The organism is Halorussus litoreus (assembly GCF_003382685.1).
Taxonomy (GTDB): domain Archaea; phylum Halobacteriota; class Halobacteria; order Halobacteriales; family Haladaptataceae; genus Halorussus; species Halorussus litoreus.
This window is the reverse complement of sequence record NZ_QLVG01000002.1, coordinates 52708-110378: the sequence shown is the minus strand read 5'-3', so window position 1 is coordinate 110378 and position 57671 is coordinate 52708. Positions and strand designations below refer to the sequence as shown.

The following is a 57671-nucleotide window of genomic DNA, read 5'->3' as shown; positions in this document are numbered from 1 at the left end:
GCTGCCGCTCCATCAGGATGGTCGTAGCGGAGTCGACGCTGTTGCGGAAGATGCCCTGGAGGTCTACGAAGAGCTCGACTTTGAGACAGTAGAACTCGAGCCAGTCGACGAGCCAGGGCGGGCCTTCGGAACGATCACCGAGTCACTCTACCGCCCGGATCCGGATACTGTCCCTGCTCCAGACGCTCTGCGATGGCGTGAACTCCCGACGCCCGAGCGCGAGATTCGCTTCGTCGCTCGCGAGCTCCGAACCGAGTTGGCCGATGGCCGTGACCCCGACGACCTGGCCGTCGTCGTCCCGGGAACCGAGGCCTATTCGGGGTACGTCGAGGACACATTCGATACGTTCAACATCCCGCACGTCACGACCGCCGCCTCACAGCTGAACCGGACGTTCACCGGGAGCGTTGTCCACGACCTCCTGAACCTCGCCGAACTGGATCCGCGGGCGGAGGACCTCACATCCCTGTTAGCGAATCCACTGGTCGACGTCGTTGACACCGACCAAGACAACGCTGTCACGGCAGCTGCTCGCCGACGTGATACTGTTTCTGTATCACCTCTGCTCAATGACGTCGACGACGAAGCGGCGGCTCTGATCGAGGATCTGCTGGCCACCCTGGACTCGCTCAGAACAGAGGACATCGAGGGAGCAACCGAGACGCTCCGGCGACTGTTGAACGACCGGTTCGGCTTGGAGGCGGCAACGGAGGACTACGCTAGCGGCGCCGAGCAAGCCGTCGAACAGCGAGCTTACGACCTCGTGGACGAGGTCCTCTCCTCGTTCGAGTCGCTGGCGGCAGTCAATAGCGACCTCTCCCCGTTGGCACTCTTCACCCGGGCGTTCGATGGTGTGCCGATCCGGGTTCCACAGCGCGCTGCCGGCGGCCATGTCGAAGTGATGGGGCTACTCGACGCCCGGATGCGCTCGTTCGAGAAGGTGTTCCTCGTGGGACTGACGAGCGAGCACTTCCCGGTGACGCCGGAACGCCCGGCCTTCTTCGAGGAGATGACCGACGCCCATCCACGATTCGACACCGGAGACGAGCGCCTCCGAGGGCGTTATCTCTTCGCGACGCTCCTCGCGAACGTCGACGAACTCACGATCACTACACCAGAGACGGGCGACGACGAATCCGCCGTCGTCCGGTCGCCGGTCCTCGACGAACTCCAGCGCGTGACCGGCATCGAACCCGAAGGCGGCGTCGACGACCGCGTGGGATCCCGCGAAGACCTGCAGCGGCACGTCGCTGCAACGGACGACCGGCGTGCGGCAGTCAGCCGCGCCGGCGACCGAGGTGATCTCTCCCCCGAGCAGACGAAGCGCACGGATCGGGGACTCCACTGTGCGGCCAACAGGGGAACGGCTGGCCTCTCCGACCACGACGGCGTGTTGGATCCCGAGACAGTCGATGAGGTATACCCTCTGTCGGAGCGGGAACCCTACAGCGCGAGTCGCATCGAGCGATACGTCGAGTGTGGGTTCAAGTTCTACGCCGACGAAGTGCTCGGAATCGAGGATCCCGACGACGTCGAGGTCGTCCCTACGCCCCTCGAAACCGGATCGTACGTCCACGACGTCCTCGAACGGTTTTTCGCGGATCTGCAGTACGAGACGGAGGATGGTGTCGATCTCACAAACTTCGACCGGGACGACCTGGCGACGCACCTTCGCGAGATTGCCGTCGAAGAACTCCGGGATGCTGACTTCGAGTACGACGGCCTGTTCTACGAACGGTGGAAGGCGGAGCTGTTCGCGGGCCTGGGTGACGGCGAGAGTGCTCCGTACGAGGCCGGGAGCAAACCCCACGACGCACCGGAACAGGGGTTGTTCGCTACCTTCCTCGACAACGAACTCTCGCGGGACGGCACCGCCCGCCCACACCTGTTCGAAGCCCCGTTCGGCGAGGGACTTCCCGACTCGGATGCTGGGCCGTTCACAGTTGAGCGACCGGACGGCTCGACTGTCTCGATTCGGGGATACATCGACCGCGTTGACGTGAGCCCGGGTGGCGAACAACCGACACTCACGCTCTACGACTACAAAACTGGTCGAGTACCGTATATGACGAAGACGACCGGCGGCACGAAGTTCCAACTCCCCATCTATCTGCTCGCTGCCGCCGAGGTCGTCGACGGTGATCTCTTCGAACAGGGCTCGCTCTCGGCGACGTACTATCAGGTGCGACCGCCAAACGACCTCAAGGTTCCACGCGGCGTCGAATCGAAGTTCGATTCAGAGGTCGCACTCCGCCGGTTCCTGAACGATGTCGTTCCGGAGTGGTTGGGCCAGATCGACGAGGCGATCGGCAACGGACGGTTCCACACGACGCTTCTGTCCGCCCGCGGAGCGAACTGCCGATACTGTGACTACCGTCGGGCGTGCGATGTCCGCCATCACCGCAAGCGGGAGTTCGTCGACGAGGTTCACAAGGACGATGCAGCGTATGTTCCGCTCCGTGTTCGCGACGACGAGGACATCGAGGCGGTGATGAGCGATGACTGAGGACCCCGAGGAGATTCAGCTCACAGATGAACAGGAGGACGCGCTCGTCCAGGGCCGGAACGTCGCGATCACTGCCGGTGCTGGGACGGGGAAGACGACAACACTCACCGAGCGGTACGTGACGATCCTGGCCGAAAACCCGTCGCTCACGCCGGAGAACATCGTCACGATCACCTTCACGCGAAAGGCGGCTGCCGAACTGACCGAGCGCGTTCGGGAGGAGGTGTACGACCGGCTCAATGCTGTCGACTCACCAGAGGCCTACAACCACTGGCGAAACGTCCTTGACGACCTGGAGGACGGCTACGTCCACACCATTCACGCGTTCTGTACCCGGCTCTTGCGAGAACGAGCCGTTGAGGCTCCGGTTCCACTCGGCTTCGATGTTCTCGACGAAGACGGTGCAGCGACACTCCAGCGCGAAGTCGTGACGGAGTTCCTTGAACGCAATCAGGACGATGACGATGTTGCGCTCCTTGCCCAGCTCTGGGATCGCGACCAGTTGGTCGATGTACTCGCTGGATTACTCGACGAGCGCCCCCAGAGCGAGTCCGTCCTCAAGGCGTGGCGTGACGCCGATGTCGATGACTACGTCGATATCTGCTGGGAGGTCGTCTGCGATCTCGACGTTGCCGACGCTCGGCAGACGCTGTATGCGGACGGACTCCTCGAGCAGCTACACACCGTCGCGGGCCGCGTCGACCGCGAGAGCGCCATCGTCGACGAGGACGGTCTTCGGGCCTACCGGACCTTCACCGAGGTCTCGACGACACTCCCTGACGATCCCCAGGAAAGCGATCCCCGCGACTGTCAGCGGGCAATCCTCGAGCTATACGAGGCCTGTGAGAAGAAGAACGGTGGCCTGTACAGCAGTTCGGGGTACGTCGTTGGTGACCGGGACGATTGGGGTGAGTACGGTGACGTCTACGACGATCTAAAGGACGCCATCGACGTGGTCATCGCGGGCGTCGAACCGCACGCGGATGCAGTCGAGACGACGCCCGGTGAGCTCGAAGTAAACAGCGCCCATTACGCGCTGGCTCTGATACGGGTCTTCGATGACGTCCTCGCCGCCTACGCCGACGAGAAGGAGCGTCGCGATACGCTCGACTTCCCCGACGTGATCGAGACCACCCTTGAGTTCTTGCGAACGAACGATGCCGTCACGGAGCGGTTACGAGAGCAGTTTGCGGCCGTGATGGTCGACGAGTTCCAGGACACGGACCCGCGACAGTGGGAGTTAGTCAATCTCCTCACGGGCGTCGACGAGCAGACGGCGTCGAACGTCTTCCTGGTCGGCGACGAGAAACAGAGTATCTACGGATTCCGTGGGGCCGACGTTACGACGTTCGGGGCGGCAAGAGCGGAACTCCAGGCCGTTAATGAAGCCCGTGGGGTCGACGATGTCCCCGACAGCGAGGCCGAGAGTCCGACGGCACTCGAACTGTCCGGGAACTTCCGGACGCTGGATGAGCCGCTGTCGTTCCTGAACGAGCTCTTCGAGTACCTGTTCCAGCCGGAGGGTGACAGCCACGAACCCCACGAAGCGCCACCGCAGGAGTTGACCACACAACGCGACCGTATCGAGGACATCGAGGGACTGACCGGGAGTGTCGAGTATCTCGCTGTCCCCGACGACGCTGACACGGCGGCAGAGCTCTTCGGCGACGACCATCCGGTCGCCGAAGGTGCGCTGGACCACACCATCGAGGCCGAGGCGCAAGCGCTCGCTGCTCGACTGACCCACCTGTTCGACGATCCGCCGCAAGTCCAAGACCCTGACACGGGTGCTCATCGCGACGCTACGCCGGACGACACGGCAATCCTCCTCCGCCGGCGAACCCATTTGGATCGGTATCAGCGCGCCCTCGAGGAGTACGACATCCCCTACACTGTCGTCGGTGGCGTCGGGTTCTACGATACGCCTGAGGTCCAGGCGCTTACGAACCTGCTTCGAGTACTCGGTGATCCACAGGACGACGTCTCCCTCTACGGGGTGCTTCGGTCGCCGCTGTTCGGATTCGCGGATGATCGCCTCGCACCGGCGGTCGCAGAGGCTGATTCAGTGTGGGACGCGCTCGCCGAGACGGACGATCCACAGCTCGCGGACGCGTTCGACCTCCTCACCACGTGGCGGACTCTCAGCGGCTGTGCGACGCCGTCCGAAGATGGCGTCCTCCCGTGGAACCGCCTGCTGTCCCGGGTGATCGACGACACCGGGTATCTGGCAAGTGTGAGTGCAGATGAACGCGGTCGACAGGCCGTCGCGAACGTCGAGAAGTTCCGCGACCAGGTCCGTACTTGGAGCGAGAATGGTGTTCACACAGCTGCCGGGTTGCTCCACCGGATCGACCGCCAAGCCGAGATCGACCCTCGTGAGGGGGAGGCAGATATTCCGGGTGACGCTGAGGGCGTCCGGATTATGACGATCCATTCCGCGAAGGGACTCGAGTTCCCGATCGTCACGGTACCCGATCTCGGGAGTGATCTCAACTTCGGTCGGTCCGTCGACGACCATGGCTATGTTCGACTCGTGGACGGAACTGATGACGCGCCGCCGGTCCCGGCGGTCGGCGGGCCGAATCCGGGCGATGCGTTCTCCATCGAGAAGACGGCCGTCCACGAGTACGCCGACCGACGGTCGCGTCCACAGGAGCGGGCGGAGTCGAAACGCCTCCTCTACGTAGCGTGTACACGAATGCGGGATCACCTCCTTCTCTGCGGCACGCACGACATCGATGTCGACGAGTCTGGTACAATCGAACTCGGCGAGCCTGCAGCCTTCGACGACGCAGACCGGTGGCGCGACTGGTTACAGCCACCCCTCCTCGACGGAGCACTCGTCGCCGAGGCGGTTCGTGACGGACAAGCCCGTGGTGAGATAGATGGAGCCAGCTATACTGTTCGCAGGCCGCCGCGCCCAGTAGACTGGTACACCGACGACGACGCTGTTGATTCAGCGCCGGAGATCTCGATTCCTTCACCGCCGTCGTTATCGCCGGCGAAACGGATCGCGGCTACGACCCTCGTGAATGCGGTGGCGGATGCGTCTCCAGACGGTCACAGTTACTCTCAGCGTGAGGAGTCGGCCGGCCTGAGTCCAACGACGTTTGGGACGGTCGTCCACCGGATCAACGAACTTCGTCCACCGAGAGACGAGTGGACCACCCTGATCCGTCGTTTGAGTCGGATGGCTGGTGAGGAGCCGTCAGAATCGGACCTCCGTGATGCTGTCAACCACGCTGCTGATGCAGTCGAATTTGTTGATCGCATCGAGTCTGATACCGAGCTTCAGGGGGTTTACGACGAGTACTCTGTTGTCGCTCGAATCGATGAGTCGCGGATTGTCGGTGACATTGACCGGCTGCTCGTCACGCCGGACGCATTCCACATTATCGACTACAAGACCAACGACCTCTCAGCTACGACATCGGATGGGCTCGCGGAACACTATCGACCTCAGTTGCTCGCGTACGCTCTTGCCCTCATCCAACATGATCGGAATCGTGACGTACGAGCGTCACTCCGGTTTACTGACGAGGGGATAGAGGAGCGGTTCCATTGGGTGTCGGATCAGATGACGGAGATGGAATCTGAACTACGGTCAATGGTGGATTTGGTGGATTAAGCCTCTGTTTTTGCCAATTCACCCACCTTGCGATAGGTCAGGACAAGCTCTTGGTGGCACCCTTCGAGAAACGAATAGAACGAACGAAACGAACGCAACGAGAGTATTTCGAGTAATGAATGAATTTACTGGAACGAGCCGAACCGACGCTGGAACATAGTGTTCGGTGAACGAAACGAGCAAAACGAGAGAAACGAACAATATGATGAAAATGAACGAAACCCCTTCAACGAGTGGAACGAACAGTTGGTTTTAACATCGTAGTAATACTCTCACCGAGTGAAACACCCTCACCGAACGCACCGAACTCAACGACCAAAACGAACGAAACGAACATAACGAGAGTAACGAAAATAATGACCGACACCAATACCGCACGAATCACGGTGGCGAATCAGAAGGGAGGCGCGGGGAAAACAACGGACGTCATTCATACTGGCGGCGCACTTTCCGCCCGAGGCCACGACGTCCTCCTGGTCGATATCGATTATCACGGCGGGCTTACCTGCTCGCTCGGCTACAACGATCTGTACTACGATACCGACCGTACGACGCTGTTCGACGTCCTCGACTTCGACCAGATGGAGTCGGTGAACGACATCATCGTCGAGCACGAGGAATTCGACATCCTTCCCGCCAGCGAGAAGCTCGCGAACAACAAGAACATCCAGACGCTGCTTGAGGCGCCGAAGAGTCGCGAGCGGCTGGAGATGACACTCGACGAGCTCGACAAGGACTACGACTACATCATCGTCGACACGCCGCCATCCCTGAACGTCCTCACCGACAACGCGCTCGTCGCGACTGGCAACGTCGTCATCCCCGTCATTCCCGAGAAGCTCAACGCCAACAGCCTCCAGATTTTCGCTAAGCAGCTGAGCTCCCTCGAACAGGCGTACGGAGACATCAATCGGCTCGCAATCGTCTGTAACCGCGTCGAGCAGAACGCCGAACACCGCGACACCATCGAGGAGATCAAGTCGGCGTACTCTCTCCCGGTGTTCGAGATCCCGAAGCGGACCGACCTCTCTCAGTCGATTGGCGAAGGGGTGTCCGTCTTCGGCTTCGGCAAGGAGAACCAGCGCGTCGAGGATGCACGCGACCTGTTCAACGAGATCGCCGACCTGTTCGACGAGACGTTTGACAAGACCGTACCTGAGGAGGTGGAAGCATGACCGACGGCTGGGGCGATGCTTCCGGCATCGAGGGCAACTACGAAGAGGAGGACGACGAGGCTGATTCCAGCGAAACGAGCGAGGTGAGTGAAACGGTGGAAACCAGTTCATCGACCGAAACGACCGACTCGACTTCAACGAGTGAAACGAACGAAACGAGCAAAACGAAAACGAACATCAAGGACGAGTGGAACGGGCGGACGATCTACATTCCCGACGATGTCCTCGACGAGATGGAGGACACTTACCTCGAGTCCCAGCTGAAGCTCCGCAAGGCGGGCCAGGACGAGTTCAAGAAGAACCGCCACTTCTACCCACTACTCGTTCAGTTCGGTGTTGAGGCGCTCTCTGAGGCGGATGCCGAGGAAATCCAGGCTCGGCTCTCGGAACTCGGCGACGAATGACCTCGCGCAGAACGAGGACCGAGATTTTGTATAGCGGTATACGATATACATCTTCCTGTAGTGCGGAATTCCGGCGCTAAGAGACTTCAGTTCCTCGAATTCCCCCGATGGGCCGAATACAGAATGTGGTCGTGATTATGCTCGTAATCACGACCACTTTGAAGTACCCCGCCGCCGTCGGTGAAGCACGAATGCTGCAACCGCCTCACGACGGCGCTTCCCCTGGGGTAGAGGCACCGAGACCGGGCCCGCAGGACGGTGGAGGGCCGGTGAATGCCTGACCGGGCGCTTTCGACGCCGCTCGACGATAGCTTCGAGCGCTACCTCCAAGACAAGGGGAAAGGCCGCGGCGGCGACGGTGGGAACTATCGACGCAATGCGGCCCGCGAACTCGAGCGGTTCGCGGAGTGGGCCGCCGGCGACCGCGGCGACGACGACTGGACCGGGATCGTCCCCGACGACGTCGACCGCGAGCCGACCTTCGACGATCTTGACGAACGCGTGTTCCGGGAGTACGCCCGGCATCTTGGTGGCGACCGAGGACTCAAACAGAATACGGTACAAACCTATTACCGCTATATCTCTGCGTGGTGCGGGTGGTGTGTCAACGAGGGCTACCTCGAGGCCCACTACGCGCAGCGGGCGAGTGCGATGGCGCCGTTACCGGAGGACGACGGACGCAAGCCCGGCGACCAGCAGGCCTGGACGTCCGAACAGCGCCACGCCCTCACCCGCCACGTCGACGAGCGAGCCCGCCACGCCATCGAGACGTACACGACACTCCCGGAGGATACTGACCCACTCGACAAACAGCGAGCGCGCTACGTAGCGCTGAAGGCGGCTCGTGACCGATCCCTGGTGTTTGTTCTCGCGTATACAGCTGTCCGCGTTGGGGAACTGCTCCGGGATCCGAACGACCCGCGCCGGCGTGGCGTCCGCTGGGAGGACCTCTCCCTCGATGACGGGAGTATAGACGTCTACCGGAAGAAACAGCAGTGGGACGCCGCCAGTCTCCCCGACCCGGTGATCTCACCGCTGCGGAGCTACCGCCAGCTGATGGACCCACCGACGGAGCGCTGGCCGGTGTTTCCCACGTTCGACCAACGGACGCTCGCAGGGCTCGTTCAGGATGAGTTCGCCGACCGAGGGGAACGCCCAGAGGCAATTGCTGAGCGGCGTGAGGAGTACGTTCGCGACCTACTGCTGGCGCTCGATGGGGATATCCGGCCGCCGTCAATCACGACGGACGGCGCACGGTCGATTCTCCAACGGCTCTCGGAGGCCGCAGAAATCGACATCGCCCATCCGAAACACGATTATCTTGCCCCGCACGGTGGTCGACGCGGGATGGGTGAGGTCCTCGTCCGCGCGTTCGGGTACACGGTCGCAGCCCGGTATCTCGATAACTCGGAGGAGATGGTCCGGGAGCGATATTCGCACATCGAGGCCGGAGAACTCGGTGACGTTGCAACAGAGGCGCTCTCAGAGATTGATGGGTAATATAATATCGAGTGAACGACAGAGATTAACCGGCGATCTGTGCGATCGCGATGGCTTCCCGATAGCACGCGACTGCCAGCAACAGATATCCACCGACCAGAAGCGTCCACTCCCGACGCGTCAGCGCCCAGTCGCTGGGTGAACGAACGCGTTCGAACTCTTCCCGCCACCGGGGCCCGGACTCCTGATGCCAGAGCATTACACCTCGTGTCGCGACCACGATCGCAACGAACGCCGTAATCTCCATCGGGCCGCTGCGTTCGATGAGCACGGCCAGCGACGGCGCAATGCGGTCGCCCGTCCCAATGGCGAGTGACCCGGTACCCCAGATCGCTCCGTACCGAGGTGCCTGTACGACCTGGATAACGTACCCGAGCGGAGTATTCACAGACCTGAAGGTGTTCGCTATGACGGCGATCAACGAGACAGCTACATTCCATCCAAACAGCGTCAAGAACTCCCGCGAAACACTTCCTGCGTAGTCCGCGGTCGCGGCGGGGTCTCCACCGCGCAGGAGCCCCTGTGGGAGATGATAATAGCTGAGGATCCATGCCGCCGTGAACACGCTCGCGACGACAAGCCACAGGGAAACGAATCGGACGAGGACATCATCGTGGTTGACGTACCGCCCAATTCGCTCCGAGATTCGACCGACCGGCCCGATCGCTTTCGACGTTACCATACGAACAGACAGTTGTGGATATCCGACAAATACATTATCGAGCTTTATTGCCGCTGGCTAACCGACGTATCGGAGTAGTCACGTGGCGGGCTTCGAGTCTGTTTCTGATGGAAGGCCAGCGTCTTGGGGAGTTGGTGGGTCGCGATTCGCGAGGCGTTCCCCATCGTAGAGGATCACCAAGAGAACGGCAATCAATACGAGTGGAAGGGCCCCTGTAACTTCGGCGAGCAGGTTCAGCCACGGGTCAGGGACACCATTCGGGATGAGCGCTTCCGGGTCAGCGGGATGGAAGATTCCCATCGCATTGACGCCAGCATGGAACACCGCGAGGGCGAGCACGCTGCCGCCGGTGCTGTTGTACATCCACGTCCAGAGGATGGAACCAGCAAGGATGGAGACTATCCAGAGGAGTTGCTGGGAGAGCGGCCAGCCGCCGTGGGTGGTCGTCGCGTTCAGGAACAACGGGAGATGCCAAGCAGCCCACGTGACGCCCACGATGACACTTGAGGTCAGCGCGCTGTAGGAGTCCTGCAGGATAGGCAGCATGAAGCCACGCCAGCCGAGATCCTCCTGACCGCCACCCCACACGGTTCCCCACACCATCGCGAACAGGTAGATGAATGGCGATTCGAATTCGGTGAGGTCGATTGGGCCGCCAGCTAAAACGAACAGCAGGACACCCAATGAGAGAATAATCAACGGGAGCCCGAACGCGAGCGCCCACCATTTCGCACCGATTCGCCATTTGAACATCTGGCCGATCCACCTGCGGAGGCTTCCACCGGAGGCCCAGATGACGACTGCGGCACCAATTGGCGGACCGAACCCGCCGAAGCCGATCAGGATTGAGTGCGTCCAGGAGGCTTCCATACCCGAATACGCGAGCGCACCTTGGATCGTCCAGGTGAACGCATACGCGATTGCGACGAAGCTTACGAGACGATGCTGATCGATCCACATGCGGACATTAGACATACCAACGAGTGGGACCACATCGCAGTTAATGGTACGCCAGGTGCCGAGTTTTCGGCACTACACTCTTCTGAACACGTCTCGAATCCACTCGTATGTCCGACGACGTTCTCGTCGCTTTCGACGGTTCTCCGCTTTCCGAGCGTGCGCTCACCTACGCTCTCGAAAACTTCCCCGACGCCACCATCACCACACTGTACGTTATCAATCCGATTGACTCAGTAATCGACGTGGAGGCTGGTGGCTTGCCAGTCGCGGAGGATTGGTACGACAACGCCCAGGAACGCGCCACCCACATCCACACGACGGCGACAGATATCGCGGCGGAACACGATATTGCTCTCGACACCGTCACTGAAGTCGGAAAACCGGCGCGTGAGATTCTCGACTACGCTGTCGGCAACGGCATCGACCAGATCGTTATGGGTAGCCACGGTCGGTCCGGCCTAGACCGGACGTTCCTCGGAAGTGTCGCCGAGACAGTCACTCGCCGAGCACGGATTCCGGTAACGATCATTGGATGAAATCCTCGACTCGTGTACCGAGATTAGGATTGGATGAATGCTCGTGGGCCCACCTCAAACGTGAAATCAAACCAAATCATAGGTACCGAGAACGTGGCTGTTACTGAATCACCACCTCTCTCAACGTGTACGATCCACATTGAACGACGAGGTGGTCGTGGCGACGCGGGAGCACGGGCGCTCGAACGACATCTTAGGCGTCTCTCCGGCGTTCACGATGTCGACGTCTCGTTTCGAACAGGGGACGCCCAGATCACCTACGACGGGAGCATCACCTCAGAAGAAACGATTCGAGACGCTGTCCGCGACCGCCACGTGTCGATTCAGGACGAATCTGAGACAGCAACGGATGACGTAAGTACCCGCTCGGAACTCAGGCGGGAGGCCGTGTTCGTCGGTCTGACGCTCCTCGGGATGGCAGTCGGCCTTGTGATGGGGTGGCTCGAAGGACCACCGCCCCTCATGTGGGCCGGGTACGGCGTCGCATACGTCTTCGGCGGGTGGTACGGGCTCAAAGGCGCGATCGAGACGCTCCGCCACTATGCGGTCGATATCGACCTCTTGATGATCGTTGCCGCACTCGGCGCCCTCTCGATTGGCGCACCATTCGAGGGCGCGATGCTGCTGTTCCTGTTCTCACTATCGAACACTCTCCAGCACTACGCGATTGGCCGCTCGCGACGGGCGATCAAGTCACTCGTCGAGATGCGGCCGGACGAGGCACAGGTCCTCCGCGACGGTGAAGAGGTCACTGTGCCCATCGACGAGGTCGCCGTGGGTGACGTGTTCGTCGTCCGTCCCGGCGACAGGATTCCGCTCGACGGCGTCGTCGCATCTGGCGAGGGAACGGTCGATCAGGCGTCGCTCACTGGCGAATCAGTGCCCGTGCCGAAAGAGCCCGGAGATGAGGTGTTCGGCGGGACGATCAATGAGAGCGGCAGCTTGGAGATTGAGGTCACGCGGCAAGCCCACGAGTCGGCGATCAGCCGTCTCATCCACATGGTCGAGCGCGCCCAGAGCGAGAAGGCGCCGACACAGCGGCTCATCGACCGCCTCGAACAGCCGTACGTCCTCGGCGTGTTCGGGCTCACAATCGCAGCGATCGCCATCCCGCTCGCGCTCGGAAGCGAATTTACCAGTACGTTCTACCGCGCGATGACCCTGATGGTCGCTGCCTCGCCGTGTGCGGTCATCATCTCCACGCCGGCGGCGGTGCTGTCGGCGATCGCCTCCGGCGGCAGGCAGGGCGTCCTGTTCAAAGGCGGCGAACACGTCGAGACGGCCGCGAACATCGACGCGGTCGCGTTCGACAAGACGGGCACACTCACGCGGGGCGAGACGCAGCTGACGGACGTATTCGTCCGGGACGGTCTTGGGGACGAGTCACCGACTGCTGACGAACTGCTCTCGCTCGTGGCCGCCGTGCAGGCCCGCTCGGAGCATCACTTGGCTCGTGCGACCGTCTCGGAGGCCGAAGACCGCGCGCTCGACGTTCCCGACGCGCGACGGTTTCAGTCGGAGGCCGGGAAAGGCGTCCGCGCCGATGTCGACAACAGAACCATCCATATCGGGAATCGAAGTTACGTCGAGACGGTTCTCGAAGACGCCGTGATTGAGGGCCTTGAACCTAGTCTTGCTCGGCTCCAGACCCTGGAGGCCGAGGGGAAGACGAGCGTCCTCGTCGCCCGCGAGAACGGCGACGATGTCACAGTACTGGGATGGTTGGCGTTCACCGACACGGTTCGCCCTGGGGCTGCAGAGATGATCGAGGACCTTCGATCGCTCGGCGTGGAGCACATCGTCATGTTGACCGGCGACAACGAACGCGTCGCCCAGCAGATCGCCGACGAAGTCGGTATCGACGAGGTGCAGGCGGAACTGCTGCCGGAAGAGAAGGTAGCGACCATCGAAGAGCTAGTCGAGCGATACGAGAACGTGGCGATGGTGGGTGACGGAGTGAACGACGCACCGGCATTGGCGACGGCGACTCTCGGGATCGCCATGGGTGGCGCCGGGACTGACGTTGCTCTCGAAACGGCTGACGTCGTCCTGATGGGCGACGACATCGGGAAGATTCCCTACGTGCTCGGACTCGGTCGCAGGACGCGCCGGACGCTGACAGTCAACCTCGCAATCGCATTTGGTGCGATTGCGCTGATGGTTGGCACGATTCTATTACGTGGTATCCCCTTACCGCTGGCCGTGGTCGGCCACGAGGGATCGACGGTCCTCGTGTCCCTGAACGGGCTTCGATTACTCGGTTTCCGCAAATAATCGGTCGCTGAAGGCGACGAATGGACCGATAGCGCCGATCAGCAACAACTAGTGCCGTCGGGAGTCCACTTGCACGCATTCCTGGTAGTGAGGTCGTTCTCGTCGATATATGCGGACAGACAGGCATAGTTACAGAAATACGTGGGTGAGCCACACTCGTCATCGCAATCGCGGACGCAGATTGGATCGTGGTCGAAGATCCTGGATTCACAGTACGCACATGTCTCGTCTGTTTCGGGTGTTGAGACAGTCGTCGACATACTCGTGTTGAGGAGCTGCCCACAGAAAACGTTTCTTCGGGCTGTGATCAGTGAAGAAGTCTCGGTCACCCTCTCCTCCTCGAATTAGCAGTCTTCCTACCACTTTTTCGAACAGAGTTGAAAGCAGTCACCTGTTACAAATCCTCAGGTCTCGGTTTGAGTCGTCCGTCGGTATCCTTCGTACAGGGCGGGTAACCCAAGAGGGAGTGCGAGGAATCCAACCCCGAGAAGGACATATCGGTCTCTATCCTGGTGTCGCATGACGAGGATGGTTGTGACGATGCCGAACAGTGCAATGACGTATGCGGTGTTGCTCCAGAGCACGTCGTAGGTCGAACAGTACAGCCAGCAAACGAACGTGTAGGCCGGGCGTTCCAGGTCGGTGGATGGAGTTTCGGCCAGAAGAACCGGCAGTAGGAGGTCCAGCCCAGCATCGCCACGGTCGGCAACCCAATGAGCCACACCGCTGCCCCACGATTCCCGTCGCCGTATCGCCGGTATCCAGCGAGGAAGAGTGCAGGAAAGCAGAAGACCCACAGCCAGATGCCGATAGTGTAGGTCACCGGCCAGTGTTCGATTCGGGGCTGTACAATCGGTAATCGTAGAGACTCGGGCATCGTCGCCCACGGGAACGAGGGGTCGGGAACGGGATTCGTGAGGTACGCGACCAGACAGAGTCCCGTCCCGACGAGGAGTCCGTATACTCCCAGCGTCGTGTATCGGTCGAGCCACGCTGGAAGTTGCGGACGCGTCGACTGTTGACGGTGGTCGGGGAAGCCGGTCATCGTTCAAGTTTGCCGGACGGGAATCAGGTATCTCGTTCGAGTGCTTCGCGTCGCTGTTCGTATTCCTCGTCGGTCAGCTCACCACGGGCGTAGGCGAGCCGGAGTTCCTCGAGGGCTTGGTCTGAAGTTCCTTGCGAGTGAGATCGAGCCGCTGGAGCAACAGCTCGACGCTGCGTACGAGACCTTCCAGCAGGAGCACGAACACGAACAGGAGCTCGCCGAAGCAGTCGATGAAGCGACCGCACCCGAGGCCCTCCCACCGATTTACTACAAGGTCGCGATCGCTGTACTGCTGATGCTGTTGTTGATCATAACCGGACTTTAGCTGGGAAATATCTCTTTCAGCGTTGCGTTCGGAGTACGTCGCTCGCGTATCAGTGGTTCTTGATGGAATCGAATCTTGAGGACGATGGCTTTGACGTTCGGCTCGGCTATTCTCCGAAGTTTGTGGGGTTATAATTTCCGTCTCAGCTATCTTTTTGCGAAAAGTACTAGGTATGTTTTCCAGTACTAGTTTATTGTTGGGTATAATTGACCAGAATTTCTGTCGTTGTCGACGTATCATCTATTGTCGGAGGCGTTTCCCTACAGCATTATCTACGCCAATTCTAGAAATATACTGACTATTTTTGGCCGAACAGAAAGTATATGCAACCGTGGCCAGCACCACGAGTTACCGCCGAACCGCGGTCGCAAAATCGCGGACCAAGACGATAGACCGCTGATCCAGGAGTACCAACTACACCGACCTCGGTATTGGTCTGCAGTTGACCGACACGACCGCGTTCAGGTGACAGACCAACTCTATGAACGACCACACGACAGACCCTCCAAACGAGGAATCGACCACATGCTCCAGTGACGATTTACACACTGTGGCCCTACTTAGACGCCGTTACCAGACAACCATCACTCAGGCTGCTCCGCGAGCTACTACCCTAGCATTAGGGCTTGCATTCTTCGTCGCCGCTGTCGGCCCTGCCGCTGCGCAAAACCAAGTCGGTGACGTGTACTGCAATACTGGCGTTGCGACCGGGATCAATCTCGTGTTCAGCGCGGTCGCCGGACTCGGACTTCCTGCAACTGGCTACTACACCGGCAAGGCTGGGCTCTCGTACATGCGTGCGGGCGGCAATCCAGAGAAAAAGAACGAGGCCAAGGAGAAACTCGTCATGTCCGGCATCGGGTTCGGCATCGTCGTGCTTGCGCTCGTCTCGCCCGAACTCATCGACAAGGTCGGCAGTCAGATGGGCTTTGGCTTCTCGGACTGCGTGAAGCCCTTCTAAACCAACTTCGGATTGTCAACGAACTGTCCCCGCGCCCCTCCCACGGAATAGATGTCCGCCCTCCGTCCCATGGCCGCCGTGCTTGCCCTCCTCCTCGTGAGTAGCACCGCTGGGATTGTCGTCGCAGGAGGGATGGATGCCATCACATCCCCGGACTCGGGTGATGCTGTTCCTAACGACGGCCCAGCCTACGGTGTCAACAATAGCACCTTCCAGCGGCTCTGGTCGGAAGATGTCGACAACGGCACCCTCTCGGCTGACGATTTCGATAACGGAACTGCGTCATCGCGCGCAGAATTCGCGCACCGACTTGCCCGCTCAACGGACATTCCGTTCGCTCGTCCACCGCAGGCTCCCGACGACTGGAACACTGGTGATTTCGGCGATTACAATCCCGGTGGCCGCCACTCGTCGGTTCATCCTAGCGGAGCCTCCCTCGAAGATGGCGCGTACATCAAGGATGCGTATGTCAGCATCTTCGCCACTCAGCCGTCGACAATTCTCCACCAGACGAACGGGACGACACAGTATGTTGCTCCAGATGGCCAGGTCCGCGCGCTTAGTGACTACCGTATTGCCGTTCCCGAGGACGATCAAAATGGGTCGCACCGTGAACGCTGGTCAATCGACCGAACGAGGGTCGAGTCCGTAACACTCTCCGCTGATAGGCAATCCATCGACTCGGGAAGCGGTCATCAAGCCACGCTCCAGTTTACCAACCTTTCTGGATCGACGCAACTGACTGTCGAAGCCACTATCACGGTGACACTCCGGCACGTCACGCTGAATTGCTCGGACTGGAATACCTCGGTATCCAGTTGTGGCGGCGACTGGAATCGGGAGGTCGAAACTCGTGAAGCATCGAAAACGGTGTCGACGTCACAGACCGTCGTTGTCAACCGACTCTCGGATATCGCTGGGAACCGAGTTCAGTTCGAGGCAAACGAGGACCGAGTCGGCGCAGTCATCCATCCAAATACTGAGTGGTCGACAATCACGGTTGAGGACGACATTCAGGCCCGGAGCAACTGGTGGTTCTACACGGCAGGGAAATCCGGCTGGCAGACGGTGGTCACGAGTACTGCGACTAATACATCTCGTGCAATCTCGTTGGTGCGTCCTGTCCAGATTCATGCGTTTCCGAGTCAGCAAGCACCGTACGTACCGACTGACCTGACTGACCATGGTGAGCGCCCGCTTGCTATCGAGGAAACATGGGGAACCGAGCAGGCAGGGCCATCGCTACCGCCGAACATCGACCTTGAGTCTGCTGATTCGTACGTGAACGCAGATTCGATTGCGGTGAGTTCCACAACTCTCGACAAGACCGATCTCCAGGAGGTTACGGTACACGGTATCGTTCGTGGGCAATCGCGAACAGTCTCGCTCTCCGAACAGCAGACCGTCCGTGAGACGAATCTGTCCCTAACCGTCACCGACGCTAACGCGACCCACGCAGTTGTCCGTGCAACGGTGACGGAGACCGCGACCGGCGACGCTGTCACGACTGGCCGCGTGATAATTGAGAACCAGACCGCAGTCCTCAACAATAGCGGGATGGCGGTCATCACCATCTCAAACCCGGCAATTATCGTTCGAGGCCAGTACGCCTCAGCCCCATGGTGGCGGACTGACCAACCCTATGCAACGTCGGAAGATGTGGCAAAGACGCCTGCAGACTTCCCTGACCTTCAGTCGCTCATCCAACTCGCTGTCGTGACGATGCTCTGGTTCATTCCGCTCGCAGCCTTGGTCTTCGGCTTCAACTACATGTCCGACGGTGCGTTGCTCGGACTCTCAAACCAATCATGAACGACAACACAAACTCCCCCAATCATAGCAGGAGTATCGTCCGTCGAACAGTCTTCAGTGGACTCAGCGGAACGCTCGTTGTACTCGCTGGCTGTAAAGATAACTCTGAGACTGATAATGATTCCTCCATCAATAGTACTGAGACGACAACTGAACCGTCTGGGTCACAGTCTGACGTATTCATCGATGTTCGAGTTGACGGCAACCAGCTAATCGTGGCACTCGCTCCTGATACGTCCGCTGATTGGGTACATCGTTTGGGGCCAGACGGGAATCTCATGGAGAAGACGAAGGTTGCACCGGACAGCCAGGAAGCGGAGTTTGATCTTGTCGGACAGAGCGTCGACGGGTATACACCGGGAGAGCATCAGCTCGTCGCCGTCAAGAACGACGAGTCAATCGATGAGATGACGGTCGATCTCGAACCAGAAGTGACACTCACCAGTTTCCGATGGGCGAAAAACAACCCGGATGTGGAGTGGGACAAGTCAGCGAACAACTGGGTAACACACGCTGCATTTCGCGTGCAAAACACGGTGAGCGGCCCCGCAATACGTACTCGTACTCGCTGGCGGCACGCGCCGTTTGTCCTTCGAACTGACGAAGAGGGACAGACGTTTGACCATACGAAGACGCTCCCACCAGATCAAACAACGACTATCTATGCGATACCGCCAGTTTACGAGACCAGCGGTGGCCTCGTCGGTGCATCTTCTGTCGAATGCGAGAATATCGATACGAAAACGATGCGCCTGACCGCGATTGTCAACCCTGGTTCTGACTTGACGTACTCACAGACGGTTGAATACAGTGGCGAGGAAGGCGCGTGCGAACTCACCATTGTCGATAGCAAGACTGCGAACTCTCCACAAATATCGGGTAACGGGAGTGAAACCTGAACATGGGATGGCTGGAAAAGCAGGTAGAGAACGCCATCAACGATGTTCTTACGCGGATAAAGGACGGACTGCTTGGGTTAGCGGAAGACCTCTTCCAAGCACTTTTGGAACCGATTGTCGGTGTTCCGGCCCCAGAATCCAATGCCCGATACATCGTTGTTGGAACGCCATCAAACGACCCATGGCAGTCCATCTACGAAGACTTCTATCTCCCGTATATCCTGCCACTGACGATCATGCTGTTAATCGTCGCGCTTGCGTTTATCGGGCTTCGTGCAGGGTCGATTAGCAAGTATCGACGGAAGCGCCTCCTCCGACGTATTGGTATCGTGTTCATGGGGTCGTTCGTCTGGTTTCCGCTCATCTCGATACCGCTCCAGTTCGTGAACGCGATTGGAATGACGCTCGCCCCCGTCGAAGAGATGTCCGCAGGGTTTGGCGGGTTAGCAAAAGCTGGACTCGGCGGTCTAATTACGACGCTAGTGATGGTGTTCGTAGAGAACGTCCTTCTGCTTGTGGCCGCCTTCGTCTATGGTCTTCGATGGCTGGGAGTGATCGTACTGACGCCGTTGATGCCGCTACTCGGCGTTTTATGGGCCGTTGAGGTCTGGCCGCTAAATTCCGTGTCGAACATTGCTCGGCGCGGAGCGAGTATCTACCCAGGACTCATCATTGCTGGGCTTCCGGCGGCAGTACTGTTCCGACTAGGCTGGCAGACTGACCCAGCTAGCGGACTGAGCGCGTTGTTTGCGCTGATACTCGGTCTATCGCTCATTCCGGCAGCCTGCATTGCGAGTATTCTAACCGTCTACTGGAGTGCGCCGACACTCCAACGGATTGCCCACTCCGGTGCGGGAACAACCACGAAAGGAGCCCCGAAAGCAAAGAACGCCGCGAAGAAAGGGGCTAGGAAATCGGTTCGCGGTGCCCGAAACGTGCATCGAGGATACGCCCAGAATAGTCACGGACCAGTAACGCAGAGTGGCCAGACCCAACTCGGGAGCGGTAACTCGAAGGCCTACAAACTAGGGTCGTCCGCTCAGTCCGCAAAAACACACGCAGGCCGCTATAACGATCTCCGGAAGTCGGATTCGGGCCGGATGCGTGACCAAGCGGAAGCAGACGTAACGCATGCAACACAGGCCGCGAAGGCGCGGTCGAAACAGGCATTCAGAAATACGAAGGAGAAGGTTTCACGGTGGTAATTCCTTATGAGTACCAACACTGACGATCGCGAGTATAGTGCCCGGCGAATCCATCAGTCGCTCGGTGGAACAACTGCATTCTTCCGCGGATACACTCTCGGCGAACTCATGCTGTTCGTCGGCGTGGCGTTCGTCACGCTCATCGGCGTGGCACTTGTTCCAGCTACCTTCACGATACCACTCCTCGGGTTTGGTATCATGCTCAGTCTGCTCCTCGGGTTGCTCCACAAAGTGAAGCCCTCCTACCTCTGGCTGACCGAATGGCTGGCCGCGCGCCTCGGTTGGGCAGTCAAGAACAAGGGGTACACCCACGGCGAAGATAACAGCGAAGTCCGTTACCTTACCCGTGTCGGGCAAATCTTCCCGCACGCCATCGAACGGTCGGACGGTGCACTCGTCGGTGCCATGAAAGTCGAACCGGCGAATATGGCACTCGAAGACGATGAGGCGTGGGCGAAGGCCGTTGAGTCGCTGTCTGAGTTCGTCAATTCGACCGTTGACTTCCCCGCCAAGTTCTACATCACGAGTCGAGAGCTTGACCAAGACGATGCCGTCCGTGAACACCAGCAGCGTCTCGGTGACGCCGACGTTCGCTCTCGGCCGGTCCTCAAACGACTACTCGAAGAGTACATCACCACTAACACCAACCAGAATGGTGATATCGACTCGGAGAGCACCACTATCCGCGAATACTACGTCATCACGGCCGTCCGTGACGCCGATATCGAACAACTCGATGAAACTGGGGATAGTGTCCTCGCCTATCTCGGTACTGTCCCTATCTTCGGGCGTGTGGTTGGCCGGTTCCAGTCAGACAGTCTCTCCGAGGCCGAACGCGACCGCTTGAAAGAGGACAAGTTGGAGTCGCGTCTCGGCCAGATTCGTCGAGGTGGGTCGTCGCTCTACCGCTGTTCGGTGAGTCCAGTCGATGCCTACGACCTCGCTCGCGTGACGAAAGAATACTGGACAGGTCGCACTGAGGAGTACGACAATCTCACGAATGCAATCGGGACGTTCCCAGTTGTTGCACACGGTCTCAGCGACGGCGTACCGTCGACTCCCGACCCAGACACCGTCATCGATGCAATGAACGACGCCGAGGACAGCAACGTCGTCGAATCGGATACGGAGACGAACGTTGCCTCCGAAGACCGCCTTGATGACGCCTCCACGATGCACCAGTCGGTCATCGCGCCGTCGACGGTTGACTGGGAGACAACCTACGCGGTCCTCAACGACGAGACGTACGTCCGAACGTTCTGGATCGAGCAGTTCCCCGAGGAACCTGCGAACGGGATGTTCGAGCGATTGCTCCTAGAGACGGATCTCCAGACAAACGTCAGCATCTACCTCGATCCGTTCGATACGCAATCGGCCGAAGACATGATGGCTGACTGGATTTCGGATTTGAAGGTCAACCAGCACGACGCAAACAGTCTCAAAGCCGAAGACCTCCAGGAAGACATTGATCGTGGGAAGTTCATGCGGTCGCTGGTCCGCGCGAACCAGGCGTCGTTCTACCGTGGCGGTGTCTTCATCCGCTTGTCTGCCAAGAGCAAGCAGGAGCTCGATAACCAGACGACGCGTCTCCGCTCGATCATCAAGGATGCGCCCGCAAACTGCACGCTCAAGGTAGCGAACCGCTGGCAGGAGAAGGGGTTGGCGACGGTGTCACCGCTCGGCGCAAACGAACTCGGACAGGACCGAATGTCCACGATGACCAATCAGGCGGTCGGCGCGATGTTCCCGTTCTCATCGAATTACATGATGATGGACGATGGCGTCGAATACGGCTATCACGGCCACAACGGTTCCCCCGTCCAAATCAACCCGTGGAACCTTGAAACGGGCCATAGCGAACTCGTCGTTGGGATGCCTGGTGCTGGGAAGACGTTCGGCGATATCATGCGGCATCTGCGGATGATGAAACGCCAGCAGGACACGATGCTCGTCATGATCGACCCGGTCGGCGGGTTCAAAGGGATCGCCGATGCACTCGATGCAAAGACGATCACAGTAGGTGGCGACACCCAGCTGAACCCACTAGAAATCCGCGAGACACCGCAGGAGGTCCTCGATGCCGAGGATGGAATTTCGCCGCTGTCCGCGAAGAAAGACGAGGTGTATGCCGTTCTTGAGAACTTCCTGACCGCCCGCGACATCGACCTCGGGACCGAAACGGGCGTCCTCTCGTACGTCATCGACGAGGCGTACCGGCAAGCCGGTGTCGTAGAAGGTGACGTTTCGACGCACACGCCCGAGAATTCGCCGACGATGACGGACGTGCATCGGATTCTCGCCGACATCGCTGAAAACCCAGACGAACACAATATCGCCACATCCGAATCTGCTCGGGAGCGCGCCGCAGAGTACGCGGACGAATTGGCGATCGCGTTCCAACCGTTCCGTGAAGGTGGGTCATACGACAACCTCGCAGCACGCTCGGAGATCAACATCCTCGAGGGCGACAACAAGGTCGTCTACATCGACCTCGGCCAAATCGAAGGGAGTGCATCAGGTATCGACCGCCAGACGTTCCTGATGCAATTACTCCTCTCGACAGTCTACCAGCAAGCGAAGAAAACCGACCGGAACGTCGAACTCGCCATCGACGAGGCTCACTACCTCTTCGAAGATCAGGCCAACCTCGATTTCCTCGAAACAGCATTCCGCCATCAGCGCCACGCTGGCCTTCGAATGGTGTTGCTCTCGCAGACCGCTCAGGAGTTCTACGAGACCGACCAAGCCGAGAAAATCCTCGGGATGTGTCCAATCAAGGTCTTCCATAAACTGCCGGACTTGGACGACGAGACGGCGGACAAGATTGGGCTGACTCGTGAGCAACGGAAGTACGTCCGTGGGGCCGACGCAGGTAAGGAAGACCTCGGCTACAGTCAGGCGCTTGTCCGCGTCGAAGAACACGGGACGTACCCGTTGCATGTCGTTGCCGACGAGTTCGAGAAGCGCGTCATCGACTACGAACCCGACGACCGCGAGTTCATCCAGCAGGCGATTAACGCCGAACCGGAAGAGCTCGTCACCTTCGAGGAGTTCGTCGAGAACGAAGCCCGCCATAACGCACTCACGAACCGATTCGACCTCACGGACGAGGAAGCGACACACCTGCTCAATGACGGACTCTCACAGCAAGAGATCGTGAATGCAGTCGTCGCACAGACATTTGGAAGCGGGACCAAACCTGCGCGGGCAGACGGCGGACAGTCACCGGCAGAGAACGATATCTCTGCGACACCGAGCGAGGAGGACGACCGTGTCTAAACTCAGTCAGCTCGTCTTTGGTTCACCCCAATACGATGCGACACAGCTCCAGATTGACGACCCGTTCGTCCAGCACCCCGAGAGTATTCCGGGTGTCCTGCTTCGAATTCGCCCCTTCAAAGAAAACCAAGGGGTCATCGACGGTGCTGGCCTCCTGCAATCAGTCCATGACGTGACGACCAACTTCCGGGGAAAGAATACGAGCGACCCCCACTCCTTCGAGGTCTGGTTCGACGAGGGAAAAATCAAGTTCTACATGCACGCTGCGTCCGAGGCGGCCGCCGACAAGTTCCGCCGCCGTGTCGGAACCAACTACGCCAACAGCGAGGTATTCCCCGTCGAAGGCGGCCATGCGTTCCCTGTAATCGAGCCTGACGAGTACGTCGCTGGTGCGTGGTTGGAAATGGAGAAGATTCCCTACTATCCGATTCGCCATTATAACAGCCAGGAATTCGAGGCCGACCCGTACGGCGAAATCACCAGCGAGATGCTCTCGCTCGACGACAGCAAGGTCATCACGCAGGTCGTCTTCCGACCAGCGAAACAGTCGTGGACCAGTGGTGACCGATTCAAGCACAACAGCGTCGATGATCTCGCCCACGCGCTCCGGCAGGGAACATCGGTCGGATGGCTGAATCCCCGGACACGACCGGCAAGCGAGAAGGACAAGCAGGCCGCGAAAACCATCGAGCAACAGCGCGGCCAGCAGGCCTTCCACGTCAACATCCGTATTCTAGCCGTCTCGGCGGACAAGAACGAAGCCGAGGCCCGCGCTCGCGGTGTTGCCGGGATGTTCCGGAACTACTACAACGGCATCACTGAACAGGGCCTCGATGATACGCCGGTCTGGCACCGAACCGAGGACAAACGAGCGCGGAAACTCCACGACCACGTTCGGCGAATGGCCGACCGTGACTGGACCGACCGGCGGATGATTATGACTGTCGATGAACTCGCTGGCGTCGCGCATATTCCGAACGACGACATCGAGACGCCGAACATCGACTGGCGACACACCCAGCGCGGCGACCGCATTCCTGCCGACGCAGGCCAATACGACAGTCCCACCGACGACGATTCGTCTACCGATTCCAACGCCGAGAACAGAGGAAACAATGGTGTTTGACCGATTCTTCGATAGAAACGACGCTACAGATTCACCGCAGTCATCCCAGGAACAGACGACAACTGACCAGCCACCGACTGAGTCCCCGACTTCTGACAACGATAGTCCAGCGGTAGACTCCTCAGAAGCCGCCCAGTCGCGCCTTGGCAAGACGTACGATATCACCGAGCGGGATACGACGTACGTCGGTGGAAAGCCAGCGATTACCGACACAGCTGACGAAGGCATCGTCGCAGGCCCGTACATCCGCGAAATGTTCGAGTCAGGAGCGCGGACGTCGTCCACCCCACTCTGGATTGGCTACAACGAGGATGCTCAACGTGGCTTCCGAGAAGCCCCGCTCCAGTTCGAGTCGCTCTTCCGCCACATCTGGATTACAGGCACGACAGGCTACGGGAAAACCACCGAGATGGAGAATATGATGGTCCAATGGGCGAACACTGGCTACGGTTTCGTCTACTTCGACCCGAAGGGCCGCGACTCCCGTGACCTCCTCCGGAAACTCCCTGCAGACCGCCTTGACGACGTAGTCTGGATTGAACCCGGTTCCTCTGAGTTCGACAAGACAGTCGGACTCAACTTCCTCGAAGTACCGGACTGTGACACCGAGGAGGAGCGTGAAAACGAGATCGAGAATCGCATCGAGAATCTGAAGGCGATTTTCGATACTGACGAGTACTGGGGGATCAACATGGAGTCGATCACCGAGTCGATGGGTCGGGCGATGATGCAGTCCGAGAAACCGTTCTCGGTGATCGATATGTACTTCACGCTGTTGAACGCTGAGCGCCGTGAAGAGTTCGCGGCTAACGTCGAGGATCCCTACGTCCGCGAGTTCTGTATCCAAATCGCCCAGATGGACGACGAAACGGTGCGACCGATACTGAAACGCATTAAGTCGTGGGTGGAGAATTCGGTTATCCGTCGGATTATCTCCCACCGCGAGAGTACCATCGACTTCCGGGATATTATCGACAATGACCGCATCGTCATCGTTCGCACACCTGTCGAGAACACGGACATCAAGAAGATGATTACGCTCGGCGTGATGCGGAGTCTCTGGAGCGCGATTCAACAGCGGTCGTACGAACACGATAGTGACCCCGATCCGTATTTTGTCCTCTGCGACGAGTTTGACGATATTGCGAGCGATAACCTCGACATCGAATCGATGCTCGCTCGCGCTCGCTCAATGCGATTATCGGTCACGCTCGCTTCGCAGTATCCGTCGCAGTTCGACGAGGAGACACTCAAGGCGATGCAGAACAACTGCGACAACCTCATCGCGTTCTCGGTGAACGATGTGGACGATGCCCGACTCTTGATGAAGCGGTTCCGTGACTACACGGCTGAGGACCTCATCTCGACCGATCAGTACAAAGCGTGGACGAAACTCCCGCTTGACGGCGGTCGCTACTCCGAGCCAGTTCTGCTCAATTCGTTTCCACCGTATCCACCGCTTCGGTCAACAGAGGCGGTTGATGGCATCATCGAGCAGAGTTTAGAGCAGTATGGGACGGAGCCGCTGACTGACGAGGAGATCATGCAAAATCTCATCTACAGCGACGCAAACGAAGCAGCGAGTCCGACACAGATACTGGACAAGACGATGGCGGAAGCAGTTCGTGCAGTCCAGATTCGAGCAGGTGTCCGTGCAGAAAACGGCTGGGTGGACGTCACCCCCGTGGACGACGAACTTGCAGTCCGCCTTGAAAACCAGGACGCCGATATCGAGTACGCACCTGAAGACTTGCCCGACGTCCGTGATGCCTCTGGACTAATGGAAGTCGAGTTGAAGGACGACGATATCGTGGCCCGTCTCACCGACGACGGAGAAACGATGGTCGAACCGGAGACGGGGTCCGTTCGATCCGCAGGTGGTGAAACCCATGATGCAGTCCTCGTTGAGACCGAGGCAGCACTGACTGAACGTGGGTTTAGCGTCGAAATCGTTGAACAGGACGGAAGTGAACAGCCTGACGCCGTCGCAACCCATCCGGACCATGACGTCGTATTCAACATCGAAGCAGAGACCACGACACCGGACCGCCCGGTGAAGGTTTTGCAGAATCTCAAGCGTGCCCACGAAGCAGACCGAATTCCAATCTTCGTCGTTCGGCCGGGTGACTCGGAGACGAAGTGGGCGTCACGGGTTGAGAATATCCTCTCACCGCCCCTTCGTGAGCGCGCAGACGGGACGGAGCAGTTCTACAACTGTGATGAGGTCGTGACATTCGGCGGTGGTGCGACAGCCCACGGTGGTGTAACTGCAGTCCGGCCACGCACCTCCGACACGAATCGGACCGTTTGGACCCGCAATAGAGATGAGCATGTCCTCTCCGACGGTGAGACAGAATTCACCCGTGTGCCAGATGAAGGGACACTCTCGAAAGACGCGGTTCCAGCCTACTACAGTCACGACCGAGAAACCGGCCAGTACACCGTCCACAAACCCGGCGAGACGCAGACATATGACTCAAAAGGCGAGTTTGAGGCGGAGTGGACGCCAATCAAGCGACCGTTCATCCCGAATGAGGAACTGCCGGAATCAGAGGCACCCCGAGACAGCTACGTCGTCCTGATTCTGCCAGCAGACGACAGTCCGACGGTCTTCCATCAGGGCGAAACCTATGCGCTCCCAGCGAATCCGAGTGCCGAGGAGTTGTGGCCGGACACGCCAACTGAAGAATCGAATCAGGCTACCACTTCTACACAGCGTGAGAAGACCTCCTCATCCCCAAAGGAGGTTGACACTCAGATTTCAGCTGAGCCGGTGGACGTTGATCCGAGTGGTGACGGTGTTGAAGCGTTCACAGCGATGTATGTCCAGCAGGTGGACGAGGCCAGAGTTCCACAGGACGAGCTGTTTCAAGCGTATTCCGAGTGGACTGATCAGCATGATATCGACGGGACGAACAAGGGGTGGTTTACTCGGAAGTTGCAGAACGTCATTGAATTCGATACTGATCGGTCGAGAGTAGACGGTGACCGTGTCCAGTTCTATGTTGGGGTCACTCTGACACAAGAGGGCCAGACACTACTCGAACAATGAAATCAAACAGAGATGTGATACAACCAGAGGGTGGCTTAGACAGCCCCCTCATTCGACAGAATTTAACCGACAAATTACCGCAGTACAAGGCACAAGACAAGCAGAACCCGGCTTCTACTCCGCCCGTCCACGCAGATTGGACGGCCAAGGACGTTGCATGGACGCGACTGTCCACGCAAAATCGCATGACGGGAGCGCTGTCCATGCAGCCCGCCATCCAGATACCAACTACTATAGAACGGGGTGCACCCGTTGGGTGGAAGAGCGGACAGTCCACGAGTCAGGAGCCGTTTTATCACTATCGTGAGAGAGAGTGTGTGATGTTCCAAAAAATATCTACAAGGAGAAAGGAAGATGGGCTCTGAGTTACCAGTTGCGGTATCGGGACTACCAGATGAATTGACCGAGCGCGAGCAGTGGGTGTGCTGGCGGGAGGAGCAACGGGACGGGAAAGCGACGAAGATCCCAGTAACACCCGGGTTGGGCGAGTTTGCATCCTCAACGGATTCGGAGACGTGGACGGACTTCGAGACCGCGCTCAACTACGTCGACACGGGGAGCGCTGATGGTATCGGGTTCGTCTTTACGGACGATGATCCGATTGTGGGGGTGGACCTCGACGACTGCCGGGACCCTGAAACAGGAGATGCCGACGATGCGACACAGGATATTATCGAGCGGCTTGACTCGTATACGGAGGTCTCACCATCCGGCACCGGATATCACGTGCTCATTAAGGGCGACCTGCCGGATGGTCGGAATCGACGTGGCAGTTTCGAGTTCTATGAGACGGCGCGGTTCTTTACCGTCACCGGCGACCGTATCGAGGAGACACCGACACGGGTTGCCCGGCGGCAGGACGCGCTTGCGGCTATTCATCTTGAGTACATCCAAGACAGTAACGATAACTCGGAGTCCGACTCCGACCGCGGTGAGAGAGTTAGCGAGGTGTCCGAAGCGGATGGACCGAGTGAGGTTGACGTTGACCTCGAGGACGAGAAGTTACTCGAGAAGGCGATGAACGCGTCGAATGGTGCGAAGTTCGAGCAACTCTGGAAGGGGGATACGGGTGGATATGAGAGCCAGTCGGAGGCTGATATGGCGCTCTGTAATCTGCTGGCGTTCTGGACTGGTGGCGACCACACGCGGATGGACGAGTTGTTCCGCCAATCGGGATTGCTTCGTGAGAAGTGGGACGAGGTCCACTATGCAGACGGCTCTACGTACGGGGAGAAGACGATCGAGCGAGCCGTGGCGAATACCTCCGAGTTCTACGACCCAGAACCAAGAGAGGAATCGTCTCAAGACTCTGCCTCGACAGCGAACTCATCCGTTGATACAGACCAGAACGAATCAGCCCGTAGTCAGGCGTACCTCGCCGAGAAGAATCGGCTGTTAGCTGAGCGTGTTGAAGAACTCGAGACGCGCCTTGAGTGGAAGAACGAGCGTATAAAGGAACTGGAAGCAGAAGTGGAGCAGCTCACAGCCGAGCTCACAGAGCGTGACCAAGCGACCGATCGGACCGGCGAGGAGCATGCTGTTGCTGAGAGTCCGGATGATGAGGAATCCGAGTCGGGGTCTGTCTGGGGGAGGACGAAGCGGTTGTTCGGGAAGAACTCCGAATAGTGTTCTGTGCGCTGGACGGATTTCCCAATCTCCATCACTCGTAGCACATCCGTACATTGATTACGCCGGCACGCTAAGTACAGTGTATGCCTGTTCGTATTGAGGAGTTCGAGGCCGGGGAGCTCCCAAGTGGGCCGAGCGTGCCAGAACAGATACTCACGTATCTGTACGCGAACTGGGAGAAGGCGTTTACCCGCTCGGAAATCGCTACTGGCATCGATGAGGACCCGAATACAGTCGGGACAGCCCTCTCACGGCTGAAACAGCGCAATCTCGTCCGGCACAAGGGAGAGTACTGGGCGATAACGAACGATCTCGACCGGGTAGCGGACGCGTATGCTCTCCATTCGATTACTGAACGACTTGATGAGGATGATGGAGGTATCGAACCCGACGAGTGGGACGCAGCCGCTCCGGACGAACCGCATCCGAGTGAACAAGACGAATAAATGCAACCGGAACGAGGGGATGTCGTCCGAAGTTCGGACCCGTTCAAGCTGGGCGAGGACAGCCAACGACCGTGGTTAATAATCAACAACGAGTCGCATCCGTTCGGTGATGAGCAGTACATAGCTATCGCTATCTCGACAAAGGAGTATTCCGATTCGATTCCATTACAGTCCGATGTTTGGGTGACTGGTGGTGTCCCCCAGGAGTCGTTTGTCTCCCCGTGGGCTATCCATTCACCTCGGGGCGAAGACCTGATCACGTGGCAAGGCCGAGTCACGGAGGAATTCGTCGATACCGTCGTCAAGACGTTAGAGACGTACCTTCGGTGACGATAGAATGCACGTCCGGAATAGACACCTTGCGCGGTAATGGTTTCGACAGCGGCTAGCAGGTGACAGGCTTTCGTTAGCTGTGTTTTCTAATCGGTGTCTGAATCAATTGCGTCAATCGCTACATCAAGCGCGTCCGTGATCGCTTGCGGATCGGAGTTTCTACTCATCAAGAGCACCGTGGAACACCATCTTCCGGACTGTCTCGAATTTCTCCGTATCGTGAACGACGAGTCCAAAGAAGGTGGTCTGAGTGGCGCAATCCAGCCAGTTGTGCCCTTCGACAAAATCGAGCTACACAGCAACTATCTGCTCCTTGAGGACGAGGACATAGAAAGTACACCCGCAAGTGCAGGCTAAGAAAGATGTTGCCAGATGTTCGTCGGCTCTGTCTCGTTTAGTTCGGCATTTGTCTGCATTTTCTGGAGTTCCGTGATACAGCGTTTTGCAACGAGCGGATACACATCGGCAGGCGTGAACGACATGTCGAGGCCCATCAATTCCGGCCAGTTTTCAGCCCAGATATCTTCGACGACTCGCGGGTAGAGGTCCTCGTTCAACCCGAGGCCGAACTCCCGGTTTTCCTCGACGACCATCGTTCGAACCTGTTTCCGAATTCGCGCTGGCGTACAGTACGTGGCAACGACGTACTCTGCACCTGACTCCGCCTCTGTCTGGGATTGTCCGAATTGTTCGCGGTTCAGCTCCTTGAACTGGTCACGAACCAACTTCGCCCGGCGGTTGTGTTCGTCACTCCGCACAACAACACCTTCGACTTGCACGTCCGGCGCGAGTGCCGACGACGAGAATGTGTAGGATTCAGGATCGAAGCTACTGTTAGTGCGCTCGATAATCGACGCTGGAATGAACGACGCCGCAGGTGGTGCATCCTCGCGTTGAAGTCGGTCGAATATCTCCCAAGCAGTGTCAGTATCGAGGAATCCCTCGAACGTCTCCTCGTAGGGGTTCCCCGGCGGTGTCATCGTCTCGACTGCGCTGTACGGGAGCACGTCGAACCCGACGAGTGCAGGTAGCTCGCGGTCAGTATAGCCGTAGTCGAGCGTCGAGTACACGAGGTTCTCCGCGTAGATGATGAGTGGCGTGTCAAACTCCTCGTGGAGTGCTCGGAGCGCAGTGGTGTCGATCCCATGGCGGAGACACCGAACGGCGCGATGGAGTGCCCCGTCGATATCCTTGAAGGAGTCACGGTGCGAGCCACGGACCGCTTTTCGCGTTCCGAAAACGAGACTGCCATCACCATCAGCAGCGGTCGTGACCTGCTCGGGGTAGGCTTCTCTATATCGTTCGTCGTACAGCGTGAACCGGAACGCACTCCCGTCGAACTTCTCAACCAACGTCAGGTCGTCCCTCTCGAAGAGTTCCGCTGGCACGACGGGATGGTCATAGCGTGGAATTTTCGGATACACTTTCATCTGTTTGGTGAGTGTAGTTCGGTCGAATCGATCAACAGTAGCTTCCGTACGTATTCTCCCTATGAATGATTGATATAAGTGATTTCGGAGAGCATGGCAGTGACGTCCACTTATAGAACCCATGTATTTACAATCCGCGAACGGTCTGGGCGATTCCGGCAGTTTCCAATCCCATCCAGAGTAGAAACGCGGCGTACAACGCGAGGAAGACGTACGCCTCGGAGTTCGAAATTTCGAGACCTGTTCTTGCGAAGATCATGAACACCAGCGTTGCGATTCCGAGAAACGCCATCAGGGGGACCGCGACAAGGAAGTTGACGGTCGTCGCGCCAGCGATAAGCACACCGACCGGAATTGCAACGAGAAGGTTGAACGTGTTGCTCCCAAGAACGTTCGTGAGACTGGTGACGCTCGAATCTCGTCTGGCCGCCCGGACGCTGACGAACGTATCGGGGAGGCTCGTCGCAATAGCGATGACTGTGAGCCCCCAGAAGAACGTCGGCGTATCGAAGATGGCGCCAAAGTCGAGCGCCCCACGCACAATCCCCTCAACGCCGACTGCGATGAGCGCGAGGGACACCCCGAGTCGCCCCCACTCGCGTCCGGGCTCGATGGCGATGTCACCCGTCCGGTCGTGCTCTTGCACGTCTTGGTAATGCAAGAAAACGTAGACACCGTACGTGAGCAAGGGGAACACGGCGAGCGCCGGCGTCAGAACCGCTTCCTGGTTCGTCCCGGCCGGAACGTAGGTCGCGCCGAACGCGAAAGTGATGAACAGGACGAGTACGCTGATAATGTAGAACTGCGCGTCCTTGTGAACGAGGTCGCGTGTCGATTCGAGACCGTCGCTGAAAAGGGTCGAAAGCGCCGGAATAACGAGGAGATTGAACACGGCACTCCCAACGATGGCGCCGACGCCGAGGGAGAACTCCCCGTGGAGCAGTGTACTAACCACGACCGAACTGAGTTCTGGGAAACTCGACCCGACGGCGACGACGACCGCCCCGTGGACAGCGACCGGAAGCCCGTAGTGCTTACTGAGGCGTTCGGCAGAGGTTTCCAATACCTCGCTCCCCTTCCAAATAACGCCCGCCGAGACAACGACTAACACGGTCGCGACGAGAAGCGGATTCACGCCACCACCCTGGGGAGCGTATGTTCTGCATATCTGAGTGACAGCCAGCCGATCATCGTTCTACTCCCCAGTTTCACAAGGAAACGTATAAACCGCGCAATGTCTGCGAGACGGCTGTATGCGGGAGATAACGGCGCTCTCCCAATGATATCTCCAAAATCGAGTTCATGAGTGAATTCTGGTGCAAGCAGTCCTCTACCGATTGTCATCCACCTTCTTGGGTGTTAGCGAGCCTCAATGAAGTTAGGACTCGTCCCGAACCTCAGCATTCGGAACCGCCCGCTTGACGCTTGCAATACCGCGTTTAGCCCCCTGTTTCGACACGTACCCTTCGCCCCTAGTCGCGATTATCTCCTCATTCGTCGCGACAAGTCTCCACCGATACTCACCTGCGCCGTCAATATAGAGTTCAAAACGGGGGTTGCTCGGCATACCCCGGCTATACTCGGAGATACCATACGGATTTTGGTTGCCTTCGCTCATGCCCGTCGGTGGAAGTGCAATTCCGTTATTTAGTTTGTAGGCTGTAACTGGTTCGGCGGTGTGACTCACTACGTAGGGCGGACTATCGGAGTAGGCTCAGGCGTGGGATACCCATAGTGGGGGATTTGGGGAGGAAGAGGGTATCCCACGCCCCGATTGGTTCTGGCCGCACGATATAAACGTGCGGTATTGGAACTGCAATGCTCCCCGGAGTTACGTCTCTCAACAGCAGACGGTTCCAGCAAGCCCAAATCATTAACCAACAGACGGTACTACTCGGGAGCGCCTGTTGGTTAAGACCGAGGCTTCTCAAAACAGCAGCAACTGCATCTTTGAACGGCCCTAGGTGCTCGTGGCCCCGTTTATTCTAACTCCGGCATTAATTCTCACCTGCGATCGACCACTATAGAACAGGAACAAGCGCACTAGGGGACTTGAAGCAAAGCGAAGTGACTCACAGCCGAACTCACAGAGCGTGACCAACCGATGAACCAGACCCACGACGAGCAAGGTGTTGATACAAGTCCGGACAAGGAGGAGTCGCAGTCGGAGTTTGTCTGGGGGTGGATGAAGTGATCGTTCGGAAGCGACTCCGAGTAATGGTTTTTGTGCGCCTGAAGGATGAGGCGCACTCTGTACGAAATTCTGCGGGGTGCTGAAAGTGACCTATCGTAGAGTGCTAAATAGTCCGTACTAGTGCGAAACTATTAGTGAAACCATGACGAAGACACAACGTATGAGCAAGAAAGAACCACGCTGGCCCGATAACGCGGATGCAGCAGAGCGTGTCCGCCATGTCGCGCTAACGCGGACAGAACCACGGAATGCAGGCTGGATCGCTGAGGAGGCAGACGTCTCACGCGATACGGCGGTGAAGTATCTTGAACGGATGGTTGAACAGGGCGATCTGGAAGTCGTCGAGACAAACGAGGGCACGAGCTACCAGCCGGATAACGTCACGCAGTTGCTCCGTGAGGTCCGTGAACTTGCAGAAGCACACACACTCGACGAACTCACGCACGAACTCAATGCAATCGGTGAGGAGCTCGATACGTGGAAAGACACCTACGGGGTCGAGTCACTCGCGGAACTGCGCCAGAGCATCGGCCGTGATGACTTGGCTGGCGACGAGCGCCGTGAACGCCTCGAAACCATCGAAGAGTGGGAATACAATATCGAGATGCGTGAATCGATTCAGCTTGCAATCAGCCTCAAGAGTTCGCTCACGACATTAGGTGCGGAGTCGCTTGGTGATGAGTCGTCTACGAAGCTTCCGCAGGAAGGATAACGAGATAGATGGTGCTATTGCTTGCTGGTGGTCGGGGATTCACCCGACGAGAAGGCCTTCGTCGTATCAAAGAACGAATGGAGAACGTCCCTGGGTTCCACGATGTGCGATATGACCCCTCGCGGATTCGGCCCCGAACCATCGTTGCAGACGTCGATGTAGAACTGTTCCTTGGCGAGTCATTCCCCCGGATGGATGCTAAAGTGGAGGTCCTCTGGCGGCCACGTGAAGGAACTGATGTGCAGCGTGTTCATTGGGCGGACGATGTCGTGAATCTTGGCTGGCACAAAGACGACGATCATCCAGAACTCGGGACAACGCATTTCCAGTTCGAAACTGATGACAAATCAGTCCATGAACCGGGAGCGATTGAAGTCGAAGCCCCGCTCAGCTTCCTCGAAACCTGTCTCGATCAACTTCCGGACAAACTTCGGCAAACAAGTGACTACGGGCCTCATTAGAGGTCAGAGAGTATTCAGTCTATGCGTTTGATTCTAAGAGTACCTTCGGAAGGGCATTCCGAGCAGGAGGAGTAAGTCGGTACTGCCATTTAGCAGGTTGGCTGCTTCGACTCCCTGCACTCCTGCGTCGAGGATCGTAATCAAGAACGAGAACGCCGTTTTGGATGAGTTGGTCACGAGCCGTTTTGAACTCTTCTACCGTGAGCGAGATATCTTGCTCATTGATTGCATTCTGGATGTATTCCTCCTCACTATGAGCACGATGAGAAGCAAACGTACCGCCAGTCCACTCTATTACTTCTCGGCAGGCATCATCGGCGTATAATTCCCGAAGTGTGGACTTACCTGGGTACGTTCCGGGGAAGGAAATCGACGGAGTACGGTCGATACAGGCGTTGAGGATACTGAGGCTGTACTCTGGAATGAGATGGTTCCAATGTTTGTAGGCATTTGCATCATGGTATTTCTTGTAAGCGAATCCTCTTGCAATCAGGTCTTCAAATTCTACGTCAGTATCATCTGCGTACGTCTGCCATGTTCGTTCAACGCCTTTTGGGTGTATTGTTGCACCGTCTCCATCAAGCCGGTTCCAAAGGAACAACGAAAGAACGAATACTCCTTTTCGAATCTTAAGTGGTGCATCTTGGATCTGGGTTTTCGTGTATGACTTAAGATCGGCCAGTCCGTTACAGGCGATTGCACCACGAATCAGGTCTCCGACTCGATATCCATCAGCGGTTCGACTGTACATACCATCGATGTCATGGTTAGCTAACTCTGTCTCAACTGCGTCAACAATATCACTCTGGTCCGACCCAAAAATGAGCTCCATCGTCTCACAGACATGCTGTGTGGAAATACTATGGGAGAGCATATGAAGTGCCCAGAGTCGATTGATATCATCTCGATAATCAGCGACGAGCTTCTGTATGGGAGAGGATCCAGGATTTCCAAGTCGTCGACGAACAGATCGACAAATCGTTTCTGACCAATCGATCTCATCTGCATCAGCCATTTGATCCGCAAGTTCATCGGGAATACGCGTGGTTCGCCGAGGCATTGGACTATCTTACTTGTAATGTATATTCTAACAACTAAGTTCTTGAGTGTTTATAAGTCACTATCCCAAAAACGCGGTAAGGAGTACGGATTCAGGCAGGACAACTCGACTACCAAAGCAGATAGCGATGCGGACCGTCCACTAGCAGGCTATGCCGACGATGGATTACGAAGCAAGTGTCACTCGTACGCTCAACGCTATCACAAACTCCTCGTCAATCCATCCGACGAACAAGCGTCTCATCCAAGACTTCCACCGGGAACTCCTACTGGATGGAATCAGCGCAGCACGCCGCCAGAAAGTCACTGCACATCTCAAAGTCGTTGCGGAACACGTCGGGCAAAACCAGTTCGATCAATTAGACCGAGCCGACATTACGAGTCTTCTCGAATGGATTCATACTCGAGAGACTGCAGCATCAACGGTTGCTGACTACAAGCAGATTCTCAAGCAGTTCTACAAGTGGTTGAATGGCGGTGAGGAGCCAGATCAAACGGCGTGGATTCGTCGAGGATCAGTCTCCTACCGTCGAATCTTGCCCCGGCAACTACTCACTCCACAGGACGTCACACGACTTATCGACGCGTGTGTCAACGACCGCGATCGGGCATTCATTGCAATTCTCTGGGAGACCGGAGCTCGCATTGGCGAACTCATCGACTTACAGTACGGTGATATCGAAACGGATACTCGTGGAACGTACGTCATTGTCACGGGGAAAACAGGGGCTCGACGACTCCCGCTTATCGAATCGAGACCATATGTAGAGCAGTGGCTGATGGCCCACCCCGCACCACGACCAAACCTTCCACTCTGGTGTAAAATCGAGCAAGGGACTCCGAACGAACCGATTGGCTACAACTACATCCGACTACGACTCCTCAAACGAGCCCAAGAACGTGCTGGCATTGAGAAACCGGTAAATCCACATCACTTTAGGCACAGTCGTGCTACTCACCTCGCAAACTGGCTTACGGAAGCCCAGCTCTGTGAGTGGTTTGGCTGGGTACAAGGCTCAAGAGTTCCTGCAAGGTATGTCCATCTCTCTGGTCGGGACATCGATAACGCGTATCAGTCATTGTTTAGTAAGCCAGCATACGAACACTTACCGTTATCCCTGAGAGAGCAGATATGATCTTGCTCAAGGAGGATAGTAGGTGGTGATAGGTGCTCTACTGTTGCTTTGCAAACTATGGCTTTGAATAGTAACACAAGGTATCGGAGTTCTCACGAAGACGAGTCCCATCGCTTTTAGCGTCCTTCTGTGAGGGAGTAGGTAAGATGGTCGTCGTCGAAAACGTTACCCGGTTGAGTGACCGACGCACGCAAACATCATCAGAGGCGTTCCCAGATGATACGCTGGAGCTGATACAGTCGGCCGTCGAAGCCGTTCCGACGAGTGTCTTTGAGGATACGACGAAGCACAAAGAAATCGGCGCGTTCGATGCCGCGATCGCCGAGGGGCTACCCCAGTACGAATACGAAGGTGCTGCCACCGGCGGCTTCAATCCGAACTGTAAGCTCTGGTCGCATCAGGGATTTAACTACAGTGTCGATCTCTACGACGCCGACGCCCGCATCGCCATCGAGGTCGAGAAGAGCGAACGGAAGAACGTCAGCGACGACCTCCTCAAGTTCCAGAAGGGGTACCGCACCTAGAAGGACGGCCGGCCAAAGATCGAGTTCGGCTGTCTGGTGGTGCCGGTGAACTATCTCGGCCAGCATAACCTCTACCAGCACAGCCTGACCAAGCTCGACTTCATGAAGGGCGTCTTGTTCATCGACGATGTCGCCGTCATCGGCTATCGCGATCCGCGACCTGACTGACGCTATCACTCCTGACTGTTTGTCGGCGTCCCCAGAACGCAGAGCGTTCTGGTGTGCGCACGAGAACGCTGTTTCTCGTGCACTCCGGGAGGCGTGCAGCGCGCGACAGCGTGCGCTGCGTGACTCACCATGCCTAGTCCCGATCCTCACGACGACACGAGTAGCGACTACGAACAGTTCGAGAAAGCGCAGCTTGCCCAGGACCGCGACGCCGCCGGCGTCGACACGGCGGACATCAACGACTCGACGGCCCAACGCTTGGTCAGCGACCTCGTCGACGCGGACGTCGTCACTCCGGTTCCTGAAGACCAAGTTCTGGTTCACGAGCCGAGCAGCACCACGTTCGACTCGACGACACAGCTGGCCGTCTTCCACCGTGGCTGGATGGCCGGCCGCGACGCCGACGCGGAGGGCGAGTGATGCAGCAGACCCTCGTCGGCTGTGCATTCTACGACGCGCCGCCCGGCACTGAGATTGGCGAGGCCCACACCTGGGGCCGGGACGAGCAGGTCACCCACCCGATCTGCGTCGACTGTGCGATTCAGATGGAGCCGAATCCCGACGAGCGCGATCACGTCGCCTGTGACGGTTGTGGACTGGTCGTCGACACGCTCGCGGCGCTCACCCGGTTCCGGGTCGAACTGGGGCATCTGGAAGGCCCGTTGCAGCTGTGCGCCCGCTGTAGCCCCAGTGGTCTAACCACGTACTGAACGCACATCTTCGAAAGGTACCTTGTTGGCACCGCAAGTCATGACTGAGACCTCGCAGTCGAGGGCAACCGTACAAGGGGGCGAAAGCTTTCTGTCTGCGTCGAAACAACAGTTACGTGATGTCCGAAACGTACGATGCCGTCGTCGTCGGGGCAGGACACAACGGTCTCACGGCGGCACTATACCTCGCCGACGAAGGATGGAATGTCTGCGTCCTTGAACGGAACGACAAGCCAGGTGGCTCTATTCGCAGCGACGAACTCACTCGAGAGGGCTATATCCATGATACCCACTCAACGAACCAGAACCTCTTCCTCGGTTCGCAAGTCTTCGAGGAGTTCGGTGACGAGCTCCAAGAGGCGGGACTCTCGTTCTCACAGTCCGGAAAACCGTTCGCGAACGTCTACCCGGACGGCGATGCGCTCCGCGTCTATCAAGACGTCGACCAGACTCGCAAGGAGTTCGAAGCGCACTCTCCTGCCGACGCCGAGGGCTGGGAGACACTTCACGAAGAGTTCGGCCGCTTCGCCGAGACCCTCGCACCGCTGATGGGTCAGCCACTCCCGTCTGTTGCCGCCGGCCGGACACTCCTCGCCGCCGCGCGGACTGAAGGACCCAGTGGGTTGGTCGACCTCGCACAAATCCCGCTGAGTTCGACGCGGGAGCTCGGCGACGCCTACTTCGAGACGCCGGAGGCGAAGGCACTGATGGCCTGCTGGGGGCTCCACATCGACTTCGGGCCGGACGTCTCCGGCGGCGCGATGTTCCCCTTCCTCGAATCGTTCACCGCGCTCTCGGAGGGGATCTCCATCGCCACCGGCGGCGCGTCGGCGATCCCAGAGGCGTTGACGACACTCATCGAAGCACGCGGCGGCGAGGTCCGCACGAACGCCGAGGTCACCGCCGTCGACATCACGGATGGGCGAGCGACCGGCGTCACGCTCGCCGACGGCACAGCGGTCCGCGCCCGCGAGGCGGTCATCGCGAACCTGACGCCAACGGTGCTGTACGACCGGCTCGTCGACGACGCCGCGCTCCCCGAGTCGTTCCGCGACCGGGTGGACCGCTACGAGTACGGCCCAGGGACGATGATGATCCACCTCGCGCTCGAGGAGCTCCCGGACTGGGCCGCCGGTGAGGAGCTCTCGGAGTTCGCGTACGTCCACATCGCGCCGGGCGTCGACGACTTGGCATCGACGTACACCGCCGCCCAGAACGGGCACCTCCCTGAATCGCCGATGCTCATCGTCGGGCAGACGACCGCCGTCGACGAGTCCCGAACGCCCGACGACGGGCACGTCCTCTGGATCCAGGTGCGGGCGCTCCCCTCGGAGATCGAGGACGACGCCGCCGGCGAAATCGAGGCGACCGACTGGGCGGCGGCGGCCGAACCGATGGCCGACCGCGTCCTCGACAAACTCGAGACGTACGCCCCAGGAATCCAGGACGCGATCCGGGATCGCGATGTTCATTCGCCTGCAGACCTCGAAGCGACCAATCCGAATCTCGTCGGTGGCGATAGCGTCGCCGGCAGCCACCACCTCCGCCAGAACTTCCTGTGGCGGCCGTTCCCCGGCTGGTCGCGGTACGGCACACCCGTCGAGGCCCTCTACGTCTGCGGGGCGTCGACATGGCCCGGCGCCGGGAACAACGCGGCCTCGGGTCGTCTCTGCGCCGAGCGCGTGCTGACGCCGCCGCTCGAGGAGCGCGTGCTCGAGACGGCTGAGGAGTACGTCGGTGACGCTGCGGCGGTGGTTCGGCGGCGTCTCCAGTAGCGCAGCGACCGTCGCCCCGTCGAACTGAGCTAGCTCACCGGCCTACTCCTACCTCTACGCCCGCTGTATCCAAGGAGCTCGCAACGTACTGGGCGCGCAACATCGAGGACCATCTCGTCGCGACGCCGACGGAGTGACCTCCATACTCTTTACTGATTCGCTGTAAACTGTAATCAAGAACAAATCGTGTCACGCACCCCAAACCGCGCCGACGGCGACATCGTCCAGGACTTCCTCTCGGTCGCCAATCTCCTTGAGGAGCCACAGCTTGCGCAGCTGTACGCGTATCTCGCTCGGGAGGGGGAAGCGACCGTCCAGGACGTAATGGACGACCTCGAGCTCGCCCAGGGGACGGCCTACAGCTACGTCAACCGGCTCGTCGACGCCGGCATCGTCGACGTTACCGACGACGAGCAGCCGCGCCGGTACGCCGCCCGGGAGATCGACCTGACCGTGACGACGACCGCGGGCGACCGCGAGTACACGATCACGCCGGCGCTGATCGACGCCGTCGGCCGCCGCGAGACGGACGCCGACATCGACACCTACATCGACCGGCACGGCGTCGCCGGTCTCGCGACCGCGCTCACCTACGCCGTCGCCCGTGAACGCGGCGAGGTGACCCACCGGCTGATGGCGGAGGATCTGGACATCTCGCCGCTGGCTGCGGAGATGATCCTCCAAGCGCTCCGGCCCGTCGTCCACGAGCACTACGACATCGAGGAGGCAGGTGCTGGACTCGACGAGCTGGATATCGACTACGGCGACGCGGCTGACGACGCGTGAGCCGGCTCCACATCGCCGACACCGGCCTGTTCGTCGCGATGGGACAGTCGTCGAACAGCCGGTACAAGGCTGTTCGGCGATTCGGTCGCCAGAACGACGTCACCTTCGTCCTGCCCAAACGGGTGTACGAGGAGCTGACCGTCGACGAACCCGACGTCGAGGAAGCGCCGATTGACACCGCGATCGACGAGGGCTGGGTAACGGTTGCGGCGCCGCTGGATTTCTCCGAGCCTGTCGTCTCGCGGGTAATGGACAGTGTCCAGCGGTACATCGCGAACGCCGACAACCGACCCGTCAACGAGGTTGAGCGTGCCGACGCCGCCCTCGCTGCGCTAGCTGCCCAGCACCCCAGCGCAGGGTCTGCGACGGAGGTCTACATCTACACGACGGATATCGCGGCCGGCGAGGGGGCTGAAACCGTGCTCGCGAGCGAGAGGTACGGTGACTCGGTGACGTTCGTGAACGGGTTTCGGTTCATCGAGGACCTGGTCGCCGGCAACAGCTGACTGATTGCTAGTCTGATTTGATGGGAGAGGACACTCGAAAGCCCTCGGCCGCTCTACGTCCCACGACCGCCGCTGCGCGCCTCGTGCCTGCGGTGCTTGCGGGGTCGGGGGACGGCCGAGGCGGCCTCGCCCTTTCTAAGTCCACCAGGAGGTCGGCTGAGTCACTAAGCGTCGAACCCGGATGGACGGTGTTTCTCAACGGCCCGCCCCGCTCGCCGCTTCCGCCCTCCGCGTCGCTCGCGACCGACCATTCCGGGCATGCGGGCGCTCCCCGCACCGCGAGCGCCCGTTCCGGGCTAAAATGCATGTGCCCTCGACGCCAGCGCTTCTCCCGTTTCGGTCCCGGACTTCCGGGGGCTTCCGGGACTCGCCGACCCACGACGGACTTGGTTGCGTCGTGGGCGAAACGGGGAATGCGCTGGCCGCTCGCTCCGGGCGGGTCGGCGCGCGGTGCTGGCTGGGCGGCCGCCTCGGGCGCGCTCTCGCTCGCGCCCCAAAGGGGCGCGCGAAGGCGCGAGCGAGAGCGCACAGACGAGTCTGTCGGTCGTAGTCCGTCGAGGAAATCCGCGATGTCATAGCATCGCGGTGTCGGGCGCGTGAGCGCCTTCGGATCAGTGAGATCCAATGTCAAGTAAGAACGTCTCCAGTGAAGTAGTTTCGGTCGATGAACAGGCATTCGAGAAAGCGGACGAAGCGGAGTTCGACGAGGATGGCTCCGAGGTCGTCGATGAGACCCCGGAGTTCCGGGCGACGGTCGACATGGAAGTGCAGGCGAAGGTCGATTCCAACCATCCGGACGCGCGGATCGAAGAAGGACCGGATCACATATTCGGGAAGACCCTCGAACAGGAAGAGCGCATCCAGGCGCGGGAGGCTGAGCTGGAGCGCATTAGTGCCCAGGCCGAACTCGGGACGCAGGAGGGTCGGGAGATGCGGACGCGAGATATCGCGGCAAAACGAAGTGCGAAGCGGCGGACGGAGTTCCAGAAGCGGCGAGCGAGCGTGGACCCGATGGCAGACCCAGAACGGGAGGATCCCCGTGCAGACCTCGAACAGGCGCAGTTGGCGGCGGTGAACGAACAGTCGATGCGGTTGGCCGAGAAGCTGGATGGGTGGTCGCGGGCGGCGATCAGTCGGCGGCTGGCCGAGGCGGTCATCGCCGGGAAAGACATGATGAGTGCGGTCGTCGGGGTGTTCGAGGAGTTACAGACGGCGCCGGGCCAGGTAATCCCGATTGGAAAGGTTGAGGACGTGAACCGAAAGGAGGTGAGCATCGAAGGGACGATTACACAACTGTGGGAGCCGTCGAATCCGGCCATTGCCCAAGTCGGACTCATTGAGGACGAGAGCGGGCGCACGAAATTCACGAGTTGGAAAGCGTCGGATGCACCGTGGATGGAAGAAGGTGAACGTGTGCGGATTCACGGGGCGGCGCGGAACTGGTATCAGGGGCGCGTCTCAGTGGCCCTGACCGGGTGGAGCACCGTGCTGTTCCCAGAGCGCGGTCGGTGGTGGGAGTAGTCGGCTAACGCGGCCTTCTTTTTTTACTGATGCCCGTTCACCCGCTTCCCGCCGCCCCACCCAACCTCCACGTTCCGGGCGGCTCACAGAGCCGCCGGGCTTTCGCCATCGCCTACTCACCCGGAACGAGGAACCAGCACGGAAGACAGATGTGACGTTTTCGGTCGATTTTTTGCGCGCCCTATGGGGCGAGGCGCGCCTTAGAGACGAGCGGCGCGTGTCCGAGGTGTTCTCCATGTACCGAGATGTTCTCCACGACGGATGCAGAGCCACGCTAACCGAAATTGCGACCGAGTTCTACGGTCTTCGTCGATCGAAGGTCATTGCGGGCTCGGAGGTACGCCGGTATCAGCAGACCATTGAGGATCGGTACGACTTCGAGCACGTCGGACAGGGCCAATCGCGAATCGTCTTCCGGCTTCCCGACGATTTCCGTACCGTCGAGGAGGATCTTGTGGTCAAGTTTGCACTCTCGCCGATGGACGACCGTGACATTCAGGATGGCGTCATCCAGAACGAGACCGAGATCCACCGCTTCGAAACCATGCCGGAGCCAGCGCGCGACCACCTCGCGCCGCTCGTGGACATCGACGACGATGCCCGGTGGGTCATCATGCCCTACGCAGTAGAGGAGACGGACAAAGCGTACTGTGTGACGCTTCAGGAGACGTTCAGCGACTACGGTTTTGAGCTAGATCTCGGAATTACCGCGAACATCGGCTGGATCGAAACGGACGCGAGCGCAGAGTTGGTCGCCGTTGACTACGGCTTCTGACCTGACAGCTCCGAGCAAAGTCCTCGGACTGTACTGCGCGTTTGGTTTATTACCCCCAGATGGGGTGAGGGGTGCTCAAACGGAGAGCATCATCCAATTCGACCGTTGGGTAGTGTGGAAACTACGATCGAGGGCAATTGCGCAAGAATGAGTACAAACGCCAATTCCGACAACGTAGAGACTGAGAGCACAGGGGCCGACACCGATGCTAGAGGCGAGCAGGAGCCGGGCGTCGACCAGGACGGAGTGGATATCGCAACTGAAGGTGAACAAGAGGAGTCGGCAGTCACGGAGAGCCCGGAGACCGAATTCGGTATTGAAAGCAAGGAAGCGGGGCAGGACGTTGCGGGTACGGTGGACGACGCAAACGCCAAGGAAGAGTCGACGGTAGAAGGTCCCCCAGCGAAGTTCCAGGCTGCCATCCAGGGCGGCAAGCTTAAGACCGTTCTCAAGACGCTCCGAGCCATCGTCGACGAGGCGCGCATCCACATCGACAAAAATGGTATCAGCATGCGGGCGGTCGACCCCGCGAACGTCGCGATGGATGACCTCGACCTCAATGCCGCGGCCTTCGAATCCTACGACGCGACGCCGGGTATCGTCGGTGTCGACCTCGGTCGGTTCGCCGACGTCGTGGGCATGGCGAACAAGGACGATCTCGTCCAACTCTCCTTCGACCAGCAGACGCGCAAACTCGTCATCCACGTCGACGACGTCGAGTTCACGATGGCGTGTCTTAACCCGAAGACGATTCGCGCCGAACCAGAGATTCCTGACCTGGATCACCCTGCCGAAGTAACCATCTCCCGTGATGCGCTCGACCGGGGCGTCAAGGCGGCGGACATGGTGAGCGACCACATCAGGTTCACAATGGACGACGTCCCCGAGTTGTTCAGCATCGAAGCAGAGGGAGACACGGACGATGTGTCGCTAGAGATCGATAGCGAGGACCTCGAAGATGTGACAGCGGCCGACGCGGAGGGACTGTTCAGCCTCGACTATCTGAAAGATATCGTTCGTACCATCCCGAAGGGGACGGCGGTCAGGATGACGTTCGGGACTGACCTCCCGGTCATCATGGCCTACGAACTCGCAGACGGCGATGGGCAGGTCAACCGGATGCTCGCTCCGCGCATCCGGACCGACTGAGAACCTCTCCTTCGAGGTCTCTCCCGACGTTCACACGGAGATAACACTGTCGACGATAGACGCGGTAGCATCGCCGACTCGATTCGACCGACTCAAACCATGCCCTCAAAAACCGATTACGAACGGAAATCCAAGTACAAATCCAGAGAATATCGTGGCGAACGTGGGATCGGCGGGAACATCGTCTCCGCTGGCGACAACCTCCTTGACAAGCACCTGTTCGTCCATCATGTCGCCCCCGGCGGGTTCGATTGGGGGCCGGATGCCGACGATGACCGGGCCTGCCAGCTCGCCATCGCGCTCCTCGCGCCGCTCACAGGCGTCGACGAGGCCGTCGAGAACTACCACCTCTTCGCGGAGAACTTCGTGAAGCGCGAACTCACGGGCGAGTCGTGGACAATCAAGCGCCAGGACCTCCGGAATCCCTCGTACCGCAAGCAGTTCATAGACCGGGAGTACCCCACGAACACCGCCCCTCGGCCCGAGGCGGTCGGCGACCTCGAAGAGATCGACCTCGAGGACATTACGTACGCCGAGGAGATCGCCCTCGCACGCAAGTACGAAGATGTCCTCTGGGACCAGGGTAATCGGCGCGAGAATCTCCAGCGCCTCATGGAGATCTGGGACGGGGCAGTCGATCCCGCCGAGGATCGCGTTCAGCAGAGTCACCTCTATCATATGCTAAGCGATGTCTCCTCGAACGCGCGCCGAACCCTCGCGAAGAGCTTCGAGACGATGGGCGATCTCGCTGGATGGGTCTGCTACGGGCGGAATCACTCGCACATGGACGGCATCAGCGAGGCCGCTGCCCGGCAGATCCGTGATGCGCGTTCCGAGTTCATCCGGTACTTTGGTGGTGAGGAGTACATTCCGGAGTACGACGACGGGTACATGTCCTTCGATGAGGTCGTCGTGGACGACGAGCAACAGACGCTGGAAGCGACCGAGTAGGTCACGAATAGGCCGAGTCTAGTCCTCGGAGTGAGGGTTCACTGTTTACGAGTACCCGTTCATAGCCGGGGTTTCGCCACAGCATGATACCGCGAGGTTCCCGTACCGCTGGGTGTTTATTTGCCCCTTGATGGGTGAGGGGCGCTCCGAGATGCGCGATCTGCGTGATTCCCCTCGTGCGTATCATGGCAACCAGAGACATCTACGCGACGACGTTCGACGAAGACGTCCAGACTGAAACTGAATCGACCCAGTGCCCCAAATGCAACGGGCGGGTCACCACCAACGCGGTCGAAACCGTCTGCGAGGAGTGTGGCCTTGTTATCGACGAACAGCGCATCGACCACGGGCCCGAATGGCGGGCGTACGATGACGACGAGCGTGAACGGACGGGTGCGCCGCTCACGGCGACGCGGCACGACCGGGGGCTATCGACCGAGATCGGACATGGAACGGACGTGAACGGAAATACGCTCTCCGGACGGAAGCGCCAGCAGGTCGCCCGAATGCGGCGGGAGCAGAAACGCGGTCGATTTCAATCGAAAGCCGAGCGCAACCTCGCACACGGTCTCGGTGAAGTTCGCCGGATCGTGAGCGCGCTCGAGCTGTCCGAGACGATTCGCGACCAGGCGTGCCAGCTCTTCCGCAGTGCTCAGAACGAGGACCTCTTGCGGGGCCGGTCGATCGAAGCGATGGCCACTGCGAGCGTCTACGGCGCCTGTCGGTGTAACGGGCCTTCGCGCACGATCGATGACGTCATCGATCCGGCACGCGTCGAGCAATCGCGCGTGACGAACGCGTACAAGACGCTGAACACCGAACTTGGACTCCCGGCCCAGCCCGTCACGCCCAGTGCCTTCGTCCCACGGCTCGCGTCAGAACTCGATGTCCCCGATCAAATTCGGCAACGGGCACGTGAACTCGCAGAGCAAGCGGAGGAGGCTGGCGTCACCACCGGCGTACAACCATCGGGGTTCGCCGCGACGTGCCTCTACAAAGCTGACCAAGAACACGGGCTATTGCTCACCCAGTCGACAATCGCCGACGTGGCGAACACGTCGCCGGTGACGTTGCGGACTCATCGAAACACACTCAACGAGCTACTCGATCAACTAGATCGAAGCAGTACTCCGCTCGCAGCCGGTGGGAACGACCCGCTACCTACACGAAGAGGCGTTCAATCGACTGACTGAGAAGGGATGCATCGACGCCGATGAGTCGCGCTGCGCGGTCGTATATCTCATCTGTCGTCGCGTCTCGAAAGACCGTGATATCGTCGTCATTCAGATACGTGTGGACGGCCTCCGTTATCTCGTCATACTCGGTTACGTACCAGAGCAGTGCGTGCAGGTCAGCGAGGTCTTTCAGCCGTTTGTGGCTCTTATCTCGCTGTGGAAGGGCACGGACTTTCATCGCTGCGAGCAGTTCCGGTGCTGCAATGAGAACCTCAGCAGGCGCATCCCACGCAACGTATTCGTCAAGCGCTTCAGCACGTCCGGCCGTAAATGCGGGTTCGAGCAGTGGTTCTGCAGGCGGGCGGAACCCGAACACCTCGTGAAACGCATCGAGTGCGGTGGTATCGGGGATAATGTCGATATCGACGCGAAAGATGTTGTGTGGCGGTTGGTCTTTGGCCTCGTCGTCACTCAGTCGCTCCCCGGTGTCCCGATGGAACTGCTGATAGAAGCCGAAGCGGCCACGAGTATACTCGAGTTCGTCTTCGATCTCCTGGAGCGTCGTCGCGACCGACGTCGTGGGTAGCTCCTCGGCCGTCCAGTCCGTCTCGATATGGATGCCGAGATCGATGTCGCGTGACCCAATGTAGGGTCGATCGTGTGCGGCCTGAAAGCCCTCGGTGACGTGCAGGTGAACGGCCCATCCGCCGAGGAGGCACACTGGTGGGCTCGCAGCGGCGATGATATCCTGGAGTTCCCGCTCAGAGAGCGTGGTCACCGCGTCGACGTACTGGCTCCGGTCGCCGCTACTCATTGTGATACCTCTCGATCAGGCGATGGGCAGCCTCGACAGCGGGGCCGTCCTCATCGAGGAGATCGACGATCAGTTGTGGAATCGATACCGTCCGGACGCCGTCGATAGTCTGGGCGTTGTAGAAGACGTGCTCGTCGGTCACCCGGAACTCCGTGTTCCCGCCACCAATCAACCCCTGCTCTTCAATGAATCTAAGCCACTGTTCGATATCGTCGGGGTTCACGTATACGGCCGTCTCTGAGACAAAAAGAAATCCTTGGTGGATGTTCTCGGCCTCATAGGTCGTGAAGGCGTACTCACACTCGGTTTCTTGAATTTGGTCGCGGGGCTGCTGGAGGGACACGCTGAGATCGTTAGGCTGGATTCGTATCTCCCGCCAGTGCTCGTAGAGGGCCGTCGGATCGACAACCCTCGTATCGTCGACGAGGCCAGCCGCTTCGAGTTGATCGATATAGTCGTAGCCCCACGACTGAGAGACGTCTGCGCGCTTGGCTACTTCGTACGTACTCAAATCGTCCGTCGCGTGATTGAGGAGAACTCGATGCAGTCGCTCCTTCTTGAATCCGCGTTCGCGAGCGGGCGGTTCGAGGAGCATACTACCTAGGTAGCTCGCCATACTTATATACCTAACCGGAATCCGGCAGCTCTTATAAGCTCTGGCTTTACCGGAACATCCGGTAATTCTTGGTACTTATATACGCACCCGGAATAGTGATGTGCAGCGAATATTTAAATGCGAAACCGAAGCAACGCAGTTCACGACCACAAATGACCAGACAGAATGCTGATCACGAAGAGCTCCGGCCGCTTGGCGAAGCGACGCATCTTCCTGACGACAAACTCTCCAGCAGTACCGACGGAGAGCCCCGACGTCAACGAACGAGTGGCGTCGACGCAGGCTATCCAGACACCACGACAGCAACTGCGGCCGAGTGTACCTCCTGCGGGACATCGATCCCCACTGGACAGACGAAGTGCCGATTCTGTCTCACGAATCAACTCAATGCATCCACCGTTGACCATGACACCCCTGATTCGGAGTGTGATATCCGCCATGTCATCCATGCGCTCGTCGAGTCGCGGACGTTCTACGGCGCCGTGGCCAAGGGATCTGCTGCGATCAATCTCCTCGCGAAACCGGAGTCCGACCCTGCGGTCGACGACTACCAGCTCATCTACGACCTCAATGAGGAGCCTGCAGCGCAGCTTGTCGACCAGTGGCCCACGCTCCCGTCGGCGACCCGGGTCAAATCAGAGAGCGGCGAACAGCTGCTCGTGACGGCTTATGAGCGAACGATGTGGCGAGACACGACGCAGTCGCGTCACAACGGCGAGCACGCGACATTCCTCTATGACAAAAGTGGGAATGGGATTCGCGACGAGGAACGTCTCGTGACCCTTCGTGAGGACGCAGACGACGACGTCTGGCTGGTACCGGCGATTGCACTACAGCGATCCGTCACCGATGCCAGTACCGGGACCCCACGACACGAGAGCCCGAACAGAGATCACCTCGAGTGTCGGGAGTGCAATCGAGAGACTGAGCATCGATTCAACGGATTCGAAGACGTACCTGACGACGAGTGGACCGGGCAGCCGATGTGGGAGTGCCAAGTATGCGGAACTTCTCGATACGGGCCAGAACCAGACGCAGATCAGTAGGGGATGCCGAGCTTAACCAACGTAAAAGGGGTGAAGTTCTGGAATCGTTGGTTAACTGAAGACCACTCCAGAACCATCTTGGAGATGTCCTGCTGTTCGCTAGCCTATGTTTCTCTGCGCCGCAAATCGGCGGAGGCGCACACATGAACCCACGAAACACACCCGGCTACCGGATGCACCGCGCTCTCAGCAATCTCAGCAGTATCGACGTCGATCGATTGGATCTCGACGATCAGGAGCGAATCGACGAATCGATGACGCTCCTAGAGCAGGTGAGTCTGCTCACTCGACCAGATGCCGCGAAGGAGGCCAACGTTCAGGTAGAGTCCTGATAGTACGAATCGACGGTCAGCGCTTCTTCCAGATCCGCCTCGGAGTGGGAGTTTGTTATCCCCTGGAAGGGGTGAGGGGCAAGAGAACGCCCCCGAGTACAACCTATGGCAACACTCCAAGCAGCGACGGCGTCAACCGGCGCGATCGTATCGGACGCACAAGCAGTCCGCCAGCTCTGTGAGAGCTATTGCTTCGGGACTCTCAACTGGGAGGTGGACGAGGAGAGCGAACTCATCATCTGGGGCTACGATAGCTTCGAGGTGTACGAAGCGCGTGACAACGGCCTCCCCGACTACGAGGGTGGGATCGTGACCCACGAGTTCCTCCGACAGCTCGCCGAGTACATCAACGGCAACGAGGAACTCGACATCCAGACGGCCGGGTACACGAAGTGTCGATTCCCGATCCTCGCCACACGGTACGTCATCCGAGATGGGGAAGTCCTGCACGCCGATCTCAGTGGACTCGACCCGATCGACGAGTAACTGTTGTTTAGCCCATTGAAGAGTACAGGGTGTGCCCGAAAGCGGCCCTGTCCCGGAGGGTCAGCATCGATGATTGTTCCCTGAATGAGAGTTACCGTTTAATCACGCCCTCAGCAACGACCGGGGCATGGTCGCTCTTGTACGTCCCATTCCCGTTCATCCCGTCCAGTGACCCGTCTCGGCCGTTCCAGATCTCACACCCTCGTACGGTGAAGTCAGCAGACACGAGGATATGGTCCAACCGCTTCTTGGACGGATTCCCATTATGGACGATGTGCGTATACTCCTCGGTGCTGGCTTCGTACTCCCCGCTGGGAGACGCTAGATACGTATCCTGTATCTCCCACTCCCCAAGCGCTTGACCGAAGAGTTGCTTCTCTGCGGTTCGCCAGCACTGCCCGAACGTCTGTTCGACGGCGACTTCACCAGCCTCCTGGAAATAATAGGGATCGCCGTAGAAGGGATAGTGCGTGTACTCTGTCCCACCGTGCGGAATGATTTGCTTGTCGCTCGTTTCTTCTTTTGGAGCATTAAAATCACCGCCCAGAATCACCGGATGCTCCAGTTTCGTATTCTGTAGATAGATCCGGCCATACACCGTTTCGAGCATGTTGACCTTCTCTTCGCCCCAGTTTGCCCCGTTGATGATCCCGACGTTCCACACCTCAACCGTGTCAGCCTCGACCGTGTCGTCTGCAGACGTGTCGATGTTCGCGACGAGCATCTTCTCGGGGAAGTGTGTGTAGTAGTAATTGAGCGCCCGCGGTTTCCGATGGCCAATATTCTGAAGATTGAGCGGTTGTCTCTCGATTGGCCACCGGCTGACCGTTACGTTGCAGCGGTTGTGCGTCCCGCTAATATCTGTATGCGGCTACACATCTGAGTCCATGAGTTCACGCGACCAATCACCAGTATGCGCAGCGTAGTACTCCAGAGAGTGCCCTTCGAAGTAGTCGAGGAAGGCCTCCAAGTGGTCGTCCCACTCACCGTCCTCTGTGTTTTTGTTTCGGACAGCTTGGAAGAGAAACACATCAACGTCAGTGCAGTGTTCGTCGAGGAACTGAAGTTGTCCCTGTAGTTGGGAGTCAGAGACAGCGGTTTCACCGTTTAGATTCCACGACAGAATAGTCAGACTGTCTCTCATATCGTCCCACACAGCGGAAACGGGGATTAGAGTACCGGAGGTCCGTAAGACCATAGCTATGTTCTCGTTTATCGGGGGCAAAAGGACTGAGCCCCACACTAGGCTTCGATAATCAATGTCCAAGCAACCACCCGGCGACCTATTCGATGACTGTGCGCTAGACCCCGACGCGATCCTCGGAACACAGATCTACGAGGGCGTCCTGTTCACCGAGGAGACCGAGACGCCAGTGAACGTACTGACCGGCGAGACGCCCGAGCATTCGAAGACGAATGTCGACGAAGCCAGAGCCTTTGCCGCCGGAATCGATAGCGACACTCCGCAGATCGCGCTGCAGGCGTCGGTCGAAGCACAGATCGAAACCGCGAGCAAACCGTACACCGCAGCGGCGTTCTTCCACTTCAAGGCGACGGGGTCGCTCAAACGGCATCGCGCCTACCACGCGGCTTACGAGTCAGAGGCGTTTGCGGTCGATTTCGAGGCCGACTACGAATCCGGTGACCTGACGATAACCGTCGAGGAGGTCACTGGGTCGGAAAGAGACGAAGCCTAGCGAGTGCGTATTCCGGCGATGTTTATTGTGCGCCGGCAATGGGTGCCGGCGCACCAAGCAGCGTAGCGGAGTGCAGTCGCGTGCGTCGGCAGACCGAGGTGAACACCGATGCATATGGTCATTTACACCCTGGTAGAAGCATCGACACAAGACGACGCACTGGCCAGCGGAAAGACGGTATTCGATCGACTCGTCGGCGCCGTGCCACACGCAGGCGCTGTCTTCGACTACTATGTGACGTTCGACGAAGCGGGCACGTCAGTAGCTGGAAAAGCCCGATGGGGCGAACTCCCGGTTGCAGCCACTGTGGTGTCCGACGAGGGCGAGGAGCTGCTCGAACGTGGCTGGGAAGCCACGAAGGAGGAGTTCCAGCGGAATCTCGACCGAGTGAGAGAGGCACTCGACGAACGCAGCGACGAGGAGATCATGCGCGACGAGGACCTCGCCCGGCATGCCTTCCACCAGGTCGGCGCGTACGACGGACCATCGGTCTTCCTGTACGACGAACATGGAAGTGGTATCCGACATCGAGGGCAGCTCGATCGGATTCTCGACGAGAGTGACGATCTCTGGATCGTCCCGGCAGACGTCCACTTCTAAGGAATACCCGAGATGCTACCCATCTCAAACTGAGCTTGAGAGAGCCGTATACCGAATCTGGAGTATCGGAATGCAGGGCAAGGTGTAGCTGCAGCTCCTGGGAAAGGTACCACTATTTCAACAGCTACAAGACCACCTGCTGGCGATATTCTTAGAACAGTCCAGATATGTTTGATGAGATAGGGACCGCGACCGAGGCCGAGGTGTTTGAAGTACTCGGTCGGTATACGACCGGGAATGTGGAGCTCATTGAGGCGGCAATCGAAATCTCGGTCGCCCCGGAGGTATTTCGTGATATTTTAGAACAACACGATATTGCAGTTCGAGAGCCTTCGAAGCAGGAAATCGTCGAGAACGTTGCTGAGTATCTCCACGAGAGAGAAGACGGCGGAGGGTATCAGTACAGTCACTCTGATGAGAATCAGGTTGAGGAAGGCATCAGTGCCATTATTGAACGAGTGAATGTTGATACGGACCAGTTCCGGCTGAGTGAACAGAGATTGCGGATGCGGATTAAGGAGTTCGTCTGGAAGGCGAAGACTGAGAGTGGTGATACAGCAGAAGTATTCTGGTCGGATATGGATGACATCCATCGAACTCTCGGAACGCAAGACTGCACCACATACACCATCGTGTTCCCGCTTAACATAGTATTCAATAAGGTTGAGCGGCCGGACAAGTACCGCAGTTTAGGACACTCCGTGCAGGCTATTTCGTCCAATGAGTGGGGCGACTACTGCGATAAGGCGTATGAGGCCGAGCAGAATAGGGCTGAAGAATCGGACGCAATCAATGATAGAAATAAACTCAAGAAGTGGTTTAGCGATTCACCGAACAAGTTAGATCGGGACGCGCAATCCTACTGGCTGATGGAAATTGATGCCCTAGATCCAAAATATGCAAGCGATACGTGTGTAGAGGCACTCCAATTTCTGCTGGGCCGGATCAATTTCGCGCTGACCCGGAATCAACTCGAGGGCAATCAAATAAACAGCAGTGTCTGGAACACACGGTGGCAGGATCTACGACTCCCATTTATCTATCTAATTTTTGAGGAGGATGATTACCTGAAGTTTTCGTACAGTACGGACCCGACACCACGCCGTTCAACGATATTGTCCGGACATGACGCCTCCCGGTATACGGAATACTTTGATGAAATTTCCTCGTTAAACGGAAATCTAAACGACATGGAAAATCGGCTCGTCAGATCGGTGTCTTCGTTCCAGGACGCGGTAACGAACACTAACCGAGAAGACGCGTTCTTGGATTACTGGCGGAGTGCTGAACGGCTCACATTGACTACTGAGACGGACACGACATCGACCGTTGTGCAGCGAGCGAGAACGGTGGCGAGAGCCTCCAATGTGGTAAGTCAGTCGACGGTTCGTGACAAACGGAACAAACTGGTGCATGAAGGTGACTCAGTAGAGATTACGACGGATGATACGAATACAGTGAAGGATATGCTGGAAGTCCTCATTTGCCTTTACGTCGATAAGAGCGGTGAGTGGGAACATGAGGATTTTCTGTTTTTCTTCGAGCACGCGGATAAGAGTGATGCGGCGCTTGAACACCTTGAAGATGACCGCCAGTCAGATATTGATATGGTTGAGGAGATTCGGCAGATGAAGTGAGGGAATAGAGATGCGGGAGATGATACATTTCGCTATGTTAGGCAATTTCATTGATCTCCGGGTCGGAGATATGAAGATGGAGTGACGGGAATACGTGTTGTGTTGGCCAAAACGGTGGACGACGACTCACCGCCCTTGTTTAACCAACAATACATACAAAATCTCGTAGTGTTGGTTAAGGCGGCGTCCTTGCTGCTGTGAATTAGTATTGCGAGGGAGTTTTTCGCCCCCCGAGGGGCGCGGGGGTGCTCGAACGAGTACCTTCGAACAGACCCATGAGTGGAACTATCGACTCACAATCAGGCGAACAGACACGCCCGAGAAGTGACCGCAACGTCGTCTACGTCGGCTATCGACAGCGAGGACGCGCCGTCGTAGAGACACTTCCTGGACAAGAACGCTTAACCCCGCGTCGGAGTCTCGAGTTGGCGAACCACAGTCCCTCGGGATTCGAGTGGGGATACGGTGGGAGTGGTCCAGCACAGCTCGCACTCGCGCTCCTGCTCGATTACACGGACGATGAGGAGGTCGCCCTAGCACACTATACCGAGTTCAAAAACGAGGTTGTGAGCAAACTGGACTGCACTGGTCGCGACGGGCGCTGGCGACTCACCGGCAGTGACATCGACGCGGTCCTTCGCGAGACGGCCGACGAAGCAGTCGCACCGTCTATCTGAACAACGATCACCGAGAGCCACACATGTCGGAACAAAACCAGCCGTCTCGTGCGGATGTCGAATCGACAGCGAACGATGAGCGATCGTCGCTAACGGAGTACGTCGAACGCACTGACGTCGGTGTCTCGCTGACCGTAAAGCTCAAACGTGGAACCGGGACACGGGATGAAGACCAGATCAAGGCCAAGGTGAAGGCGAAAACGCTGGAAGATGCCCGCGAGGACATGGAGACGCTTCGAGCGTACATCCACGATCTCGCCGAGGACGCCCGCCAAATTCAACCCGAGGAAGAAGACGAATAACCCGGCGCTGTTTTTTCGTCGCCTCAGCAGGAGTGGAGGCGACACTCAGTGAGTAACTCGGCAGAGCAATCCACGGTATCGAGCGGCCTATCACCAGAGCAGCGGCTTGAGCCACCAAATACGGGGCTTCTCAACGCCGGTATCGTGACGATCAACGATATGGAGACGTTGCGAGCCTGCGTCGCCTACGAGAACGCGAATCAGAAGCGAGTCCAGATCCTTCGGCGGCTCGAACACCGGGCCAACGAAATCCGCGCTGAGGAGGATTGAGACGACACTCGTAGGGCAGTTTTTCGGAGCCTCCAATGGGTTGAGGCTCGATTCACATGAGCAATCGACCGGACATCGAGATTCAACAGCAGACTGCATTCGGCGAGGATGGCCAGCTCGAAGTCACCGAAACGAGCGTCGAAACCTCCCTCGAGGACTTCGGCGCGGACGTGGATCACCGCGACCGCGATTCACGGCTCGATCGGCCAGCAGCGAGTGAGTTCGGCGTCGACGACCGGCCCGAAGTAGAACGGTCGGCCGAGGGCGACCAGTCGACCCTCTTCGCCGATACGGACAAGGATCAGCAGACGCTCGCCGGCGAGCAGGCTACCAAACAGTGTCTCTTCGAGGACGGTGAGGCTGACGACACCTGCTAACTCGTCTTCGACCGCACTGGTGACGAACTAGAGATGTTCCCCCATAGCGGCTCAGGTCGTCGCTGGGTCACCAGTCGAATTCCTCGTGGATCTGCCGCCCCTCGTCGTTCAGAACAGGCCCGACGACGTCGCTGACGCCGTCGAGGATTGCTGCCGATCGGACCGACGGCTCGTGACCCGTGAATTCCGCGATCTCGTCGCTGCCGACGCTGTAGACGACGCGGTCGAATCCGGCCTTGGCCATCCCCCCGGCACACATCGGGCACGGCTCCGTGCTCGTGTACATCACCGTCTCCGTACGTTCGTCCGGGTCGAGTTCGCGACACGCGCGGTAGGCGAGATGCAGTTCGGGATGGCGGCGGATGTCGTCCTCCGTGACCTCACGGTTCGAGTCGGCCATGACGACCGTATCGTCGTGGACGAGCACGCTGCCGAACGGCTTGTCGCCGCGGTCAGCAGCCTCACGAGCGAGATCGAAGGTCCTGCGTAGATGCGAATCGTGTTCGAAGTCATCGACGCTCGTGCCAGTCACATCTGTATACTGGTCCGAGCCACCAGATAAGTCGTTGGGGTGACGCGTAACAGCGTGATTCGAGAGCCGTCGAACGAAGGCCGTTTTTTGAGCGCCCGAGAGGGGCGCGGGCGCGAGCGAACGTGCCCCCTAGAGGTGACCACAATGGAACATACAGAAGAAACGGCAGCGCATCGGCTCACAATCACCGTCGACGGTGTCGACCTCCCTGTCAACGAGGACGTACGCCATGCACTTCTCGAAGATCTCCGCACAGAGTTCCGAGACCTGCTCGTGGAGAGCCACGGTGTCGAGGTGGACCAGGACGACGTCACCGTCACAACGGGCTACCGCTACATGCAGGTCCCGGCTGAGTGTCCACTCTGCGGCGAGCAACTTGACCTCCTGAGCGTTCATCTGGACAACGAGAACGGTGCATACGCGAGCGCGAAATGTCCCGACGAGAACTGCGAGTGGAGCGGTGACGCCGTCTATCGCATCATCGACCTCGAAGGCAGCGAGAGTGACGCCGTCGAGAGCAGCGTCCTAACCGGCGATATCACGCCGAGCTTCGACCCGTACTGAGGTAGATTCGATGGAAGACACGCCCACGTTCACGCGTATCGAACCGATCTGCCCCCGTGACGACTGCGACTCGCAGCTTGGTATCGGGAAACCCGTCTATGCAGGCGAGCAGACCGACATCGCCTACGCCGATGTGTGGTGTCAGAACCAGACGTGTTCGTTCACTGCCTGCGCGCAGTTTGCACTCGTCGATCTTCTTCACGAAGAGGTAGATTCACAGACGAGTCTCGTCAACGCAGGACAGATCGAACCACTCGAGGCACGATATCAACGGTGAGTTAACCAACATCAGAAGCGGCTAGCTCTTATTGTTGGTTAAGATTGGCGTCTGCTGGTGGTTTTTTCTCGCCCCGAGAACGAGCGCGGGGCGATAAACCCTGCATCTTCTGGGTGATTCGAGATGGCGCTCTCAGCACGTCCGACCAGCAGCATCGCCACCGAAATTACAGCTGCTCGGCAGGCCGACCACGTAGCGTTTCTTCACCGTGTTCCGTTCGCGCTTGACGCATTCCGACTCGGCTTTCTCACGGGCTTTCGCGAGGACTGTACCTACCAACAGCACCAGTACACGGACCTGGACCTACCGGTCGGGATGCTCGACAACGACTTTCGCAATCCCGACCTCGATCGATACGTCGAGCGCTTCTTCGAATACGAACCGGAGGTCGGTGTGATTGGCGACGCCTACGACGTCGACAAGGTCGACGAATACGTTGCTGCTGCCCGCGAGATCCAGGGCAGTTACCCGGACGCAGACCCCGTGATCGTCCCGAAGTGCCGTGCTGCGATTCACGCTGTCCCCGATGACCTCGTCGTCGGCTACTCGCGCGGCTACGCCGATCGACTCGCCCACGAGTTCTCTGACCCTGTGGACTGGCGTGGCCGACGTGTCCATATTCTCGGTGGGAGTCC

At 58.6% G+C, this 57671-nt stretch carries 54 protein-coding genes and 3 pseudogenes (2 of these 57 only partly in view); 44 read left to right on the top strand and 13 right to left on the bottom strand.

Translation table 11 applies throughout. The annotated features are described in order from the left end of the window. The 5 genes from DPQ64_RS10295 to DPQ64_RS10275 form a co-directional block, all read left to right on the top strand. A protein-coding gene (locus tag DPQ64_RS10295) for a PD-(D/E)XK nuclease family protein (protein WP_232820553.1) crosses the window boundary here: on the top strand, positions 1 to 2506 show its 3' portion. It extends 683 nt beyond the left edge of the window; the window shows 2506 of its 3189 coding nt (coding positions 684-3189); its start codon lies beyond the left edge, outside the window; it ends in the stop codon at positions 2504 to 2506. Beyond that, positions 2499 to 6134 carry a UvrD-helicase domain-containing protein gene (locus tag DPQ64_RS10290; protein ID WP_115864254.1) on the top strand — a complete coding sequence of 1212 codons (3636 nt, stop codon included), beginning with the start codon at positions 2499 to 2501 and terminating at the stop codon, positions 6132 to 6134. Before DPQ64_RS10295 ends, DPQ64_RS10290 begins: the two co-directional genes overlap by 8 nt. Positions 6135 to 6490: 356 nt before the next feature. Then, positions 6491 to 7309, top strand: coding sequence for a ParA family protein (locus tag DPQ64_RS10285; protein ID WP_115864253.1), 819 nt, complete (start codon positions 6491 to 6493; stop codon positions 7307 to 7309). Continuing rightward, a complete protein-coding gene (locus DPQ64_RS10280; RefSeq protein WP_115864252.1) occupies positions 7306 to 7713 on the top strand; it encodes a hypothetical protein in 408 nt (135 codons plus the stop codon). The genes DPQ64_RS10285 and DPQ64_RS10280 overlap by 4 nt, the downstream gene beginning before the upstream one ends. A 273-nt stretch (positions 7714 to 7986) precedes the next feature. Continuing rightward, a complete protein-coding gene (locus DPQ64_RS10275) occupies positions 7987 to 9213 on the top strand; it encodes a tyrosine-type recombinase/integrase (RefSeq protein ID WP_115864251.1) in 1227 nt (408 codons plus the stop codon). A 25-nt stretch (positions 9214 to 9238) separates the two neighbouring features. Here the strand turns inward: DPQ64_RS10275 and DPQ64_RS10270 are convergent, their stop codons facing one another. After that, complete coding sequence (locus tag DPQ64_RS10270) at positions 9239 to 9895, bottom strand: hypothetical protein (protein WP_115864250.1); 657 nt, start codon at positions 9893 to 9895, stop codon at positions 9239 to 9241. 78 nt (positions 9896 to 9973) lie between these two features. Then, on the bottom strand, positions 9974 to 10870 hold the full coding sequence (locus DPQ64_RS10265; protein WP_115864249.1) for a CPBP family intramembrane glutamic endopeptidase: 897 nt from the start codon (positions 10868 to 10870) through the stop codon (positions 9974 to 9976). A 92-nt stretch (positions 10871 to 10962) separates the two neighbouring features. On the opposite strand from DPQ64_RS10265, the gene DPQ64_RS10260 reads away from it, so the two are divergent. Both DPQ64_RS10260 and DPQ64_RS10255 read left to right on the top strand, forming a co-directional pair. Beyond that, positions 10963 to 11391, top strand: coding sequence for a universal stress protein (locus DPQ64_RS10260; protein WP_115864248.1), 429 nt, complete (start codon positions 10963 to 10965; stop codon positions 11389 to 11391). A gap of 93 nt (positions 11392 to 11484) precedes the next feature. Further along, a complete protein-coding gene (locus DPQ64_RS10255) occupies positions 11485 to 13665 on the top strand; it encodes a heavy metal translocating P-type ATPase (RefSeq protein WP_115864293.1) in 2181 nt (726 codons plus the stop codon). A gap of 38 nt (positions 13666 to 13703) precedes the next feature. Here the strand turns inward: DPQ64_RS10255 and DPQ64_RS19570 are convergent, their stop codons facing one another. Together DPQ64_RS19570 and DPQ64_RS10240 are read right to left on the bottom strand one after the other, a co-directional pair. Further along, positions 13704 to 13925, bottom strand: a complete 222-nt coding sequence (locus DPQ64_RS19570; RefSeq protein ID WP_115864247.1) for a hypothetical protein — start codon at positions 13923 to 13925, stop codon at positions 13704 to 13706. An 808-nt stretch (positions 13926 to 14733) separates the two neighbouring features. Next, a pseudogene (locus tag DPQ64_RS10240) lies at positions 14734 to 14835 on the bottom strand (SHOCT domain-containing protein); the annotation flags it as partial. Between the two features lie 882 nt (positions 14836 to 15717). On the opposite strand from DPQ64_RS10240, the gene DPQ64_RS19970 reads away from it, so the two are divergent. From DPQ64_RS19970 to DPQ64_RS10180, 10 genes are all read left to right on the top strand, one after another. Beyond that, positions 15718 to 15996, top strand: coding sequence for a pilin (locus DPQ64_RS19970; RefSeq protein ID WP_232820550.1), 279 nt, complete (start codon positions 15718 to 15720; stop codon positions 15994 to 15996). 51 nt (positions 15997 to 16047) lie between these two features. Further along, positions 16048 to 17808, top strand: coding sequence for a hypothetical protein (locus DPQ64_RS10225; protein ID WP_115864245.1), 1761 nt, complete (start codon positions 16048 to 16050; stop codon positions 17806 to 17808). Positions 17809 to 18086: 278 nt separating this feature from the next. After that, a complete protein-coding gene (locus tag DPQ64_RS10220; protein WP_232820548.1) occupies positions 18087 to 18707 on the top strand; it encodes a hypothetical protein in 621 nt (206 codons plus the stop codon). A gap of 2 nt (positions 18708 to 18709) precedes the next feature. Continuing rightward, positions 18710 to 19912, top strand: coding sequence for a hypothetical protein (locus tag DPQ64_RS10215; RefSeq protein ID WP_115864243.1), 1203 nt, complete (start codon positions 18710 to 18712; stop codon positions 19910 to 19912). A gap of 6 nt (positions 19913 to 19918) precedes the next feature. Continuing rightward, a complete protein-coding gene (locus tag DPQ64_RS10210; protein WP_115864242.1) occupies positions 19919 to 23191 on the top strand; it encodes a VirB4 family type IV secretion system protein in 3273 nt (1090 codons plus the stop codon). Then, entirely contained in the window at positions 23184 to 24317 is a 1134-nt protein-coding gene (locus DPQ64_RS10205; protein ID WP_115864241.1) for a hypothetical protein, read from the top strand. The genes DPQ64_RS10210 and DPQ64_RS10205 overlap by 8 nt, the downstream gene beginning before the upstream one ends. Further along, positions 24307 to 27369: a type IV secretion system DNA-binding domain-containing protein gene (locus DPQ64_RS10200; RefSeq protein WP_198662087.1), complete on the top strand. Its 3063-nt coding sequence runs from the start codon at positions 24307 to 24309 to the stop codon at positions 27367 to 27369. Before DPQ64_RS10205 ends, DPQ64_RS10200 begins: the two co-directional genes overlap by 11 nt. A 354-nt stretch (positions 27370 to 27723) precedes the next feature. After that, the gene (locus tag DPQ64_RS10195) at positions 27724 to 28995 is read left to right on the top strand and encodes a phage NrS-1 polymerase family protein (protein WP_115864240.1); all 1272 of its coding nucleotides are present in this window, start codon (positions 27724 to 27726) and stop codon (positions 28993 to 28995) included. 86 nt (positions 28996 to 29081) lie between these two features. Beyond that, positions 29082 to 29444 carry a hypothetical protein gene (locus DPQ64_RS10190; protein WP_115864239.1) on the top strand — a complete coding sequence of 121 codons (363 nt, stop codon included), beginning with the start codon at positions 29082 to 29084 and terminating at the stop codon, positions 29442 to 29444. Between the two features lie 552 nt (positions 29445 to 29996). Continuing rightward, the gene (locus tag DPQ64_RS10180; protein WP_198662086.1) at positions 29997 to 30134 is read left to right on the top strand and encodes a hypothetical protein; all 138 of its coding nucleotides are present in this window, start codon (positions 29997 to 29999) and stop codon (positions 30132 to 30134) included. Here DPQ64_RS10180 and DPQ64_RS10175 read toward each other — a convergent pair. The 3 genes from DPQ64_RS10175 to DPQ64_RS10165 all read right to left on the bottom strand — a co-directional run bounded on the left by DPQ64_RS10175 (position 30131) and on the right by DPQ64_RS10165 (position 32825). Further along, positions 30131 to 31207: a hypothetical protein gene (locus tag DPQ64_RS10175; protein WP_115864237.1), complete on the bottom strand. Its 1077-nt coding sequence runs from the start codon at positions 31205 to 31207 to the stop codon at positions 30131 to 30133. The genes DPQ64_RS10180 and DPQ64_RS10175 overlap by 4 nt on opposite strands. A gap of 127 nt (positions 31208 to 31334) precedes the next feature. Beyond that, complete coding sequence (locus DPQ64_RS10170) at positions 31335 to 32342, bottom strand: sodium:calcium antiporter (RefSeq protein WP_115864236.1); 1008 nt, start codon at positions 32340 to 32342, stop codon at positions 31335 to 31337. A 243-nt stretch (positions 32343 to 32585) separates the two neighbouring features. Then, a complete protein-coding gene (locus tag DPQ64_RS10165; RefSeq protein ID WP_232820546.1) occupies positions 32586 to 32825 on the bottom strand; it encodes a YegP family protein in 240 nt (79 codons plus the stop codon). Positions 32826 to 33561: 736 nt separating this feature from the next. On the opposite strand from DPQ64_RS10165, the gene DPQ64_RS10160 reads away from it, so the two are divergent. Together DPQ64_RS10160 and DPQ64_RS10155 are read left to right on the top strand one after the other, a co-directional pair. Then, a complete protein-coding gene (locus tag DPQ64_RS10160) occupies positions 33562 to 34113 on the top strand; it encodes a DUF7342 family protein (protein ID WP_115864235.1) in 552 nt (183 codons plus the stop codon). Between the two features lie 77 nt (positions 34114 to 34190). Next, complete coding sequence (locus tag DPQ64_RS10155) at positions 34191 to 34574, top strand: hypothetical protein (protein ID WP_198662085.1); 384 nt, start codon at positions 34191 to 34193, stop codon at positions 34572 to 34574. 19 nt (positions 34575 to 34593) lie between these two features. On the opposite strand, the gene DPQ64_RS18770 is transcribed toward DPQ64_RS10155, so the two are convergent. Continuing rightward, positions 34594 to 35634, bottom strand: coding sequence for a hypothetical protein (locus tag DPQ64_RS18770; RefSeq protein ID WP_157971661.1), 1041 nt, complete (start codon positions 35632 to 35634; stop codon positions 34594 to 34596). Between the two features lie 160 nt (positions 35635 to 35794). Here DPQ64_RS18770 and DPQ64_RS10145 point away from each other — a divergent pair, with 160 nt between their 5' ends. The 12 genes and pseudogenes from DPQ64_RS10145 to DPQ64_RS10085 form a co-directional block, all read left to right on the top strand. Continuing rightward, positions 35795 to 36769 (top strand): tyrosine-type recombinase/integrase, encoded by a 975-nt coding sequence (locus DPQ64_RS10145; protein WP_232820545.1) that lies wholly within the window; start codon positions 35795 to 35797, stop codon positions 36767 to 36769. Between the two features lie 146 nt (positions 36770 to 36915). Next, positions 36916 to 37461 (top strand): annotated as a pseudogene (locus DPQ64_RS10140) (hypothetical protein). 129 nt (positions 37462 to 37590) lie between these two features. After that, a complete protein-coding gene (locus tag DPQ64_RS10135) occupies positions 37591 to 37881 on the top strand; it encodes a hypothetical protein (protein ID WP_115864232.1) in 291 nt (96 codons plus the stop codon). Next, the gene (locus tag DPQ64_RS10130; RefSeq protein ID WP_115864231.1) at positions 37881 to 38171 is read left to right on the top strand and encodes a DUF7558 family protein; all 291 of its coding nucleotides are present in this window, start codon (positions 37881 to 37883) and stop codon (positions 38169 to 38171) included. The genes DPQ64_RS10135 and DPQ64_RS10130 overlap by 1 nt, the downstream gene beginning before the upstream one ends. Before the next feature lie 119 nt (positions 38172 to 38290). Further along, complete coding sequence (locus tag DPQ64_RS10125) at positions 38291 to 39946, top strand: phytoene desaturase family protein (RefSeq protein WP_115864230.1); 1656 nt, start codon at positions 38291 to 38293, stop codon at positions 39944 to 39946. A 186-nt stretch (positions 39947 to 40132) separates the two neighbouring features. After that, positions 40133 to 40732 (top strand): DUF7437 domain-containing protein, encoded by a 600-nt coding sequence (locus DPQ64_RS10120; protein WP_115864229.1) that lies wholly within the window; start codon positions 40133 to 40135, stop codon positions 40730 to 40732. After that, positions 40729 to 41238: a hypothetical protein gene (locus DPQ64_RS10115; protein WP_115864228.1), complete on the top strand. Its 510-nt coding sequence runs from the start codon at positions 40729 to 40731 to the stop codon at positions 41236 to 41238. Before DPQ64_RS10120 ends, DPQ64_RS10115 begins: the two co-directional genes overlap by 4 nt. Positions 41239 to 41862: 624 nt before the next feature. Then, positions 41863 to 42759 carry a replication factor A gene (locus DPQ64_RS10105; RefSeq protein WP_115864227.1) on the top strand — a complete coding sequence of 299 codons (897 nt, stop codon included), beginning with the start codon at positions 41863 to 41865 and terminating at the stop codon, positions 42757 to 42759. A gap of 151 nt (positions 42760 to 42910) precedes the next feature. After that, a complete protein-coding gene (locus tag DPQ64_RS10100) occupies positions 42911 to 43534 on the top strand; it encodes a hypothetical protein (RefSeq protein WP_115864226.1) in 624 nt (207 codons plus the stop codon). 147 nt (positions 43535 to 43681) lie between these two features. Beyond that, positions 43682 to 44683: a DNA polymerase sliding clamp gene (locus DPQ64_RS10095; RefSeq protein WP_115864225.1), complete on the top strand. Its 1002-nt coding sequence runs from the start codon at positions 43682 to 43684 to the stop codon at positions 44681 to 44683. A gap of 99 nt (positions 44684 to 44782) precedes the next feature. Then, positions 44783 to 45634: a DUF6166 domain-containing protein gene (locus DPQ64_RS10090; protein ID WP_115864224.1), complete on the top strand. Its 852-nt coding sequence runs from the start codon at positions 44783 to 44785 to the stop codon at positions 45632 to 45634. A gap of 185 nt (positions 45635 to 45819) precedes the next feature. Beyond that, positions 45820 to 46734 (top strand): annotated as a pseudogene (locus DPQ64_RS10085) (transcription initiation factor IIB); the annotation flags it as partial. A gap of 61 nt (positions 46735 to 46795) precedes the next feature. On the opposite strand, the gene DPQ64_RS10080 reads toward DPQ64_RS10085, so the two are convergent. After that, complete coding sequence (locus DPQ64_RS10080; RefSeq protein WP_115864222.1) at positions 46796 to 47623, bottom strand: nucleotidyl transferase AbiEii/AbiGii toxin family protein; 828 nt, start codon at positions 47621 to 47623, stop codon at positions 46796 to 46798. Next, positions 47616 to 48218: a hypothetical protein gene (locus DPQ64_RS10075; RefSeq protein WP_115864288.1), complete on the bottom strand. Its 603-nt coding sequence runs from the start codon at positions 48216 to 48218 to the stop codon at positions 47616 to 47618. The genes DPQ64_RS10080 and DPQ64_RS10075 overlap by 8 nt, the downstream gene beginning before the upstream one ends. A 173-nt stretch (positions 48219 to 48391) precedes the next feature. On the opposite strand from DPQ64_RS10075, the gene DPQ64_RS10070 reads away from it, so the two are divergent. The 3 genes from DPQ64_RS10070 to DPQ64_RS10060 all read left to right on the top strand — a co-directional run bounded on the left by DPQ64_RS10070 (position 48392) and on the right by DPQ64_RS10060 (position 50103). Next, a complete protein-coding gene (locus DPQ64_RS10070; protein ID WP_115864221.1) occupies positions 48392 to 49285 on the top strand; it encodes a biosurfactant protein 1 in 894 nt (297 codons plus the stop codon). A 143-nt stretch (positions 49286 to 49428) separates the two neighbouring features. Continuing rightward, positions 49429 to 49617 carry a hypothetical protein gene (locus DPQ64_RS10065; RefSeq protein WP_115864220.1) on the top strand — a complete coding sequence of 63 codons (189 nt, stop codon included), beginning with the start codon at positions 49429 to 49431 and terminating at the stop codon, positions 49615 to 49617. 105 nt (positions 49618 to 49722) lie between these two features. Further along, positions 49723 to 50103 (top strand): hypothetical protein, encoded by a 381-nt coding sequence (locus tag DPQ64_RS10060; RefSeq protein WP_115864219.1) that lies wholly within the window; start codon positions 49723 to 49725, stop codon positions 50101 to 50103. A gap of 91 nt (positions 50104 to 50194) precedes the next feature. Here the strand turns inward: DPQ64_RS10060 and DPQ64_RS10055 are convergent, their stop codons facing one another. Both DPQ64_RS10055 and DPQ64_RS10050 read right to left on the bottom strand, forming a co-directional pair. Further along, entirely contained in the window at positions 50195 to 50827 is a 633-nt protein-coding gene (locus DPQ64_RS10055; protein WP_115864218.1) for an endonuclease/exonuclease/phosphatase family protein, read from the bottom strand. A gap of 147 nt (positions 50828 to 50974) precedes the next feature. After that, a complete protein-coding gene (locus tag DPQ64_RS10050; protein WP_157971660.1) occupies positions 50975 to 51247 on the bottom strand; it encodes a hypothetical protein in 273 nt (90 codons plus the stop codon). Between the two features lie 115 nt (positions 51248 to 51362). Between DPQ64_RS10050 and DPQ64_RS10045 the strand changes: the two genes are divergently transcribed. From DPQ64_RS10045 to DPQ64_RS10015, 7 genes are all read left to right on the top strand, one after another. Next, on the top strand, positions 51363 to 51800 hold the full coding sequence (locus DPQ64_RS10045; protein ID WP_115864216.1) for a hypothetical protein: 438 nt from the start codon (positions 51363 to 51365) through the stop codon (positions 51798 to 51800). A gap of 108 nt (positions 51801 to 51908) precedes the next feature. Then, entirely contained in the window at positions 51909 to 52400 is a 492-nt protein-coding gene (locus DPQ64_RS10040) for a hypothetical protein (RefSeq protein ID WP_115864215.1), read from the top strand. Between the two features lie 167 nt (positions 52401 to 52567). Beyond that, complete coding sequence (locus DPQ64_RS10035; protein ID WP_115864214.1) at positions 52568 to 54037, top strand: hypothetical protein; 1470 nt, start codon at positions 52568 to 52570, stop codon at positions 54035 to 54037. A gap of 275 nt (positions 54038 to 54312) precedes the next feature. Further along, complete coding sequence (locus tag DPQ64_RS19780; protein WP_115864213.1) at positions 54313 to 54714, top strand: DUF6166 domain-containing protein; 402 nt, start codon at positions 54313 to 54315, stop codon at positions 54712 to 54714. A gap of 23 nt (positions 54715 to 54737) precedes the next feature. Further along, positions 54738 to 55016 carry a DUF7389 domain-containing protein gene (locus tag DPQ64_RS10025; protein WP_115864212.1) on the top strand — a complete coding sequence of 93 codons (279 nt, stop codon included), beginning with the start codon at positions 54738 to 54740 and terminating at the stop codon, positions 55014 to 55016. A 48-nt stretch (positions 55017 to 55064) separates the two neighbouring features. After that, entirely contained in the window at positions 55065 to 55286 is a 222-nt protein-coding gene (locus DPQ64_RS10020; RefSeq protein ID WP_115864211.1) for a hypothetical protein, read from the top strand. A 56-nt stretch (positions 55287 to 55342) separates the two neighbouring features. After that, complete coding sequence (locus DPQ64_RS10015; RefSeq protein WP_115864210.1) at positions 55343 to 55663, top strand: hypothetical protein; 321 nt, start codon at positions 55343 to 55345, stop codon at positions 55661 to 55663. Between the two features lie 67 nt (positions 55664 to 55730). Here the strand turns inward: DPQ64_RS10015 and DPQ64_RS10010 are convergent, their stop codons facing one another. Continuing rightward, complete coding sequence (locus tag DPQ64_RS10010; protein ID WP_115864209.1) at positions 55731 to 56195, bottom strand: nucleoside deaminase; 465 nt, start codon at positions 56193 to 56195, stop codon at positions 55731 to 55733. 144 nt (positions 56196 to 56339) lie between these two features. On the opposite strand from DPQ64_RS10010, the gene DPQ64_RS10005 reads away from it, so the two are divergent. The 3 genes from DPQ64_RS10005 to DPQ64_RS09995 all read left to right on the top strand — a co-directional run. Next, the gene (locus DPQ64_RS10005) at positions 56340 to 56759 is read left to right on the top strand and encodes a hypothetical protein (RefSeq protein WP_115864208.1); all 420 of its coding nucleotides are present in this window, start codon (positions 56340 to 56342) and stop codon (positions 56757 to 56759) included. Between the two features lie 10 nt (positions 56760 to 56769). Beyond that, entirely contained in the window at positions 56770 to 57036 is a 267-nt protein-coding gene (locus DPQ64_RS10000; protein WP_115864207.1) for a hypothetical protein, read from the top strand. 123 nt (positions 57037 to 57159) lie between these two features. Then, on the top strand, positions 57160 to 57671 hold the 5' portion of the coding sequence (locus tag DPQ64_RS09995) for a DUF6610 family protein (protein WP_115864206.1). The gene runs 490 nt beyond the window's last position; only the first 512 of its 1002 coding nucleotides appear in the window; the start codon lies at positions 57160 to 57162; its stop codon lies off the right edge, out of view.

Coding starts and splice junctions, on each gene's coding strand:
- DPQ64_RS10290 (WP_115864254.1), top strand. CDS start 2,499: ATGACTGAGGACCCCGAGGAGATTCAGCTCACAGATGAACAGGAGGAC.
- DPQ64_RS10285 (WP_115864253.1), top strand. CDS start 6,491: ATGACCGACACCAATACCGCACGAATCACGGTGGCGAATCAGAAGGGA.
- DPQ64_RS10280 (WP_115864252.1), top strand. CDS start 7,306: ATGACCGACGGCTGGGGCGATGCTTCCGGCATCGAGGGCAACTACGAA.
- DPQ64_RS10275 (WP_115864251.1), top strand. CDS start 7,987: ATGCCTGACCGGGCGCTTTCGACGCCGCTCGACGATAGCTTCGAGCGC.
- DPQ64_RS10270 (WP_115864250.1), bottom strand. CDS start 9,895: ATGGTAACGTCGAAAGCGATCGGGCCGGTCGGTCGAATCTCGGAGCGA.
- DPQ64_RS10265 (WP_115864249.1), bottom strand. CDS start 10,870: ATGTCTAATGTCCGCATGTGGATCGATCAGCATCGTCTCGTAAGCTTC.
- DPQ64_RS10260 (WP_115864248.1), top strand. CDS start 10,963: ATGTCCGACGACGTTCTCGTCGCTTTCGACGGTTCTCCGCTTTCCGAG.
- DPQ64_RS19570 (WP_115864247.1), bottom strand. CDS start 13,925: ATGTCGACGACTGTCTCAACACCCGAAACAGACGAGACATGTGCGTAC.
- DPQ64_RS10225 (WP_115864245.1), top strand. CDS start 16,048: ATGTCCGCCCTCCGTCCCATGGCCGCCGTGCTTGCCCTCCTCCTCGTG.
- DPQ64_RS10220 (WP_232820548.1), top strand. CDS start 18,087: ATGGAGAAGACGAAGGTTGCACCGGACAGCCAGGAAGCGGAGTTTGAT.
- DPQ64_RS10215 (WP_115864243.1), top strand. CDS start 18,710: ATGGGATGGCTGGAAAAGCAGGTAGAGAACGCCATCAACGATGTTCTT.
- DPQ64_RS10210 (WP_115864242.1), top strand. CDS start 19,919: ATGAGTACCAACACTGACGATCGCGAGTATAGTGCCCGGCGAATCCAT.
- DPQ64_RS10200 (WP_198662087.1), top strand. CDS start 24,307: ATGGTGTTTGACCGATTCTTCGATAGAAACGACGCTACAGATTCACCG.
- DPQ64_RS10195 (WP_115864240.1), top strand. CDS start 27,724: ATGGGCTCTGAGTTACCAGTTGCGGTATCGGGACTACCAGATGAATTG.
- DPQ64_RS10190 (WP_115864239.1), top strand. CDS start 29,082: ATGCCTGTTCGTATTGAGGAGTTCGAGGCCGGGGAGCTCCCAAGTGGG.
- DPQ64_RS10175 (WP_115864237.1), bottom strand. CDS start 31,207: ATGAAAGTGTATCCGAAAATTCCACGCTATGACCATCCCGTCGTGCCA.
- DPQ64_RS10165 (WP_232820546.1), bottom strand. CDS start 32,825: ATGAGCGAAGGCAACCAAAATCCGTATGGTATCTCCGAGTATAGCCGG.
- DPQ64_RS10160 (WP_115864235.1), top strand. CDS start 33,562: ATGAGCAAGAAAGAACCACGCTGGCCCGATAACGCGGATGCAGCAGAG.
- DPQ64_RS10155 (WP_198662085.1), top strand. CDS start 34,191: ATGGAGAACGTCCCTGGGTTCCACGATGTGCGATATGACCCCTCGCGG.
- DPQ64_RS18770 (WP_157971661.1), bottom strand. CDS start 35,634: ATGCCTCGGCGAACCACGCGTATTCCCGATGAACTTGCGGATCAAATG.
- DPQ64_RS10145 (WP_232820545.1), top strand. CDS start 35,795: ATGGATTACGAAGCAAGTGTCACTCGTACGCTCAACGCTATCACAAAC.
- DPQ64_RS10135 (WP_115864232.1), top strand. CDS start 37,591: ATGCCTAGTCCCGATCCTCACGACGACACGAGTAGCGACTACGAACAG.
- DPQ64_RS10130 (WP_115864231.1), top strand. CDS start 37,881: ATGCAGCAGACCCTCGTCGGCTGTGCATTCTACGACGCGCCGCCCGGC.
- DPQ64_RS10125 (WP_115864230.1), top strand. CDS start 38,291: ATGTCCGAAACGTACGATGCCGTCGTCGTCGGGGCAGGACACAACGGT.
- DPQ64_RS10105 (WP_115864227.1), top strand. CDS start 41,863: ATGTCAAGTAAGAACGTCTCCAGTGAAGTAGTTTCGGTCGATGAACAG.
- DPQ64_RS10095 (WP_115864225.1), top strand. CDS start 43,682: ATGAGTACAAACGCCAATTCCGACAACGTAGAGACTGAGAGCACAGGG.
- DPQ64_RS10090 (WP_115864224.1), top strand. CDS start 44,783: ATGCCCTCAAAAACCGATTACGAACGGAAATCCAAGTACAAATCCAGA.
- DPQ64_RS10080 (WP_115864222.1), bottom strand. CDS start 47,623: ATGAGTAGCGGCGACCGGAGCCAGTACGTCGACGCGGTGACCACGCTC.
- DPQ64_RS10075 (WP_115864288.1), bottom strand. CDS start 48,218: ATGCTCCTCGAACCGCCCGCTCGCGAACGCGGATTCAAGAAGGAGCGA.
- DPQ64_RS10070 (WP_115864221.1), top strand. CDS start 48,392: ATGACCAGACAGAATGCTGATCACGAAGAGCTCCGGCCGCTTGGCGAA.
- DPQ64_RS10065 (WP_115864220.1), top strand. CDS start 49,429: ATGAACCCACGAAACACACCCGGCTACCGGATGCACCGCGCTCTCAGC.
- DPQ64_RS10060 (WP_115864219.1), top strand. CDS start 49,723: ATGGCAACACTCCAAGCAGCGACGGCGTCAACCGGCGCGATCGTATCG.
- DPQ64_RS10055 (WP_115864218.1), bottom strand. CDS start 50,827: ATGCTCGTCGCGAACATCGACACGTCTGCAGACGACACGGTCGAGGCT.
- DPQ64_RS10050 (WP_157971660.1), bottom strand. CDS start 51,247: ATGAGAGACAGTCTGACTATTCTGTCGTGGAATCTAAACGGTGAAACC.
- DPQ64_RS10045 (WP_115864216.1), top strand. CDS start 51,363: ATGTCCAAGCAACCACCCGGCGACCTATTCGATGACTGTGCGCTAGAC.
- DPQ64_RS10040 (WP_115864215.1), top strand. CDS start 51,909: ATGCATATGGTCATTTACACCCTGGTAGAAGCATCGACACAAGACGAC.
- DPQ64_RS10035 (WP_115864214.1), top strand. CDS start 52,568: ATGTTTGATGAGATAGGGACCGCGACCGAGGCCGAGGTGTTTGAAGTA.
- DPQ64_RS19780 (WP_115864213.1), top strand. CDS start 54,313: ATGAGTGGAACTATCGACTCACAATCAGGCGAACAGACACGCCCGAGA.
- DPQ64_RS10025 (WP_115864212.1), top strand. CDS start 54,738: ATGTCGGAACAAAACCAGCCGTCTCGTGCGGATGTCGAATCGACAGCG.
- DPQ64_RS10015 (WP_115864210.1), top strand. CDS start 55,343: ATGAGCAATCGACCGGACATCGAGATTCAACAGCAGACTGCATTCGGC.
- DPQ64_RS10005 (WP_115864208.1), top strand. CDS start 56,340: ATGGAACATACAGAAGAAACGGCAGCGCATCGGCTCACAATCACCGTC.
- DPQ64_RS10000 (WP_115864207.1), top strand. CDS start 56,770: ATGGAAGACACGCCCACGTTCACGCGTATCGAACCGATCTGCCCCCGT.